This window comes from Arthrobacter sp. WCS2018Hpa-7 (assembly GCF_031843805.1).
Taxonomy (GTDB): domain Bacteria; phylum Actinomycetota; class Actinomycetes; order Actinomycetales; family Micrococcaceae; genus Arthrobacter.
The window spans coordinates 57672-115342 of sequence record NZ_JAVTJB010000012.1 but is presented as its reverse complement, the minus strand read 5'-3'; the positions used below and the strand labels follow the sequence as shown (position 1 = coordinate 115342).

The following is a 57671-nucleotide window of genomic DNA, read 5'->3' as shown; positions in this document are numbered from 1 at the left end:
GATCTCGAAAATGGGGTTTGTGCCGTGGACCTGGGACACGGGACTGGACACCAAACCGGGGCGGATCAGGCAGTACGCAACGCAGGCGGACGCACTGTTCCCTGGCGGAGAGATTCCACAGAAACCGGAAACCTACTTTGTCCCTGGACATCCTCATGAGGCCGCATGATGGCTTCGAGCAACGGCGCGGGACGGAGCGGGACGGAGCGTCCTGGCACTTTGGGGGGGATTGCAGTGAGAACTGTTGACGTTGATTCGAGACTGCCGATTCGCCACACTTTGGCGCGACGACGACGGCGGTGGCCGGCTCTTGTGATTGCCGCCGCGTCACTCGCATTGGCCGGGGTCCCCGCTGCTCCCGCTACGACGGTACCGGCAGAAACCGCCGGCCGGACACCTTCGGCATCAGTAACGTCCACAGCCAGCAATGCGGTAGCAGTATGCACGAAGAGCGGCGCGACGGGCAGTAAAGCAACCACGGCCTACCCTGTCACCACCACCGTCAACGACGCCGGGGACGACACGAGCGCCATACAGAACCGCATCAACACCGCAGGGGCAGCCGGGGGCGGCGTGGTAAAACTCGTAGCCGGGACCTACATCATCAACGGCAAACTCCGGATGGCGGACAACGTCAAACTGCAGGGCGCAGGCCCCGGCACGATTCTCAAAGCAGGCCCCAACTTCCTGTCCACAAAGGGGCCGTCAGGTGGCTACCCCATCGTCACCACCAACAACGCTGCGAACACCACCATCACGAACCTCACAGCGGACCATTCGGGCAACACCCTCGCAGCGAGTATCACCATGAACGGGCGCCTGGACGAGTACGTCGTCGACATCCGTGGCGGCTCCAACAACCTCGTGGATGGGGTACACGTAAGGAACCCCTTCACCTACTCCATCGCCGCGGTCGCAACCACTAAGTTCTGCGTGAAGAACAGCACCACCATCGTCGCGACGAGCGGCAAATACGACCAGCTCGACGGCATCCACGTTCTGGACTCGTCTTTCGGCGATGTCATCAGCAACACCATCGACCAGCGCGTTGGAAGCGACGGCGACGACGGCCTCGTAGCCCACACCATCAGCGGAACCACCCACGACATTAACTACATCGGGAATAAGGTCCGGGGCGGATACCGGGGCAGCAGCATGCAACTGGCCGTCGGTAACCACTCCATCTACAACCTGAAAATCGCCGATAACGAGTTCCATGGGGCGCCGTACGGTATCCGCACCGGCTACTACGACAACGGCACCGGGGCGGTCCAGGGGGTGACGCTGACCGGTAACTACATACACGACCTGGAAGACGGTCATGCGTTCCCCGTCGGCAGCTACGACGCCATCCACATCGGCGACTTCGGCGCCCAAGGCCCGATCAAGAACGTGGTTGCCACCAACAACAGGGGGTGTGCAGCCGGGGAAATTTACGTCGCACCCGGCACCGGCAACATCAACCAGAACAACACCATACAGACGGGAACATGCTGACTACGGACGAGGAACACCCACTACGTAGGACAGCTACCGTCCCAGTCCGGTCATTCCGAAGAGAAAGCGTCGGCCAGGGACACCCGGTTTCGGCCGGACGCCTTGGCCGCATAGAGGGCAAGATCGGCTTCACGGAGAAGTTGTTCGCTGCCCGCCCGGTGCCCGTCCGTGAAGGCCGAGACTCCCGCGCTGATGGTCAGGAAGCCGTCCGGATCTCCGGAGTGCTCGATCAGCAGGTCATGGACCGCTGACCGGACACGCTCCATGACAGCGGCGGCGGTTGCTGGGGACTGGTCCTGCAGGACCAGGAGAAACTCTTCGCCACCAAAGCGGTAGACGGCGTCGGCTTTCCTGACTTCGCGGGCAAGGGTTGTTGCGATCGCCACCAGCGCGGCATCACCGGCCTGGTGGCCGTAGATGTCGTTGTAGCTCTTGAAGTTGTCCACGTCCACCATGGCAAGGCAGTAATCGTGATTCTCGCGGCTGTGCAGCAGGCCCAGGTCTTCGGTGAGTTTCAGACGGTTGTGCAGCTTCGTGAGGGGGTCGGTGCGCGCCTGCTCAGTCAGTGCAGAACGGTAGCGGGCAAGGTCTGCGTGCAACGATGTGATCCGCTGGGCAGCCAGGAGCCTGATGTGCAGGCTGAAGGGGTCCAGGGGCTTGGTGACGTAATCGTCTGCGCCGGCCTCCATGCCTGCCAGCACATCCTTCCGGGAACCGTGCGAGGTCACCAGGATGATGTATGTGTAGGTGTCCTCCTCGGACGAACGGATGGCGCGGCAGAGGTCCAAGCCGTTGAGGCCGGGCATCATGAGGTCCGTGACTACGGCTTCGGGGCTGTGCGCCTGGTAAAGCTGCCAGGCCGAGTCGCCGTCCACCGCCACAATGCACTCATGGCCGGACTGCTCGACGGCGGCCTTGGTGATCATCCGGGAGATCTGGTCGTCGTCGGCGATCAGGACTTTCATGAAGCTCCTTGGAGAGTGCGTTCGAGGGCAATATCCACTTGCCCGAGTTCGGCCTGCAGCTGCGTGAGCACTGACGTGCCGAGGGATGCCAGGTCCGGTCCAGCCTCGCGGCCCAAGCGCTCCAAATCCTTGCAGAGCACCGCGGCGCCGGCTGCTCCGATGTTGGACGCGGCACCGGCGAGTTTATGCGCGGCCTCTTCCACAGCAGCGGCTTGCCCCGCATCCAGCGCGGCACGCAGTGCTTCCAGAGTGGTTTGGGCGTCCTCCCGGAAAGCCCGGATAGCGTCAGGCAAGAGGCCCAGGCCGTCCGCCGGTCCAAGCTCGCGGAGGATCTGGAGTCTGTCCGGGTCCAGAACCATGGCCACCTCAACAACTACTGCGTCCTCCACGCCAACGTCCGACGCCGGTGCTGCCGCCGGCACCGGCGCGACACCCACCGCAGCGTCGGGCGCGGACCCGCCCACCGCCGTCGACGTTTGCTCTTGTTCCGGAACCCAGCGGGTCAGCACCGCGGCAAGCTTGGCGAGGTCCACGGGTTTGCTGATGTAGTCGTCCATGCCGGCGGCGAAGCAGCGCTCGCGGTCCTCGTCCAGTGCCCCTGCGGTCATGGCGATGATGGGAATGCGGGCTGCTTGACCGTTCCGGGCTCGGATGGCCCGGGTGGCGTCGAAGCCGTCCATCACGGGCATGTGGCAGTCCATGAGTACGGCCGCGTACATTCCGGACAGGGCTGCGGTCACTGCTTTGGCGCCGTCGTCCACAATGTCAACGTCATAACCCAGCCTGTTGGCCATCCCTCGGGCTACCAACTGGTTGACCTCGTTGTCCTCGGCCACCAGGAGTTTGCCCAGCTGCGGCACAGGCTCGGCCAACGCGGCTACGTCCAGCTGCACGGGCTGCGCGGGTGATCCCACGGTCCGGGTGGCCATCAGGCGCAGGAGGCGGTTGTAGAACTCTGAGCTCCGCACGGGCTTGGTGAGGTATTCCCGGATTCCCGCGCTGACAAGGTCCACCCTTTCCACCTGCATGGTGGACGTCAGCAGGATGATCCCAGGCGACCCGGAGCCTTGACTCTCGCCCTTGATCTGTCGTGCCAGTTCCAAGCCGTCGGTATCGGGCATACACATGTCCACCACGGCGATGTCATAGGGGTGTTGTGTTAACACGGCTGTGCGGTACTCGTCCATGGCGGAGGCGGCGTCGGCGACAGCCACCGGCTGCATGCCCCAACTGGCCAATTGCTTTTCCAGCACCAGGCGGTTGGTGGCGTTGTCGTCCACCACCAGTACCCTGCGGCCGGAGAGCGTGGCCGGTACGGTCCCTGTGGCGGAAACATCCGGGCCAATGGGAAGTTCCAGGACGAACCAGAATTTGCTGCCCGTGCCCGGCTCGCTTTCCAAGCCGATGCTCCCACCCATGACTTCGGTGAGGCGCCGGGAGATGGCCAACCCCAGCCCCGTGCCTCCGTACCGGCGGGTGGTGGAGGCGTCGGCTTGGGCGAAAGATTCGAACAATCGGTGATGGTCCTCGGCGCTGATTCCAATGCCGGTGTCCCTGACTTCGAAACGCAGTGAGGCGTTGTCTGCATCCCGGCTGACCACGGAGATCTGGATTTCGACTTCACCGGCGGGGGTGAACTTGACCGCGTTGGAGGACAGGTTCAGCATGATCTGCCGGATGCGTCCGGCGTCGCCCATCAGGCGTGCCGGTACATCGGGGTGGCAGTAGGAGATGAGTTCCAGGTTCTTGCCCTGGGCCGCCTCCGCAACCAGCCCGGCCACCTCGTCCACCAAAGCACGGGGGTCGAAGGCGTTGACGTCCAGGTCCACCTTCCCGGCCTCCAGTTTGGAGAAGTCCAGGATGTCGTTGATCAAGGTCAGCAAAACCTCGCCGGCGCCTTTGACACCCTGCGCGTATTGCCTCTGGCCCTCGCTGAGCGGCGTGTCCATCATGAGCGAGGTCAGCCCGATCACGGCGTTGAGGGGAGTGCGGATCTCGTGGCTCATGGTGGCCAGGAACTCGGACTTGAGCCTGCTCGCTTCCAGTGCTGCCTCACGTGCCGCGAGCAGTTCGGCTTCGGCAGCCCTGCGCTCGGTGATGTCGCGGGAGATGGTGGCAACGCCGCTGATGCCTGCCTCGCCGCGGACGGGGGACAGAGTTACCGAGACGGGGATGGTGGCACCGTCCCCGCGTCTCCGTTCTGTCTCATAATTCTGCACTTCACCGCTCCGTGCGGTGGATTCCAGGGCTTGTCGTTCCTTCTCCAACAGGTGGGCGGGGACAAAGAAGTCGCCCTTCCTGCCGATGGCTTCGGACGCCGGGTACCCGAAGATGCGCTCAGCCCCGGGGTTCCAGCTGGTGACGACGCCGTCGGGTGTTTCACCGATGATGGCATCGCCGGAAGAGTTGACGATCGCCCCCAGTCCTTCAAGCTGGGCAGTCCGGTCGGCCACCTTCGATTCAAGGTCCCGGGTCAGCGTCACATTTTCGACGACGATCAGCACCTGCCGCACGATCACGAAGACCACCACCACCAGCCCGGTGACCAGCAGGGTGGGATCCGCCCCAATGGGACGGCTCCGTGAGAAGAACACGGCACTGAAGACGGGCACATAGGGGAGAAGTTCGAGGGCCGCGGCGTAGGCCCGCCCGTCCTTGCGGGTACTGCCTGTTTCCGGAAGCAGGGGGCTGAGCCCTACCAATAGGAAGGCGAGCACCCATCCCAGGGCCAAAGGAGATCCTGTGACACCCGTGATGCCTTGGAGGGTAAAACTCATATACGTCAGGTCTGTGATGGCCAGGATCCAGAAGCCAAGGCCCATGCTCAGCCACGGCAATCTGCGTCCGCGGGCTGCGCGCATGGTCAGCACAATGACCACCGAGACCATGAAAACGTCCGCGATGGGATAGGCCATCTGTGTGATCTGCGCGAAGGAGTCCTGGTTCGTGGCTCCAGCCATGGAACCCAGTACTGAGCTCCACGCTATGAAGAACGTGGAGCTCGCCACTACTCCTGCATCAAGGATGGTGCGGCGCAGGGGAAGACGATGCCCTTGGCCCCTCAACAGCAGGACCAGGCCAATGGAGGTGGGCAGCGCGTACCAAACAAAGCCGATGTCCGCGAAGGATGGGAAGGGGTACTGGTGGTCGAGCGTGATGCCGTTGAAGGTCCACACAGTTTGCCCGGCGCTCCACACGGCCAGGCCTGCCACGATGAACCAGCGGCCCGCGGAGTTGTCCTTCCGTCGTCGGGCCGCGAGAGCATGGGTGGCCAGCGCGGTAAGTGCCGCGAGCAGGATCGCCAAGTCACCGGCCAGTTGCGCTGTGGGCGTTCCTGTTCCGCTTGCCAGACCAACGGCCAACAGCACTAAACACAACGCCACGGGCACCAGAAAAAGCGGCCATCCGTGCCGTGCTGACGAGCGCATCGGAAGAACCCCGTGCTTCACTCCTGCCACTGAACCCCTGCCTTCGAAAGTGGCCCCACCAAAAGCGAACAACGCGTCTTGCCTGCGCTGAGGAGAGCATACGCCGAAAACACGCCCAAAGAGCAGGGCAGGCCGCAAGGAATCCAGACGATTCAAGGGAAGGGGCCGGTTCGCCCCTATAGTTGATGGCTGCAGCAGGCACACGGTGGAGGAGGTTGGTGGTGGTTTACCCGAAGGTCGCCCATCGCTGGATCCAGGTCATGTTCGGTGTCTACCTTGTGGCGTTGGCCTTGGTGGTGTTCCTGCCGGCGCGTGAAGCCAGCACCGTCACTGGGTTTGTGGGGGTCATCGCCGGGTGGCTTTCACTGCTCGGCCTGCCGCTCAGCACCGCCGCAGTGGGTGTGGAATTCGCTGCCAACATTGTCCTGTTCATCCCGTTCGGGGCGTTCCTCCGCCTCATCAGGCCCGCTCTGTGGAACTGGTGGGCGGCGGGGTTGCTCGCCGTCGGGTCGTCGGCATTGATCGAAACGGTGCAGCTGGTGGTGCCGGGGCGGGTCACAGCGCTGTCGGATGTTGTGGCGAATACCCTGGGAGCCTTGCTGGGCCTCGCGGTGATGAAGAGGCTTGCGGCGGCTTTGGCTTAGAGATGCTTTCGCAGGATGTCGGCAACGTCCTTGCAGTGCCCGGCAATGCGCTGGGCAACGTCGCGGTGCACGGCCTCGCTGGCGTTGATGGGGTCCGGGATATCGTCCTCGTCGCGGAGTTCGGCAGTGGACCGGACGGCTGCCGCCCGGCTGACCAGACCGGCCAAGGGAGTGTTTGTCACTGCGCCCGTCACCGATGCCCAGCTGGCGGCGGCCGGAACTGACCTGCCTTCGCTGGCAGGGACATTCGCTGCCGCGCGGGCGAACTCGGCCAAAGTGAACGCGCGCTGCGCGGCACCCGGATACTTCTTCACCAGTTCGTCGCGCTGCTTGCGGGTCATGGTCAGCACCAGACCGGCCGACTCCACAACTTCGGCCGAGATCTGTTGGCCCACCGAGCCACCAGGATTGCCGCCGTACTCCCTGGACAGGGCAGCGGGAAGCGGCTCCATGGGTGCCCCTGCCGCAGCGTGCAGGCCGGCGCTGACCACCTGAAAGTTGCTGAGGCCGTTGTCCTGGAGCTGGGCACGGATCAGTTGCTCGGCCAGCGGCGACCGGCAAATGTTGCCGGTGCAGACGGTCAGAATGGACGACGGCGGTTGGGCGCCTTGGTTGGCCAGGCTCACAGGGCGTTGGTTCTTTCGCGGCGGCGGCCACGGCGCTGGTCAGTCAGCTGGACCTGTTCTGTCGCAGCCACGGGAGTCGATTCCGCTGCGGGAACGTGGTTGGCTTTGGCTGCTTCCTCGCCGGTGTCCTTGCGGTTGTAGTACGTGTAGTACTGGTAGCCGTAGTCCTCGCCCTTGGAGGATTTGCGGGAAACGCCGTTGATGATGAGACCCAGGGGCCTGCCTTTGACGCGTTCGAGGTTCTGCAGGGCACGCTTCAGTTGGTCGTAGGTGGTTTTTCCTGCGCGGCTGACCACCAAGGCTCCGTCAGTGCGCGCGGTGAGGATTGCGGCGTCGGTGACGGGCAACAGCGGCGGGGCGTCCACCAGGACGATCGCGTGCTTGGCAATGTCTTCAAGCAGGGTCCGCATGACGTTGGAGCCCAGGAGTTCGCTGGGGTTCGGCGGCACAGAGCCGGCACCGAGCACAAAGAGGTCGCCGCTTTCGCCCCAAGGCTGGAGGACGTCGTTGAGGGTTGCCCTGCCGATCAGGACATCTGTGAGGCCTACGTTGGTCAGCAGTCCGAACGTCTTGGCCACGGTGGGGCGGCGGAGGTCACCGTCCACCACAACAACGCGCTGCCCGGATGCTGCGATGGTCTGGGCAAGGTTGGCCACCACGGTGGTCTTTCCTTCACCCGGGAGCGCCGAGGTGACAACAATGATGCGGGGAGGCTCGTCAACGTCCATGAACTGGAGGTTGGTCCGCAGTTCACGGATGGCCTCTGCTACGGCGTAGTCCTGGTGGTTCTTGTTCTCAAGATCGTTGCCGCCGCGGGACAACACGAGGCGGTTGACGCCGTCGAAATTGTTGTGGAACGGAACGGTTCCAATGACGGCGACGCCGGTCTCGGCTTCGAGCTGCACTGCCGAACGGACGCGACGATCGAAGATGTTCCTCAGCAGTGCGTACCCGATGGCCAGCAGCAGGCCGGCAACCACGCCAATCATCAGCGCGAGCCTGGTGTTGGGGGATGTCGGGGTGGTGGGGAGCTGTGCAGCGTCCAGCGAGCGGAAACTGACGATGGACGTCTCACTGCTGTTGCCGCCCTTTTCAAGTTCGGCAACCTGCTTGCCGACGGCCCGGACCCAGGCCTCGGCCAGGTCGCGGGCACCCTCCGGGCTGCTGGCCTGCGCGGAGAATTTGAGGGTGGCGGTGTCTTGTGGGTTCTGGGCCGAAATACGGCTGATCAGTTGCTCAGGCGAGGTCCCTTGGAGCTTGAGGTCCTGGATGACGGTTTCTGCCACGGACCGTGATTTCGCGACGTCCAGGTAGGACTTCGCGCGGGATTTGGAGTAGCTCTCGCCGGCCATGGCCGTACCGAGATCTTTATTGACGCCCACCGAAATGATGCCGCTGGCATCGGCGCTGAAGACCTTGGTCTGCGTCAAAGTCCAGCCGAAAGCGACTATTCCACCCAACACGGTAATGGCAATCACTGAAATCCAGTGTGCCCGGAGGACCTTCCAATAGTCCGTGAGCTCCATGAAATTGGTCCCCCTGATGCTGTGTGGCGTCGACACGTCGACACAAAAAGAACGCAGTTCTTGCACTGCGCTGTAAGTATCGTAACGTGCTGACCTAAAGGGGAAACCCACCTCACGGTGGGATGGGGGGTTTATGACAAATGCAGGATACTGACTTTCTCCAAATGGGAGCGGTGTACTTCGCGCAGGATCAACAAGGTCTTCAGAGGCACGCGGAATGCGTGTTTGGTGAGCTGACCATTAGTTCACTTTCGGGGGATTTCACTGCCCAGGATGCCACCGGTTTTGATGACACCGTGGACATTTATTTCGTAGCGTCCGGCCTTATCCGGGACCCCGGCTCAGGGACTCACCTGCCGGGCGGAGAATCGGTTGTTGTTGTCCCTGGAGGCAGGGGCCTGCCGTCGCCATTCATCGGGGAAGCTGACGCGAAACGGATAAGGATCCAGAGAAGCGCAGCGGAGACTTTCGTCCCCCATGCACTGGACAGCGTGACCGTCACTCCCGTTCGCTCACGACTCGATGATGCTGCCGAAGCCTTCATCGGGGCCATTCTGAATCAGCCCGCCCGGCACGGTTCTGCGATTGAGCTGTACGCTACCGAGCAGATTCTGCTTGAACTGACGGGCAGCCTCCTGCTGGATCACTGTGGAGTTTCCTGGGATTCCACGTCCTTGACCTCAGTGCTCCGCGACCAGGCCATGGCGGTGATTTCCCAGCGCTGCGCTGACCGGGAACTGAACCCGGAAGCCGTGGCCAAGGCCGTCCAGTCGTCCTTGCGACGGGTGCAGGCCGCGTTCGCGGAGGTGGGAAATTCCATTGCCGCGGAGATCCGCAGGCAGCGAGGCAGGCTGGCGCGAACACTGCTCACAGATGCCCGCTATGACGTCCTCAGCATCCAGCAAATAGCCGAACAGACCGGATTTGGGACAACGGCTGCCCTGCGCAGGGCACTGGATGAGCTGTATGGCTGCGGGCCTCGGGATCTCAGGGAACGCCGGGGAGTCGATGCTTCCCAGTCATGAAGCTTCACGTTTGTGGCGGGGCCAGAGGACGTTCCGCGCAGACCTTGAACCGTTCAGCGACAAAACTTCCGGCGGGGGCCTGATCTGGACTTTCGGGCAAAAACGCGTGGGTAATGTCTATCCCTGATGGGGGAACTCGGCATGTGCTGGATTCCAACCGATGGTTTTCATTCCGAGTTGAGAGAAGAACAATGAGCGACGAAGTCACCGTTTCCAAGCCGCACTCCCGCCGCGCCGTAGTCAAGGGTGCCGCCTGGTCCGTGCCGGTTATTGCCGCCGCTGTTGCTGCCCCGGCTGCCGTAGCGTCCGTGAACACTCTGGACCTTGCCTTCACGGCTTCCTCTACTTCACTTCTTTCCCTCGCCCTGCTGGATGGCGGCGGAACGCTCACGGCCACGGCCCTGGTTACCGTTCCCACCACCCTTACCTTCACTAATGGTCCCGGAGCCGTGACGGAGACTGCAGCGGTCACCGTGACTGTCGCCCGCCCTGCAGGCATCAACATCAGCGTAGGCCGGGCCCGCGGCTTTGGCGTGTACTCCTTCGACGGCACCCTCACCACCGCCGGACAGCGCTCTGCCGTCTACCAGTCGGCCCCCATTATTGGACAGTACGGCTTCCCGGCTACAACGTGGACCAACAATGTTCCCGTCACGGTCGCCAGCAATGGCACACTGAACCTTCCCATCGTCTTCGGCCTTGCGGGTGTCAGCACTGGAATTGGTATCAGCGCTTTGGCAACATTCCCCGTCACAGTGACCGTGGTTATTGGTGGTCGTACCCTTACAGCCACGAGCAACATCTCTGTTCCTGTCGGTGCGGGCCTCCTTTAATCCCTTTCCGAAGAGCATTTCAGCTGAAAACGCGTCAGTCATACGGGCTGGCGCGTTTTCGTGCGTTCCGGTAATGCGGATTAGGGTATTTGAGGGCCTCCAACAGTAAACACTTTTCGGTTGGAACGGCCCGCTGATCTTAGGTGGAGGAAATGCAGACTGATGACATCCTGGTGAATGCGCTGGGCGGTTTAGTCAGGATTCGATTCGATTTTTCGGATCAACAGTTTGATGAAGCGCGGTGGGGAAAACTCCGAGGACCTTGGTCCGATGCAATGCCTGGAAATGACCCGACCCCAGCGGTTGAGGATATCGTCGCCGAGCTCCTCTGGGCTTTCCCGGACGACGACGGACTCCCAGGTTCCGTAGCGGAACTATCCACCCACACAACATTGGCAGCTATCGAGGCACAACGGGGCCGCCTGCTGATGCTGCACGCCGCCGGAATCGCCCACCCCTCTGGACAGGTGTTGGCGTTTATCGGTCCGTCCGGCAGGGGCAAGACCACCTTGGCGCGGAAGCTTGGTGCCAAGTATGGGTACGTCACCGATGAGACCGTTGGCATCGAGGCCGACGGCAGAGTGCATCCCTACCGAAAGCCCCTGTCCGTCATTCGGCCCGGCGAAGCGTACAAGGAGCAACTGGCTCCTTCTGGCCTGGGTCTTGGTGCGTTGCCGTCTGCGCCGCTGGCACTGGCCGGGCTGGTGCTGGTTTCCCGGCTCGATGGTTTTTCAGGGGCGGCCGCAATTGGCACCTTGGGGTTATGCGAAGCCCTGGTCGCGATCGTCCCGGAGATCAGCTATCTGGCCGACATGAACAAACCGCTCCAAACCATTGCATCGCACGTCGATCGCTGCGGCGCGATTCGACAGGTCACCTATGGCGAGGCATCAGAAGTCCTGCCCCTCGTCCCTCAGCTGCTGGCATGGGAGCAACCTGAGGCGTGGGAGGCCGTCCTGCCCACAGAGGAAACCGCCGGCGTGCGGAGTCCCCTGGCGCCGGAGTCATACCTACTTGCCCCTGTGCTGGATGCCGTGGAAGCCGGTGGCCTGACCGCCGTCCTGGACGGCAACAGAATGGTCCACGTTCTTGATGGAGTGGGGCCGCTGGTCTGGAGGTCCCTCTGCGAGGGCCGTAATTTTGCTTCGCTTGCGCAAGCGGTGGAGCGCCAGTTTGGTGCTCCCCCTGAACAGAAGCTCGAAGAAGCAGTGGTGGGGATTCTTTCAACTCTTGCGGATGCCGGGCTGCTCGTACGCGTCCCGGCCGCATAACCATGGGTCACGTGGGCGCGAAAGCTGCCGTCCGGCGTCGTCGATTGCTTCGTTCGCCGTGGAGCCATGCGCTGCTGGCCTTGATTCTGGTTGCCTTGGTCCAAGGCTTCCTGGTGAAGATCCATCACGTGCCCACTGGCTCCATGGAGCAAACCCTCAACGTGGGCGACCGTGTGCTGGTGAACCGGACTGCGTAGTTCGCTTCAGTGCCAGAACGCGGAGATGTGGTGGTCGTCCGCAAGCCGCCCAGCTGGGGGCCGGCGCCTGACCGCAGCTTCCTGCGCAGCAGCGTGGGCTGGTTTGGTGAGCTGACCGGCATAGGCCCTGGCAACACCGAGTACTTGGTCAAGCGGATCATCGGGGTGCCCGGTGACACCGTTGAATGCTGCGATGCCGAGGGCGCGGTCAAAGTTAACGGGGCCGCAATCAGTGAACCGTACGTCCACCAGGATTACCCGCTCCAGGCAGGATCCCTCGACTGCTCGACGGCGGTTGAGTCACCGCGATGCTTTGAGCCGATCATTCTCAGCGACGGGCAATATTTGCTGATGGGGGATCACCGGTCTGTCTCGGAAGATTCCGTCTCCGCATGCAGAAACCCGGCGGCCCTGGCCAACTGCGTTAAAACTGTTCAAAGGGGCGACATCACGGGGCGCGTCGATTGGCGTGTTTTCCCTTTCGACAAGTGGGGAGCGCTGGGATTCTGACCCTTCGTCTACGAAGGGCAGACTGAGAGGTGTCAGGCTTGCTGCAGCGCCTTGGAGACCGAGCGGTACCTCGCGTACAGCAACAGGCCTGTTACTGATTCCACGATGGTGAGTCCAAGGAACAGCACCGCCAGTGAATCGCTCCAGAGAATCAGGGCCACGCTGACTGCGAGATACAACAACGACGACACGATCCTGATCCAGAAAACCTGGCCCACCATCCCTGCGCGGCGCAGGAAGGTGAAGGGCAGGGTGCCCGGGATGCTGACCAGTTTCCAAAGGCACGCCAGTGACAGAGCCCCTAGTGTTACCACGCTCCAAGCAGAGCCGAACAGGGCCTGGAACACGCCAAGAACTTCCAGGACAAGAATCAGCGCAATGGCCAAGACACTGAGGGCGGACATGCCAAGGGTCAGACTTCTCGATTCCGCTCCGAGCAGCCGCGTGCGCATGTACCCCAAGATGGGCTGAAGCGCTCCGAGGACAGTGATGGTCGCCTTGAGGGCAACAGCTTCCTCATCCCGTTGTAGAAGGTACACCGTGGCGACGATGCCCAACGGGACCAGGGCCACCATGGCAGTTTCAAGAGTGATCCAGGCGGTTGGGGCCAAACGCGGGCGTCCCGAGGCCTTATAGGGGGTCTTCAGGGCCCGGATCACGATGGCGGCTGCCATGGATGCGCCCAAAACGGAGACCGCCCACGGTGAATTTTGTTGTGCGAGGACCAAGGCAGCGCCGGCGCCCAGGACCAGCGCGACAGCAGTCACGGCCTCCATTTTCCACCCAGCTGTATAGGCTGCATGCATCCTCCCTATCTGGAGGGCCACCATGGCGCACGGCAGGCCAAATGCCAAGACCGCAATGGAACTCGGGAAAATGACCATTGCAAGTGTTCCCGCAGCGCCCAAAGCCGTAGCCCAGGCCGGAATGTACGTCTTGTCGACCAAGCGGGAATCGGCCATTCGTGGCTCAAGCAAGCCTGCGGCAATTACACCGGCGCAAAAGGATCCGATGCTCAGGATGAGGGCTACATGAGCCTGGCCTTCAAGCGCGAAAAGCCGGGCTGCAACGGCCTGGAAAGCTGCTGGGACGATAGCCGTGACAGCTCCTGAGGCCACCATGATCAGCGATTGGAGTACGCTGCTCCGGGTGACCGTAGCAGTGGTCATGCTTTGACGCCCAGAACTGCGTTCTGGAGGCTCGCACCCAGCGCACTGTAGGCCTCGTCCGTGCTTGCGGCGGCACGGTTCACTGCGGCATCGTATTCTTCGCGGGCCTTCTCATTGTTCAGCAGACGGTCGATCTGGGCGTGAACCGTCTCCGGATCAAAACTGAATGCGTTGTGGACGTACTCTTTGAGGCCCAGATCCTCGAACGCAGCAAACCCTTTTCGCTCGTAGGACAGATGAATAACGTAATGGCCCGCCTGCAAGGCCATGAGGGCAGCGTGCAACCGCACGGCTACCACCACCCGTTTGGCGGAAGCACCATTCAGGAAGTCCCCGCGGCTGAGAATATGCCGCGGGTTGAGGCTCTGCATGGGGGTGAGATCCTGGTTTCCACCTGTTTGACTCTGCACATAACCGTCGAATGACCCCACCAGGCCCGCCAGTTCGATGATGGGGGCGGGGAGGCCGCCGCGAAGGTTTCGTACCGAGTACACAGGAGTGGAATCCACCGGCTGTGTGGTCCTGGCCGGAACACGGAGGACTGCCATGTCGGGCACGCGTTGCACGACAGACGGGAGTCCAAGCTCCTGGACCGTGCGGTCATCGCGGGCCCAGACCTGGCTGAGCCGCTCCAGGTGCCGCCTGAACCAAGGTGCGCTGCCCAGCCGCAAGGGACCGATGCTCTGGGGAAGATAGACTACCCTTGCTCCGTGCCGGCTGGCCGCGCGCAACTGGACACCATGGACCAACAGCGCTTTGGCCAACTCAACGCAGTTTCCACCACGCAGGTACCCACCGCCAACGCCCACAATAAGGTCGAAGCTGCCAAGAGACCGCAGGGTCGTCAGGTAATCACGGTCATAGCCGCGAAGTGAAGGCTTGCTTCGGCGCAGTGAGACACCAGGGAGATCAAAACTCCCGGGATCGGAGGCGCACAGTGTGAGATCGATGGACTCGGCAGGGAAGGTCGCCGTGATGAGTTCGATTGCTTCGGTGACCAACATGCCATCGCCGATGTTGTCGGCACTGTAGCCATGGAGAATGAGCACTTTCATCGCTGCAACACCCGCTCGTATACCTCGGTATGCGCGTCCACACTGGCATCCCAACTAAAGCGCTTTGCCCAGGCGAGGCCGGCATCCCGTGCATGCTCGGTTGCCGGGGAACTGCCAAGAGCCCCTGCAATGCCACGGGCGATTGAGTCGGCATCGGTGTCATCGAACAAGAGAGCCGGACCTGCCACTTCCTTGAGGGAGCCCCGGTCTGAACAGATGACGGGGGTTCCGGAGGCCAAGGCTTCGAGGACGGGAAAACCGAAGCCCTCGTAGAGGCTGGGGAACGCGAAAAGGGCTGCATGCTGCATGAGCGCTACACGCTCGTCGTCATCAACGAAACCCAGATGTTCGATTCCGGCAGACTCGATCGCTGTCATGGTCTCAGCGGCGTTCCACGCGGGCTTTCCCGCGATCACCAGTTTTACGCCCAGATCCTTGAGCGGGGGGAGTGAGAACGCCCGTACAAGTTCAATCAAGTTTTTCCGGGGTTCGATGTTTCCGAGGTAAAGCACGTAGGGCGTGGATCGAAGGTGCTGAAGCCGTTCGCTGAGAGCCCGTGGCTGAGCGAAGTATTCAGTGTCGATGCCGTGGGGAATCGTGGTGATGAGGGCAGGGTCTAGGCCGAACACCTCGGAAACATCGTCTGCACTGGACTTGGAGACAGTGATGACCGCGTCCGTTGAGCGGATGGCCCGCTGGACACGGGTTCGCCAGATCTTCTCCTGACGGGCCGACCTCGCCGTCGTAATCCAGCGGCTCGCAACACCGTGGACGGTCACCACAGAGGGAGCGCGGGTGGGCAACAACGGGCCGGTGTCAGCGCTGTAGTGCAGCACAAAGCCAGGTTTCGCGGGCACCGTAAGACCCTGCCATGTCTCCATGAGGGCGGTGAGCGCCGCACGCTTCGACGAGCCAAGTTGGCTGATCTCGATGCCTCTCAGCTCGAGGCCTTTGGCGATCTCCCGTGCATAGGTGGTGTTTCCGCCAACGTGGCGGGAGAGAATCCGGGAGGGGAACGACACTTGCTTGAGTCGGTTCAACGATCAGGCCCTTTCAGGTCATAGAGGTCACGAAGAGCAGTGTGCAGAGTCGAACGATTCATGCGGGCCAGCAAGGTGCGGTTCGCCGCCAGAGCAAGGTCCTTTGTCCCGGCGTCATTGAGGATGGCGGCCACAAGACCGGCCACTCCGCCGGGGTCATCGGCTTGCAGCAGACCGGAGTCTTCGAGTGCGTTGATGCTGCGGGCAGCAATGGGAACGCCCTGGGCAGCGGCGTCGAGAACGCTAAGCGGAAAGCCTTCATACGCGGCGGAATGAACATAGACGGTGCTGGAAGCGAGGGCTTCAGCCACTCCCGGGTTCTCGAGCCAGCCCGTCACCTCGATCCCGGCCTGTTCAAGGCCTTTTCGCAGTTCCGGATCGCCGTCCCCAATCCACTGAAAGCGCACGGATGGAACCTGGTCCCGCAAAGCAGCGGCAACATCGATGTAGAAGGCAGGGTCCTTCTGCCGGGCAATTCTTCCCACCATGGAGATCATCGGTGTGGCCTGGCTGGTAAGCGGTCCATGGTCGTCTGAGCGGGAGGCGACAGTGGGCAGGTTCGGGATGGCGACGCACATGGCTGCCGGGCTGAGCGCACGCACCAGCTTCTCTTCATGGGAAGACAGCGTCCCGAATTTCCAGGTCCTTTTGGCCAGGTATCTCTCGGCGCCTCGATAGAGTGCCCGTTTCACTGGGGAAGTGTGTGGGTCGTCGTGCTTGAAGCAATGAGGTTCGTAGACCACTGGTGCCGTGATGCGCCGCGCACGGGTGTAAAGACCGGAGAAGCTGGAGTGGGCGTGGACAACCTCTGGCATCAGAAGTTCGACGGTGGTACCAACCGTGGCAATGCGTTTGAAGAGTCCTGTCCCCAAATCGTGGTGCTCAACGGCCAAACCCTGCCACACGGGTGCGGGCTGCCCTTTTTGGAAAGGCGACAAAACCAGGTGGGTGAACTCTTCGGGGCTGTTTTCAATGTAGCTTCGGACAGCTTTTGGTACCCCGCCCTCGATACGGTCCACAACATGGAGAATCCGGCTGGAATCAGCGTCTACCAAGTGGCACCTGCTTGCGTGAACAGCGAGTCGATTTGTTCATTGAGAGGCCGGTCATAAAGCCCACGCCAATATTCCACCATTGCCACGCTCCCCCATTCATCGGCGCATCAGATGTACACTCCCGGCTCGTGGCAGTGCCTCACCTTAAAGTTGATTTGAGGGAGGTAGCAACAACGGAGCCTGTCAGGTGTTCGACCAAAGTCAAGGATAACCGATCCTTGGGTATATCCGGCTTTGTGCGGATTGTTTACCGTAAGCGGCCTGATTAATCTGTCGGTTTGAATTGCGGTAGATTTATCAGAACGGAAAATTACAGATGCGTGCGGGAATCTCGAGCTGTTCCACGCCGTTCACACGGGTCCTAGGGGAGGGCGGCGAATGACGAGCTGGGTTGCAATCGCATATGGCGCACTGGACCTCCGTGGCTGGCACGAAAACCAGACGGACGTCGAACTGATGCTCTTGGCAACCCTGCCGTCGGAACCCATAGGGCTGGCCGGCATGCCAGCCGTCCTCTGGCGGAAGCTCATGCATGGTCCAGTGCCGGACGCCGACCTCGATGAGGCCGAGCAGTCCCTGGTCCGCGAGTTTGCGGCGGCGGGCATCGCTTCCGATGACCTTTCACATCCGGCACGGATACTCGAACTCAGGGTGCCGTGGATGTCCTCGCCGGTCCATGAGATGGTCTATGCCTTGGTTGCCAGCGTGGCCCGTGACCACGGAGTTGACGCTATATCCATTAAGGGTCCAATGCTCCACCGCCAGGGTCTGCGGGAGAGGGAGCACTCCGGTGATGTGGATGTTTGGGCTGATCCAACACATCTTGAGGTCCTTTGCGCCGCACTCGAAGCATGGGGATGGAACGGAAGGACTGACCAATGGTCCGGCCTCTCCTTCAACCATTCGGTGGCCCTTGAACCTGGTTCGTGGGGCTGTGAGCTGGACGTGCATCGCCACATTCCCGGATGCGCGGATGAAGACTCAGCCGTTTTCGCCAAGGTGATGGAAAGCTCTCAAGCCACCCTGTTCGCTGGGGTACCGATGCTGACGCCCGACCTCCCGGCACACGCAGTCATCTTCGCCCTCCATGATCTCCGACCGGAAGCAAGGCATGGGAAAACAGCGGTGGGGGCCGAGGAGCATGCTGAAAAGCTGAGGCTGGGGGGAGAAAAAGTGCTGCATTTCGCCAACAGCGTGAAAGCTTCAGCCGTCCTCGAGTCCGCCCTTCGGCTCGCCTTCCCGACGGCCAAACTTCGGGTTGATCATGACGTACCCCTGAATTGGAAGTGGCGGGAAAGCAAAGGATGGTGGCGGGCCTATTGGATGATTTTCAGGTCGCTTCCGGCCGAAGAACGCCTGCTTTTCATCAGGCGGGCGGTGTGGCCCCAAGCCGAGGTATTGGCAGCTTCCGACGGCCGGGCGGGCCGTTCCGCGCCAAGTCTCATCGGCGCCAGGTTCCGACGGATTGCGAAGCTCTTCCGCTGGTAGGAGGGGCTTGGAACAAGTGAAATTTGCTGGAATGCAGTGCAGATGATCGGTCGTGGGGGCCGAAGAAATTCAGGGGCGATTGTATGCGGAATCAGATCAGTCACGGTGTGGGAGCTTTGAGCATGGACACCAAGGCTCAGGGCATGGACGCCCCACCGCAAGAGCCTCCCGGGCTTCCGGGCGCCAAACCTGAGACTCTCGGGAAGATTCTGACCACGGGGCCGTGGTTCCAGCGCTTGATGTTGCTCAGCGTGATCTTCATGCCGTTCCAGTATGCGCTGACTGTCCCGGTGGGTTTCCCGCTCAAGATCAGTGAAATTCTCGGGATCATGGGCGTCGCCATGTATGTGCTCGGCCGGAGATCCACGAGGAGAAAACGAGACCTCGCCGGTGTGGCAGTGGTCGCCCTTGCCATCGCGACCGTCTTCTCTGCCTTGGTCAACCTCACCCCGGGCAGTGGTGGCCTCAGATCGGTTGGCTACGACAGGGGCTACGAAACCGATCTCCTGCTGTACAGCGGATACGCTCTCCTGGCGCTGTGTTACTGGGCTGTCCTCCGGCGTGTGGATCGACAAATGACCGTGCAGGCAATCGTCGCATCGATCTGGCTCTGCGGGGCGGCAGTCCTGATGCAGTGGGCCTCCGCTCTGTCTGGAAACACCCAAGTGATCGGCATCCTTGGCTTCCGGACGTTGGGCGTCGATGACACAGTGGAGACCCTTCGTTCAGGACCCTTTCTTGAAGGGCAACATCTGGGCTTCTACGCCGGGGCTGCAATTCTGGTGGCCCTGTACAACAAAAGCTACCTGGCTGCGATTGTAGCGGCCCTGTCGATTCTGTACTCACAATCGACCACAGCGTATGCAGGCCTTGCTATCGGAATTGCGATGATAGTCATCCTCAAATTTTCCAAGGTGGTGGTTCCGTTGATCGCAGCGGCATTAGTTGGGGTTTTGGCACTGCTTTTTTCGGACACCTTGAGGACCACCCTCGGCAGGCAACTGGCAAAGATTGGTTTTACCGAGTTCGCTCCCGACTACCAATACGCCACGACATCATTGAACCTGCGTGGAGTAAAGTCTCAGATTTCCTTTGACATGAGTTCGGACAATCCCATTTTTGGGGTAGGACCTGGACGCTATGGTGCATATTTTGATCAATACGTCAGTGGCCGACAGTTGCCTTGGATTTACTCCACAGACCAGACGCGTCCCATTGCGGAAAATGCCTACGCCCACGTGGCAGCTGAACTTGGCTACGTCGCTCTCATCGCCTTTGGACTCCTGGTTGTTGTCCTTATGTGCCGGAACTTCAGGAGTGCATCCTTGCTGGGCATGCTGGCTGTCTTCACAGCCCTTGGTGTTTCCACACAGTCGTCATGGACGTTCCTGCCGATCTGGACCTTCTTCGCCCTACTGGCAGCTGACGATGTCGAGTCGAAGCAGTCGTTGAGGGAACCACCGGGTCAGTAGGCGCCGTCTTTCCCGACCACGGCCTTGGCAGTCCGGAAGAGGATTACGATGTCCTGGGCCAACGACCAGTTTTCCACGTAGTAGAGATCCAGCCGGATCGACTCTTCCAGTGAAAGATCGTTGCGACCGCTTACCTGCCACAGCCCGGTCATGCCCGGCTTGACCAACAGGCGCCTGACGGAGGCGAAGTCATACATCTCCACTTCGCGGGCCACCTGCGGCCGGGGTCCAACAAGGCTCATGGTGCCGTTGAGGACGTTGAGGAGTTGTGGCAGCTCATCGATGGAGTAACGCCGGATCCACGCGCCCAAACGAGTGACCCGGGGATCGTCCTTCATCTTGAAGAAGATGACGCTGTCCTGGCTCTGGGCTTGGAAAGCCTCCAGCAGGGTTTCAGCATTGTTACGCATCGAGCGGAACTTAATCATTTTGAATGACTGGCCACCTTTGCCGATCCGCTCTTGGAAGAAGAAAGCAGATCCGGGGCTGTCCAGCTTGACCAGGACGGCTATCACCAGCATCGGTACGGACAGCATCAGAAGCAACATCGAGGAAAGGCAGACGTCCAGGGCACGTTTGGCGAACGCCTTCACGCCACTAAGTTTCGGCGTCGTGACATGAATCAGGGGAAGTCCCGCGACCGGCTGCATGTGGATTCTGGGACCAGAGATGTCCGTGAGTGCAGGGGCTACGATCATGCCGATGTCACGGGCGGAGAGTGCCCACCCCAGCTGGCGCAGGAAGGCTGGGTCCAAGTGCGCCCCTCCGCAGACGGCCACAGTATCTGCTCCGGACTCGCCGATGGAGTCGAGGACCTTGTCCACGCTGGGAGAGGCGCCAAGAACGGGCAAGTTGGTTATAGTCGTCGACGCTGAATCGGTGAGTAAGGCTGCAACCGGTTTGTAGCCGGACACTATGTGCTGATTCAGCTTGTCCGACAAGTGGTTGACGTTGTTCGGGGCGCCAATCAGAAGCACCCTGTGAAGGTTCCGTCCCTTGAGCCTGCTCCGATGCAGCGTCCGCCGTTGGGTCAACCTGACGGCCAGGAGCAGAGCGACGCCCAGCGGGAGGGCTACCGATACATATCCACGTGCCGTCTGGAGTTGGAAGACGTAGGAGACAACTGCCAGACACCCGAAGAGCCACAGTGATGATACGGCGACCCGCTTGTACTCGTCAGTTCCGGTGCCAAGAACTTTGCGGTCTCGCGTGCCGCCGAACTCCAGTGCTGCTGTCCAGGTGAGGATGAGGACAACAGAGAGTGTTGAGTAAGAGAGTTCCGTGTCTCCGCCGGCAACTGTCACATCTTCGGTACCGAACCGCAGCAGATGGGCTCCACCCACAGCTATGACAACGCAGGCAAGATCAAGAAATCTCATCTTGATGCTCTGGGCGCGCAACCACGTAGAACCTGCAGCGAAAGCGACGTCGCGGGAGGCAGATACAAAGGTAGTCATGGCGGTCAGCTCAGGAACTGCAGAGTGGCAGCGCGAAGTTGCCTTGAGGTTATCCGTGATGCCTCGTACCCCAACACAATAGTTTTACTCACGAACCAGCCCCCATAGCCATGCCCCCAACGCCCCAACGGGCGTAAAAATATGAAAGCGCCGTAACACCAGACGATGTGACTTGACGTTTCAAGGTAATCGTAAAGGGACTTTAGATGCATCTCAAATTAGGGCAGATGATCAATGTGTGATTTTCATCAAAGCAGGGATTGCAAGGCTGCTGGGAAGATCTATTGTGTGCAAACTTTAATACTAATTGCGCATTCCAAGGCTGCTGATAAAGTCCATTTTGCGCAATTGATGGTACTTTCTGTGCTGATCGCGGTGAACTTCGGCTGCTCAGTTGCCCTTTTGGAGGCCGTGCGCCGTCACGTACTCGCCCAGCTGGTCCTTCGACAAGGCTGTTCCGATGTCAGAGATTGCCGTGGTGTCCGCTACGACAATGGACTGACCGTCGGCAGAGGTTCCCGTTCCCAGCGTCGGGAGGGTGAACATTACGGTGTCGGAGGCCCGGATATCCTTCATTCCCAAGGCAAGGCTTCCGATCGCGGCCGCATCCAGGCTCTTGTCCACGCTGATGAAGGGTGACACTGAGGAGACCATGTTGTTGATCGTGATCGGGTTGGTCAGGGTCTCCTTGGCAATGGTCTTGCTGATGATCGCTTTAAGGTAGGCCTGCTGATTGCGCACCCGCTGGTAGTCCCCGTCGCTGAAGGATTTGCGTTCGCGGACAAAGGCGAGTGCTTCGTCGCCATTGAAGGTCTGCTTGCCAGCTGCGTAGACGTGCCCCTTCATGGGGCCGGAGTTGGGCGAGAAGGGAATCTTGACGTCGATTTCCACTCCACCGAGGGCGTCTGTAAGTCCCTTGAAGCCTTCGAAGTCCACCATTGCCACGTGGTCGATGCGTTGTTGGAAGAGAGATTCCACCGTCTGAACCATCAGTGGGACGCCGCCATAGGCCAGGGCTGCGTTGATTTTGGACTCACCTTTCCCTGGGATATCAACCCAGAGATCCCGCATCAGGGACACGGCGTAGACGTTCTTTCGATCAGCAGGGATGTGCACCAGCATCAAGGTGTCAGCGCGTTGATCCGTGGAAGCATCGGTTTCCACATCCACCTCGGATGACCCCCGGGTGTCGCTGCCCATCACCAGGATGTTCATCGCAGCTGTGCCGTTGACGGGTTCGGACTTCTGGGGTCTGGTGGACTCGTCCGGGAATGCAACGTCGATCTTGGTAGTCCCGGAGTTGAAGGTCTGTGCCAGATTGAATATGTAGGCGCCGGCAACCAGGCCAACCACAAGTACCGCGGCGGCGAAACCGAGCAATACGTTACGTGCAGTTTTCTTGCCACTTTTCCGACGTCCGGAAGGGGACACTTCAGGTGAATTGTCAGTTTCTGTTGGGAGTGTCATGTGTTCCTCGGTGTCGGCATCAGCAACGTTGATTCTATCAAGCAGAAAACAAGCGGCTTGAGCTGAAAAGTCTGGCACAGTCAAACCCACTGCCAGCTCTCATTCAAATGCAGTATTGAACGAGCATAATGCGATCGGGCCCCGGTCAAGAGAAATTCGGCCGGGGCCCCGTCGAGGAAGATTCAGTCTGCTCAGCCCTCCGGAGTCAGCGCCTTTGAATACAGCACCGCACCATTTGTGTTACGGAGGCTCACGGTGAACAGGCCGTCTGCGGCCAAGTCCACATGCCCGAAGTACTGGTTCTCACCATCGCGCGGTGACTCGCCCGGGAAGCGCCCGGCCTTGGCGAACAGAACCTCTGGCCCGAACGTCCCATCCATCTCGCTGGGACCGAACGAACCGGCGTTGATCGGCCCGGCCACGAACTCCCAGAAGGGGTCGAAGTCCGTGAAGGAGGCCCGCTCGGGGGAGTAGTGATGCGCCGCGCAGTAGTGCACGTCGGCGGTCAGCCACACGGTGTTCTTCACGCCGTATTTCTTGAAGGCCGAAAGTACGCCCGCGATCTCGAGCTCGCGGCCCAGGGGAGCGCCGTGATCCCGGTTGGCCAGGCTCTCCTGGTTGACGGCGCCGTCGGGAACGATGATGCCCAGTGGCAGGTCTGCGGCGATCACTTTCCAGGTCGCCTTCGATTTTCGGACTTCTTTGATCAGCCAATCCACTTGCTCCTGGCCCAGGATGTTGGTGGCGTAGGGTTCCTTGCCGTCGGTGTTGGGCGATTTGAAGGTCCGCATGTCCAGGCAGAAGATGTCCAGTTGCGGACCGCGGGAAATCTTCCTGTAGATGCGCGCCGGTTGGTACTGCCCGGCGTCGACCTTTCCCGGGCGCCAGAGCGCCGCGGCGTCGGCGATCGGCATGTTTTCCTGCCACGCCTGGCGGCCCCGGGCGGCGAGGACGTTGACGTTCCGTTCGGTGTAGCGGGGGTCGTCCAGGATTTCGCCGGGGTACCAGTTGTTGGTGGTCTCGTGGTCGTCCCATTGCGCGATCACGGGGACGTCGGCGAACATGGCGCGCATGTTGGCGTCCAGGGAGTTGTACCGGTGGCGGCCGCGGTATTCCTTGAGGGTCTCGGCCACTTTGGCGACTTCCTCGGTGACGATGTTCCTCCACACCTGGCCGTCCTTTTCCGTGACGGTGGCGGCGATGGGTCCATCGGCGTAGATGGTGTCCCCGGAGTGGATGAAGAAGTCCGGGCGGGTGGCATGCATGGACTTGTAGCCGCGCATCCCGCCGAGGTCCTCGTTGATGCCCCAGCCTTGGCCGGCGGTATCGCCTGTCCAGACAAAGGACTGCGAGGACGACGACGGCCTGCCGCCTCCGCGCGCGACTTCAGTACCGTCGTCGTGCTTTCCGGGTGCTGTGCTGAAGGTGCCGTGAACTGCTTCGCCAAGACCGTTCTCGTCCTCGAAGTTCAACTCCAGCGCGAACCGGGTGCCGGCCGGGAGCCCTGTGGCGTGGATTTTAGCCGTGAAGTCGCTGGCCTCGGTGGCGAGGGGCCCGCGGATGGTGCGGCTGAAACCGTAGCGGCCGCGCAGGATTTCGCCGGAGTTGTCCACTGCCTGCAACAGGGCGGTGATCCGGCCGGGTCCGGAAGCGCGGGACCAGAGGACGGCGGAGTCGGTGGTGACGTCGCCCGTTGCAATGCCGGTGGGGAGCGTCAGTCGTTTGCGGACCAGCGGCACGGCGGACGGTGCCGCTGCTCCAGGGGCGGCGGAGGCGGGAGCTGCGCTGGTGGCAAAGCCGGTCAGGGCCAGGCCGGCGAGGGACGTTGTGACGAGGGTGCGGCGTGTGAGGTCAGTCATGCAGTCCACTCTTGTCAGCGCCCGTGAACGGAAGATGAGGTGGAGGTAAAGGAACCCGGACCTTGACTGAAAACGCCCGCTCCGCATATTCTGAACGAACGGTCGGTAATTTATTAGGAGCAACCATGGCATCGCAGAATCTGCAGTCAGTGCCCGCTGAGCTGTCCCCGGAAGAGCAGGAGCGGGAGGCAGCCGGACAGGCGTATTTTGATCGCATCATTTCGGAGGACTCGCGCATCGAACCGCGCGACTGGATGCCGGCGGCTTACCGCAAGACTTTGCTGCGCCAGATCTCGCAGCACGCACACTCGGAAATCATCGGCATGCAGCCCGAAGCCAACTGGATCACCAGGGCACCGAGCTTGAAGCGCAAGTCCATCCTCATGGCCAAGGTCCAGGACGAGGCCGGCCACGGCCTGTACCTGTACTCGGCCGCCGAGACCCTGGGCCAGTCCCGGGACCAGATGATGGAAGACCTGATTGCCGGCAAGGCCCGGTACTCATCCATCTTTAACTACCCCACGATTTCCTGGGCAGACATGGGAGCCATTGGCTGGCTTGTTGATGGTGCTGCCATCTGCAACCAGGTGCCCCTGTGCCGTGCCTCGTACGGTCCTTATGGTCGCGCAATGGTGCGCATCTGCAAGGAAGAATCGTTCCACCAGCGCCAGGGTTTCGAGATCCTGCTGGAACTCGCCAACGGCACGCCTGCGCAGAAGCAGATGGCCCAGGACGCAGTGAACCGCTGGTATGCACCGTCGCTGATGATGTTCGGCCCGCCGGATGACGATTCACCCAACTCCAAGCAGTCCATGGCCTGGAACATCAAGCGCTTCAGCAATGACGAGTTGCGCAGCCGGTTCGTCGGCATGATGGTGGAGCAGGTCCGGGTCCTCGGCCTGACTCTTCCTGACAAGGACGTCCGTTTCAACGAAGAAACCAAGAAGTGGGAGCACGGACCCCTGGACTGGAATGAGTTCAAGGAAGTCCTGGCCGGCCGCGGTCCCTGCAACTCGCAGCGCGTCGAGCGCCGCCGTGAGGCACACGAAAATGGTGCCTGGGTTCGCGAAGCCGCAGTGGCCTATGCCCGCAAGCAAGCACAGAAGGAAAACGCAGCATGAGCCCCCACGGTAACCCGGAAGCACCGGCCAGCGCAGCCAGCCAGATCAACCGCGAAGCCCCCAAGGTTGCGGCAACCACTGAGGAGCACCAGGAATCACCGTGGTCCTTGTGGGAAGTTTTTGTGCGCTCCAGCCGCGGCCTGTCCCACGTGCATGCCGGATCCTTGCACGCCCCGGATGCGGCCATGGCCCTTCGGAACGCCCGCGATCTCTACACGCGGCGCAACGAAGGCGTCTCCATCTGGGTTGTTCCGGCCGAGGCGATTTCCTCCAGCGACCCTGACTCCAAGGGCTCGTTCTTCGAGTCCCCGCAGGGCAAGGATTACCGCCACGCAACGTATTACACCAAGAGCGAAGGCGTGAAGCACCTGTGACTACCAAAGATACTGACTTCGCCATCGAAGGCCACGGCGACATTTCCGTCGGCGTCCATGGAGCCGGCGCTTTCGGCGACGGATCGGCCAGTGCCACCCGCATCACGCCGGGCAATGCACTGCGACCGGAGGACATCGCGCTCGAAATCAGCCGGGGGCAGGTCAAGCCCACCGAGGATGTTGCAGAGTTCGCCCTGCGCATCGGTGACGACGGCCTGATCCTCGCCCAGCGTCTGGGCCACTGGATTTCCCGTGCCCCTGAGCTCGAGGAAGACATTGCACTGGGCAACATTGCGCTGGACCAGTTGGGCCACGCACGCTCGTTCCTGACCTACGCCGGCGCCGCGTGGGGCAAGTCCGAGGATGACCTGGCGTACTTCCGCCGCGAGCACGAGTTCCGTTCCGCGCACCTGTTCGAGCAGCCCAACGGTGACTTCGCGGCCACCATCGCCCGGCAGTTCATTGTGAGTTACTACCAGTACGAGCTCTACACCAAGCTCATGGAATCCACGGACGCCACCCTCGCTGCCATTTCCGCGAAGGCCGTGAAGGAAGTGGATTACCACCGAGACCACAGCGCGCAGTGGGTGCTTCGCCTGGCTGGCGGCACGGACGAGTCCCGCGAACGCATCATCCAGGGCTTCAAGCTTGTGTGGCCCTACGTGGACGAGCTCTTCGAGGACGATGAGCTGACCACCCGACTGGCGGAGGCCGGCGTGGCCGTTCAGCCCTCCACCCTCCGTGCTGGGTTCGATCGCCTCACCGGCGACATCATGGCAGAAGCGGAGCTGGAAATCCCCGGGGTCCCGCAGTCCCTCGGTGGCGGTCGCCGCGGCAAGCACTCCGAGTTCCTTGGCTACATTCTGGCGGAAATGCAGGTCCTGGCCCGCGAACACCCGGGCGCGAGCTGGTGACCACCATGACTACCCTGTCACGGACTGAAGAGCAGCGGGCCTGGGACATCGCGTCCACGGTCTGCGATCCGGAGATCCCCGTCCTTACCATCGAGGACTTGGGGATCCTGCGCGGCGTGCGGGTCACTCCTGCCGACGGATCCGCCTCAACCCAGGCAACAGACCAGCACGACGACGGCACGTCGAGGACCGCCGTCGAGGTCACCATCACGCCCACGTACTCGGGCTGCCCGGCGATGGACGCCATTGGTGACGACCTGCGGACAGCCTTCCAGAAGGAGGGCTACGCGAGCGTGCGCATCAACCTGGTGTTGTCTCCGGCATGGACCACTGACTGGATGACGGATTCCGGCAAGGCCAAGCTGGAGGAATACGGGATTGCCCCGCCCAGCGGCATGGCTGCTGCCGGTGGCCACTCCGGTCCTGTCCGCTTGAGCCTGGCCGTGAAGTGCCCGCAGTGTTCGTCGTTGAACACCAAGGAACTCACCCGCTTTGGTTCCACGTCCTGCAAGGCATTGTTCGTCTGCCAGGACTGCAAGGAACCGTTCGACTACTTCAAAGTCCTCTAAGGAATTCCATGACCACCGAAACCCAGACAGCCAGCCGCCGTCGTGCGTCTTTCCATAACCTGACCGTCTCGGAAGTCCGCCGCCTCACGGACGATGCCATTGAGGTCTCGTTCGGTGTTCCTGCCGAGCTGGCCGGGCAGTACGACTACCTTCCCGGTCAGTACGTGGCTTTGCGCACCTCGCTGCCCGATGAGAACGGTGAGCCGCACGAGGTTCGCCGCAGTTACTCGATTTGCGCAGAGCCGCGCAGCTTCGAGGACGGCAGCAGCGAGATCCGGGTTGCCATCAAGAAGGACCTGGGCGGCCTCTTCTCCACATGGGCTAATGCCGAGCTGAAGGCCGGCGACGTCCTGGACGTGATGAGCCCGCAGGGTGCGTTCATTTCGCGGCACGGCAAGGACGGCTCGGCCGTCCAGCACAACGTCATGAACTCCATGAACCATCCGGAGGAGCTGGCGGGGGAGCCGGGCAACTTCGTGGCGATCGCCGCTGGTTCCGGCATTACCCCGGTCATCGCGATTGCGCGCACGCTGCTGGCGGCCAATCCGGAAACCACGTTTGACCTGGTCTACGCCAACAAAGCTGCCATGGATGTCATGTTCCTTGAAGAGCTGGCTGACCTGAAGGACAAGTACCCTTCGCGCCTGGCCCTGCATCACGTATTGTCCCGCGAGCAGCGGATCGCGCCGCTGATGACCGGGCGTATTGATTCCGAGAAGCTGCAGGCGCTGCTCAGCAGTGCCATCCGTGCCGAGGATGTGGACGAGTGGTTCCTGTGTGGCCCGTTCGAACTGGTCCAGCTGTGCCGCGACACTCTGGCTGCCCGTGGCGTTGAGCCTGAGCACGTTCGCTTCGAGCTGTTCACCACTGGACGTCCGGACCGCCCCGAGGGCAACGCCGGCCGCCCGGTTGTGGAGGACGAGTCGCAGGATACGTACAAGATCACCTTCACCCTGGATGGCCTGACCGGCGACGTCGCCAGTCCCACCCATGCCCGCGAATCCATCCTCAACGCCGCTTTGCGTGTCCGCCCGGACGTTCCGTTCGCGTGCGCCGGTGGCGTCTGTGGCACCTGCCGCGCCAAGTTGATCACCGGTACGGTGACCATGGATGAGAACTACGCCCTTGAACAGGACGAGCTGGATAAGGGCTACGTCCTCACCTGCCAGTCCCACCCCACCAGCGAAGAAGTTACCGTCGACTTCGACGTCTAAGGAGTCCCATGATCGAGCTCTCCATTGCCAACGGCATTGCCGAGATTGTCCTCAATGCCCCCGAAAAGCTGAACTCGCTCAACGAGGACGCGCTGGCCGTACTGGATAAAGCGTACGACGACGCCGCTGCCGCTGCCTCACGTGGTGAGGTGCGGGCGCTGCTCCTTCGCGGCGAGGGTCGCGCCTTTTGCGCCGGCCGTGACATTGCTGCCGTTACTCCCGAAACCGATGACGCCCAGGCTTACCTTGGCGGCCTCGTGGAGCCGCTGTTGAAGAAGATGGCGGCCTTCCCGGCACCCACGTTTGCCGCCGCCCATGGTGCTTGCCTGGGCGTCGGGTTGGGGCTGTTGTTGGCCACCGACGTTGTGTACGTGGCGGAGAACGCCAAGTTCGGCTCACCCTTTGCCAAGCTGGGGGCCACGTTGGACTCGGGTGGGCACTGGTACTTCACCGAGCGCTTGGGCATGCACCGCACGCTGGACCTGATCTACACGGCCGATCTCATCTCCGGGGCCGAAGCCGTGGCACAGGGGATGTTCAGCCGGGCGATGCCGGCCGATGTTTTGCTGGACGAGACCCGGGAAATCGTGTCGCGCGTGGCCGTTGGCGCCACTGAAGCCTTCAATGCGTCCAAGGAACTCGTGGCCCACATCCGCGATCAGCGCTTGGGCCTTTGGGCTTCCATGACCGAGGAAAACGCCGAGCAGGCACGGCTGTGCAAGACCGACGACTACGCCGAGGGCTTCCGGGCGTTCCAAGAGAAGCGGGCGCCGGTTTTCAAGGGGTAGCCGCAGGTTCCTCCAAGGTAGTTGGGCCTAGCATTGGTCACATGATGGCTTCCCAACAAGTGCGCTCAGCGGCCGTGGTGATTAATGCGGCATCACGTCGCGGGGCCGCAGCGAGCCAACTGGCCGTGGACGCAATGAAGAAGTCAGGCGTGCCGGTCCGTTCCGTTCATCCGGTGACGTCGGGCGAGGGATTGTTCCAGGCCCTGCGCCAAGTGATGTCAGAAGGACATGACCTGGTGGTTGTGGGTGGTGGTGACGGCACTGTGACCTCTGCCGCCGGACTCCTTGCCGGGACTGACGTCGTACTCGGCGTCCTTCCGTTGGGTACCGCCAATGATCTGGCCCGAACACTTGAGATACCGAGCGGGCTCGCTGAGGCCTGCGCCGTTATCGCGGACGGGAAGGTGGTGGACATCGACCTTGGACGGGCCAATGGTGAGCCATTCCTCAACGTGGCGTCCGTGGGGCTTTCGGTAGGTGTCACGGAGGCTCTTAGTCCTCGCCTGAAGCGGCACATAGGACCCTTGGCCTACGGCATCGCCACCGTGCGGGCTTACGCCCGGCACCGACCTTTCCGGGCACGACTGGAATTCCCGGACGGCGATCACGAGCCGATGGACCTCGAGCACGTCCTTCAGGTGGCAGTGGGCAACGGCAAGCACTACGGCGGCGGAAACATGGTTGCTCCGATGGCGGGGATCGACGATCACACCCTGGATATTTACGCGATCCTGGCGGCACCGCTTAAAGAGCATTTCAAGATTGCACGGTTGCTCAAGGACGGCAGCTTCATTGATCACGATCGGGTGCACCACCTGGCGACCCGAAGAGTCCGGTTGGTCACGGAACCGCCGATGTCCGTGAACCTCGATGGCGAAATCGCGGCGGTAACTCCCACGGAATTCAGTGTTCAGCGCAACGCCGTTCACGTCATGGTGCCGCAGGGCAGCAACAGCGCCTCGCTCGATGGACCGATGCGGGGCTGACCCACAAAGAGCACTACTGCCGCAGGCAGCAGCGGCTTAAACTTTGAGGACACGCATCGAACGCAGTTTGCGGGTTAAGCGTGCGTTGAACGGAGATAGCCATGCTCCAGATGATCATGTGCAAATTGAACCTCCACCACGTCTGGCATATCGAGTCAGCTGAGGATGGCAGCGGCCGTTACAGGCGCTGTACCCGGTGCGGTAAATACGACCGCGACTGGGACGGCAGCGGTTTCATGCACTGACGTTGCCGACGCCCGATTGCCTGGCGTTGCAGGACCTCCACGCCCGGATGAGCAGGACGGCAGACCCAACCGGAGCCAGGAAAGCGGACATCGCTACCAGTGGGATGCCGACTGTGGAAGCGGCCAGCCCCACCAAAGTGACCACCGCGACGCGGGCCAAACGGACGCCACTGACCAAGCGCTCCAACGGGAGCGCAATGGCGAAACCCATGAGCGCTGCTGCAACCAATGTGGCAGGCCACTGCGATGGATGTCCCGCCCCAAGGAGTTGCGCGAACCCCTCAACGGCCATGGCGGCACACGACAGAAGGACAGCCCACGGCGTAGTGGGACCGAGACGCGGGGCAAGCACCCTACCGGCAAGAACCAGCAAGGGGATAGCGGCGAAAGCGCCGTAGGCCAAGCCGAGGTTCATGGCATGGGTGGAATTGGTGACTCCGGGGGCCCACGTACTTCCCGTGACTGCAAAGACGGCGCACGCCAACCCCGCCAGGAGCAACACCAGCGACGCTCCGCCCACACCGCGGCTGGGTGCAACCACTGTGGGTGAAGTTGCCGTGGCCGGCGGAGGTACGGGCCGCCCCTGCCGCAGGGCCGAGATAAGCAGCACCACCGCGCCCAATACACCCAGCATCGGGGGCATCATCATGAGGGCTCCGAGTATGAGCGCGGCTGGTGCGGCCAGCAGAACGGCTTGCGTTATACGGACGGGAAGGGAACGCCGGCCAGCCAGCAGGGAGTTCAGCGGAACAGCAAGGCAGACCGTCCCGGCAACCCAGCCCAGGATCATGAAAAGTAGGCTCGATGATCCAAACCAGCTGAGGCGTTGGCCCGCATCAGCTTCGTCGAAGCCCACGGACCAACTTGCCGCTGCGGTCAGTGCCAAGGCCCATGCCGGCACCGCGGCGACCGCCGTGAACAACGCGACGCGAGCAGTCAGCCGCCCGGCAAGACGCAACAGCAGGACGCCGGAAAACGTCCCCGCGAGCGGGCCGACGAATCGGGACAGAATGAGGTGTACGGGTTCCGTCCACGGTAGGGAGTAGGCGCCGCTGAACAAGAGGACCATAGCGGCCAGGAACCCGAGCAAGGATGCCGCTGCGCACCCCACGGCCCAACGCCTTGAAGCTGAAAAACGGCGCACTGGCGCAAATGAACCCACGTATTACCTCACCTTTTTGGCGGAAACCGCCCCCAATGGATCTCCTGCCTCAGGCAGAGGTTCACATGCTAGCCGGACCGGACCGTCATTTCGCGCAGGCAAGGGCATCTATATCCTTGAGTGATGAGTGACATAGCGCGTTCCACCATCGCCTTCGAGGGGCACTTCGCCCGGGACTTCCCGGAGCTCGCTGTTCCCTGGCGGGCGGAGGAGGCCGCCGAACCGCAGCTCTTGGCACTCAACGAGCCACTCGCCGTGGAGCTGGGTTTTGATCCTGGGTTCCTCCGGAGCCCCGAGGGTATTGGGGTGTTGATTGGTAATGCGGTCCCGGAAGAGGCAACTCCTGTGGCACAGGCCTACGCGGGCCACCAGTTCGGTTGGTATTCACCGCGACTTGGCGATGGGCGGGCGCTCCTGCTCGGCGAGGTTGCCGGAGCTGACGGGAAACTCCGCGATGTCCACCTCAAGGGTTCGGGGCGCACGCCGTTCGCACGGAATGGGGACGGCCGGGCGGCTGTTGGTCCGATGCTGCGGGAGTACATCCTCAGTGAGGCGATGCACGCCTTGCGCATACCCACTACCAGGAGCCTTGCCGTCGTTGGGACAGGTCGTCAGGTTCAGCGTGAGACGCTCCTTCCGGGGGCGGTCCTGACGCGGGTAGCCAGCAGCCACTTGCGGGTAGGCAGTTTTCAATATGCCAGGGCCACGGATGATCTGGAGTTGCTTCGCCGGCTTGCTGACCATGCGATCGAACGCCACCACCCGTCGTCGGCCGGTGAAAGCAACCGCTACCTGGCGCTTCTCAAGGGCGTCATTTCAGTCCAGGCGGCACTTGTGGCGCAGTGGATGCTGGTCGGGTTTGTGCATGGTGTCATGAACACGGACAACATGACTGTGTCCGGCGAAACCATCGATTATGGTCCTTGCGCCTTCATGGAGGGCTTCGATCCGGGCGCCGTGTACAGCTCCATTGATGAGATGGGACGATACGCCTACCGTAGCCAGCCGGTGGTTGCGGAGTGGAACTTGGCCCGTTTCGCCGAGTCGATCGCGCCGCTCATCCACGACGATGAGGAGCAGGCGGTGGCCCTCGCCGTTGAGGCGCTCAATGGATTCCGCCAGCAATACAGCGCGGCCTGGTTCAACGGAATGAAAGCCAAACTTGGGCTGCCGGAGGAAATGGACGACGACGTTGCGTCGCCCTTGGTGGATGACCTGCTGCAGCTGGTCCAAGAAGCCCGCGCGGACTACACCTCGTTCTTCCGCAGCCTCGGCAAGGCGGCCCGCGGGCAGGCTGAACCCGCCCGCGGGACCGTTCTTGACCTAGTGGCGTTTGATGCCTGGCTGGAGCGTTGGCGTGCACTCGCGCCGGACGCCGATGCCATGGACAGGGTCAACCCGGTCTATATTCCACGCAACCACCTGGTGGAGGAAGCGCTTGCTGCCGCAACTGAGGGAGACATGGGACCGGCAGGGCGGTTGCTCGCAGCTGTATCTGACCCGTGGAACGAACGTCCCGGCCTGGAAGAGTACGCCACGCCGGCGCCGGAGAGCTTTGGACCCTACCGAACCTTCTGCGGTACGTAGGGGCTAGTTCCAGACGGCTCGAACCACCATGTCTGCACCTGCCGCCAGATGTTGACCGGTATGTCCTGCATCCAGGACGCAGACGTGTTCTGCTTCAGGAGCACTTGTTGATACGAGGCATTCCGTGGCCCTGAAACTCAGGAGATCCACTGGAAGGGTGTCGCCGATTCGAAGATCACTCATGGTGTCCTTTTGTTCGCCCGGGCGTCACCATAGCTGCGGCTGGCCCGGTGTGGTGGTGGAGATAAATTTCTCCTTGGGACGCCGGACTTCATCAGCGGATAACTTCATACTGCCCTGAAGGAAGACTTCCGTCTACGTGGGACTGCCTAACTCTCAACTGAAGTTTGAGTGACGCACGATTGCCAGCAGCTCTTCGCGCAGATTTCCCGAGTCCGTCATGATGGCCGACAGTACGGTGCTCTCCAAATCGTGGGACTGTTCCAGCAGCGCCAAACCCAGGTCGGTAATCGATATCAATTGGCCGCGGCGGTCGAAGCGATTGGGTTGTCGGTGGATGAACCCCCGGGATTCCAGCCTCGTCAGCAGCGGTCCCATGGTTTGCGCTTGAACGCGGACGCTTTGGGCTAGCTTTCCCGGAGCGATAGGTCCCGACGTCGCCACGGTTTCCAGCGTCAGCACGGCCGGATACGTCAACCCCAGAGGGCGCAGCTTGTCGTTCCAGGCCAATTCCACCAGCCGTGCCGCCGTGGACAGCAGCCGGCTGGTTGGCCATCGGTCCATGTCAGGCATTCAGGCCCCCAGGCTCTCCAAAATAGTCAGCTTACTTACTAGGCTACATCAGGCGGATGCTAAAGCTGGCTGTGGGTCAGGGCTGGATTTGGGTGGGGGACGCGAGCGGCGGGACTCGCGGTTGGGTTCAGGAGAGGTCGAACGCAGAACGTCCTTCGGCTCGCTCGGCACCGTGCACATGCAGGGCGTGCCGCATGGCTTGGCGGTTGTCTTCGGCAAGTTCAGGGTGGCCGGCGACCCGGTAGAGGTCCGCCGCCCACTGGAACTCATCGGCAGCGGAACGGAAACGGGCTTCGTCGAAGAGACGCCGGCCAATGTGGTGCCGAACGTAGGCCTCCTCCGCCGGTGACTGGACCGTTCGCAGGGCCTTTTCGTGGAGTACGGCGGCGTCGTGCCAGCGGTACTGGCGTTGATTGACCTGGGCAAGTATCAGCAACAACTCGCGGCGGTCAGGTGTATGGGGCAGCAGTTTGGAGCCTTCGTCGAGGGCTTCAGTGTCCCGGCCCAGCAGCGCCAAGTACCGGACGCGCTCCACCGGTGGGCACTCGCCAGCCAGCGCAGCTTCCACCGATTGGCGGCTGATCGCCACGTCGCGGAACGTCGCAGGGTCAGTGCGCCAAAGACTCGCAGTATCTTCCACAGTAATGTGCCCCCCACAGGCTTGTTTTGGAGCCAACTGAGTTGCAGCACTGTTCAATGGCAGGCCGCAGGAAACTCCATAATCTCATGAACGACGGGACCCGCAAGCTGGTTCCGCCCTGACGGCATCAGTGGAGTTGGCTGTCCGCTGGCGTGGCCCGCCAGGAGTGAAAGGGTACTGTCAACCCTGCCCGTGTTGGTGCGCAGGTGAACGGCCCGGCGACGGCCACCGCATCGGGCGACAACGGCACAACCCGGACCAGCTGGAGTTCGTTGTCGCCTGAAGCCGCCCGAATGGTGAGGGCATCGCCCGAGCGGCTGACCCTCATCCGGACCCGCCCGCCGTTCCAGTCCGGGACCGGTGCCAAGGACCAGTCAGAGAAGCGGTCCGTAACCACCGCGCCCAGCTGAGCGGCGCCGTCGGCGAATTCCACACCCGCCTTAATCCAGTGCTCGGCGCTGATGCGGACGAAGATGCCCGCTTGGTCGAACTGTTGGGAGAACGCGGCGGTGAACTCAACCTCCACGGCGCTGTCCTGGGGAAAAGGGGCAAGCAGCGCGTGCTCGGTGTCGTGGATAAATCCGTAGGACGTGACGCGCCAAGCGTCGCTGCCTTCGGCTGCGGTCACCAGCAGGTCACCTGCCTGCTCGACGACGGCGGCCGGCTGGTTGGTCCACTCGCCGCGGTTCCAGGGAATGTCGATGTTCACAGGGCTCCTCGAGGTTGTGGCAAATACAGTTTCACAGTTTATGGGCTCCGACATGACGCCCGCGGGCGAGGCGCCCTTCAAGCCACCATGTGGATAGGCTTGGCAGAGTTCAGCTGATGGGGGACACCGGAATGCGTCGTGAAACAAAATTAGGCTTCGCCCTGCTTGCGTTGCTCACGCTCACAGCCGCGGGCTGCGACGAGCGGCCGTTTACCCGTGACTATGCCCGGTCCGTTCCAAACTCCGTCATTCAGGTCGGCGAGAAGGCGGACAGGACCTGGGAGTACGTGGACCGGGACGGCGTATCGAGGGAACTCAACACCTGCGAAGACTTGAGCCCGTGGAACGCCGCCTACAGCTGCAAGTCCCCTGACGGCACCGTGGAACTGACCTTCAGTTTGTCTAAACGCATGCGGAATCCCACGCTTCACGTCGGTGACGAACTGGTGCCCCTGCATTGCATCAACAACGGATTTTGGGGCGACGCGCTGAGGTTCTGTATCCCGGCGTCGGACCCTGCCGTCCCGCCGCAGCCGGTTCCCCGCGGCGATAAGGCATAGCGCGGCTGAAAAGCCAAGCGCCGACGGCGGCTGGCTTGCTGCCTGCGTCTTTTGCCTGCGCTGCTCACAGCCCTGCGGAAACCAGGCCCGATTCGTAAGCCAGAATTACCAGGTGCGCCCGGTCCCTGGCATCCACTTTGGTCATGATCCGGTTAACGTGCGTCTTTGCGGTGTGTGGGGAAATGACCAAGCGGGCCGCGATGTCCTGATTTGTCAGTCCCCGGGCAACCAGAACCAGCACTTCCCGCTCCCGCTCGGTCAAGCGTGAGAGGCTCCTGTCTTCCCACACAGATGCCAGTGGAAGGGGCTCCACGAACCGTTCAATAAGTGCCCGCGTCGCAATGGGGGAGAGCAGCGATTCGCCCGTATGGATGGTCCTCACTGCGCGCACAATGTCTTCCGGCTCCGCTCCCTTTCCAATGAATCCGCTGGCACCGGCACGGAGTGCGGCCAGGATGTATTCGTCCTCCTCAAAGGTGGTGAGGATGAGCACCCGCGCTGACTCGGCGGATGGACCGGCGATGATCTCGGAGGTGGCCGCTATGCCGTCCATTTCCGGCATCCGAATATCCATGACAACGACGTCGGGGGCTGCTTCGGCGGCGGCACGGACAGCTTCCCTGCCATTCGAGGCCTCGCCGACCACGCGGATACCGCCGCTGTCGGACAGAATGTCTCGCACGGCTTGGCGTACCAGGGGTTGGTCGTCGACTACCAAAACGCTGATCATCGGAGTGCTCCCCTCGGGGTCGGGACGCGTGACGGCACAGTGACCATGAGTTGGAACTTACCGTCGACACTGGTTGTTTCCACTGTGCCCCGTACGGCGGCAACCCGTTCGCGCAGCCCGCGCAGCCCGTGTCCGCTGGGCACGGCGCCCGCACCGCCAGCACGGAGGCGATTGGTGACTGTCAGGATGACGTCGCCTTCGCTGGAGCAGATGACGACGGCGGCCTGCCCACCAGCTCCGTGCTTGTGCGCGTTGGTGAGTCCCTCCTGCAAAGCGAGATACGCAACGTGGTCACTGGCCGGTGAGAGTGCTGGAATGCCTGGCTCCCGATGCAGTTCCACCTGCAGTCCCGCCTGTTTGAAGCGTGCCATGAGCTCGTCGAGCTGCGCCAACCCTGCTTGGGGGTGGAGGCCACGCCCATGGTCTGTATCCTCGGTGCGTAGCAAGGACATCAGCGACCCAATGTCCGCAAGCACGGTTCGCGACGCACTGCGGATAGTGGTCAGCGCCTCCTGTGCCCGTTCGGGCCGGGACGCCAAGGACGAGGATGCGACGCCGGCGCTCAGGCTGATCACTGAGATCTGGTGGGCCACAACGTCGTGCAGGTCCCTTGCGATGCGGACGCGCTCCTCAGCCACCCGCCGTCGTGCTTCTTCGTCTTTACCGCGCTCAGCGCGTTCGGCCCGTTCCGTCACGGCGGCGATGTATTCACGCCGCGATCTGGCGGCGTCGCCCATGGCGCCGGCCAGAACGATGAAGGCAACGAACTGCAGCGCCCGGGAGTCAAAGAAATCCCCCAGCGGGAGTGCGCTGACGAGGAACACGAGCAGCGCGGCCAGAGCCACAGCAACCGTCCCAGTGACACGGCGCGTCCTGCTCGTCACTGAATAGGCCGCGATCACAGCGGCAATCAGAGTGCTGGGTGCCAGCACGCCTGCAGTTGCGACGATCACGCTGCAGGCAAGGCTGACCCCGAGTGTTGCCAGCGGCCAACGACGGCGGAACGGCACTGCCGCGACGGGCAGGAGCGCCAGCAGGAGCTGTGCTCCGCGTGCCCGGAAGACGTCGTCGGGAAACGGAAGGACGGCAAAGAGCACAACGACGGCGATCACGATGACGTCGCTCACGCGCGTGGTGACTCCCGGAAGGCGATGTGGCGGCACCCTCCCAGTATTGCGAGCCAGCAACCGGGCCGTTTCATCCTGAGGACGATTCGCCCGTACCACCAACGCGGTACACAGGTGACCACTCAGGGGTGACGCGCGCAGCCCCGCCATGGACGAGGCTGAAGGTATGGGCGCATCGTGCGCCTTGGGAGAGGCAGGTTTGAAGAGGTCTGTGAGGAGAATGCTCATAGCTGTCAGCGCAGTAGGTGCCGTGCTGGCGCTGGGTTTGGGCACTACAACCGTGGTGAACGTGGTGGCAAGCGAGTCGGAAAGCCACCGGATCGAGTCGTATGGGGAGAGGGTGGAAGTCGAGGGCGGCTTGATGAACGTCGTGGTCAACGGCGAAGGGGAGGACATTGTCCTTTTGCCGGGATTCGGCACGTCTTCTCCTTTCCTCGACTTTCAACCGTTGGTAGACAACCTCGCCAAGGACCACCGCGTGATTGTGGTGGAACCGTTCGGGTACGGCTTGAGTGATGGAACTGAGCGGGAGAGGACCACTGGGAATATCGTTTCGGAGGTCCACTCGGCACTGGAGGCGCTTGACGTTGACAGGTACATCCTGATGGGGCACTCCATCGCCGGTATTTACGGCATTGAGTACGCCGCCCGTTATCCGGAAGAAGTCACTGCGTTCGTCGGCATTGACTCGAGTGTCCCCGGGCAGCCCGGCATGGACACCCAGTTCCCCACCGGCCTCCTGTCCGCTGCGAAGAGCCTGGGACTTCTCCGCTTGGTGGCCGCAGCCGGCGACGGGTATGGCGACGCCTACTCCGATCACACCCGGGAGCAGATGAACATGCTGACGCAGCGGAACTCCATCTCCTCTACTTACCTCAACGAGATGACCCACATCCGCACCAACTTCGAGCACGCGCTGGGGACCGGCTTCGGAGAGAAGCTGCCCCTGCTGCTGTTCGTGGTGTCGGAAAATACGAAGACTCCGGAGTGGTTGGGGTTGCATCAGAGGCAGGCCGCGAGCGTTGCCGACGGTACCGTGGTGCCGCTGCCGGGCGAGCACTACCTCCATCACACGCACGCAGCAGAGATCGCCGACGGGTTTCGGGAGTGGGAGGCCGCCCGCACACGGTAGGCGAGCCGGCTGAAACGAAAGTGTCCCGCCTGATGGGGGATCAGGCGGGACTCATCAACCATAGCCTCGCTAGCTGGTAGTTCGCCGGGTGCCCTTTGCCCTCGTCCGGCGGGGGCTCTGAGCGTACGCTGGCCCTATGGAGTCCGAGGTCAGGACTGTCGCCTTGCGCACGGGTGTCAGCGTCCCCTGTTTCGTACAAGGTCGCCTTGAACAAACAGTCGACGACGGCGGCTCGCCCTTACTCTTGCTGCACGCCTGGGGTGAGTCCTGGCGCAGTTTCGAGCGGCTGATTGCCTCGGTTCCGGACTTGGTTGTTGTGGCACCGGATCTTCGTGGACACGGTCTTGCCGAGAAGCCTTCCGGCGGCTATTCGCTGGTGGAGGTAGCCGAGGACGTGGTGGCTCTGTTTGGTGCCTTGGGTCTTGTCCATGCCCATGTGCTGGGTTCGTCCAGCGGGGGATATGTTGCCCAACAACTGGCGGTGATGCATCCGGAACTGGTGGCATCGCTGATTTTGGTTGGGGCACCGTTGAGCCTCCACGGGAAGCCGGCGTTCGCCGCCGAAATGGAGTCGCTGACTGATCCGATTTCAGAGGAGTGGGTGCGCGGGTCGTTGTCCTGGTATCGGCTGCTGCACACGGTTCCTGCTTCATACATTGAAGACCGGGTACAGGACGGGCTGGCCATGCCGGCATCCGTTTGGAAGGAGTCGCTGCGCGGCTACTACGAAGCGGTGCCGCCGACGGAAACAGGCACCATTTCCGCACCTGCTTTGATTCTCTGGGGCGCCCACGATCATCTGGTTCCGCGGCACCATCAGGAGACGCTTGCCGGCCGTATTCCGGGATCGCGGTTGGAGATATATGAGGAGACCGGCCACTTGGTGCTGTGGGAGTGCCCGGAGCGGGTGGCGGGGGACGTTGTGGGGTTTTTGAATGATGTGCGGGGCGGCTGGCCCTGATCGTTCAGGGGCCAGCCGCTCTCTACCTCGTCAAACCGAAATGAATCAGAGAATGGCCGTCATGACGTTCCAGCCTGTGCCCACCTTTGTAGCCGTAGGCCATGCTGCACCCCCGCTGCCTGCGTAAAGCCATAGCTCGCCAGTCGCGTTGCGCGCCAGGATGTCGGCCTTACCGTCGCCGTTGAAGTCACCGGGACCAACCAAGGAGTTCATGACGTTCCAGCCCTGGCCAATCTGCTGCGTCGGGAGCCAACCATTTCCGTTGCGATAAAGCTGGAGTGCGCCGGCCCCGTCGCGAGCAACAATGTCAGGAGTGCTGTCCATGTTGAAGTCTCCTACGCCTGTAATTTCGGACATCCCGTTCCAGCCAAAACCTGCATAGTAGCGAGGCAGCCAACCGCCGTTCCCGTCGCCGCGATAGACAAATAGCAAGCCTTCGCTGGAACGCGCAACGATATCGACGAACTCGTCGTCGTTAAACTGTCCGATGCCCTCAATTGCCGTCATGCTCTCCCATCCACTTCCGACCTGGACGCGTGAAAGCCAACCACTCGAGCCGTTACCCGGGTAGAGCCAAAGCAGTCCGCTTCCATCGCGGGCCAAAACATCTGCCTTGCCGTCACCATTGAAATCTCCGGGTGCGACGATGGCTGTCATGATGTTCCAGCCTTGTCCTACCAGCTTTCGGGGCAGCCATCCACCTGAACCGTCGCCGGGGTAGAGCCACAGCAGTCCGGCCGAGTCCCGGGCGATGACGTCCGCCGTGCGATCTCCGTTGTAGTCGTTCTTGACGGGCGGTTGTGTATTCCCATCAATGACGGATATGTGGTTATTGACCACCGTGTAGACCTTGTTGTTGGACGGGTTTACGGCAGCCATGAGCCACGGCGAAATCCTCAGCGTCGTTGTGCCGTTGTTCCGACCGTCAATGACTGTGGTACCTCGGTCGGCCATTGAAACATAGATTTTGTTATTCGTCGGGTTCACCACGATTTTCTTCACCCGCGTAGGCGTGGGGATTTTTGCTGTCTCCCTCATAGTGGTCCCATCGACAATACGGACGGATCCAGTATTGGATGCAGCAGCCGAACCAATGTAGAGCTTGTCTGTCGCCGGATTCAGGGTCCAGCTCTCCAGGGGGCCGTCCCAAGATAGCGAGGCGGTGATTGTGTCGCTGACGCCATCGATCACTTTGAGGCTGGAACCGGATATCGTCTTGGTTGTGATGTAGATCTTATTTTTCACCGGATTCACTGCCCAGTTAAGGACGTCAATTCCGTCGACGTTCAGAGTTGAGGTGATTTTTCCAGATGCATCAATGACACGTACGCCACCGCTGGAGAGAACGTATGTCTTGTTTGAGACTGGATTGACAGCGATCTTGCCAAAACCTGCGGAACCCGCCACGAGAGTCGGGGTATTGGTGGCTCCATCTACGACGGTGATCCCCGCCGCTGTGCTGACGTAGACCCTATTGGCCTTCTCGTTCACAGCAATATCACCGACGTATGAATCGAACGGAATTAGGGTGGATTCCTGAGTCCCTTCATCGATCACTACAAGGGCATTTCTTTCCATCATCGATGCGTCAGAACTTGCGACGTAGAGTCTGTTCGTCGCCGAGTTGACGGCCAACACCCCAGGCGAGTCACCCACCCACTTCACCTGACTCGAGCCGCGGTCTTTGACCCTGAGCACTGCGCCATCTGACCTTATGTACGCTGTGTCTGTTGTGGAGTTGAGTGCGATGGATGCGGCCTCACCCTCAATGTGGAAATCATCCCCAATAATGTCAGCCGTGGCCGGCGCCGTCGTCGTTCCCAGCGACAACGCCAGCGCCAAACCGGCGGCCACAGACGTAGACGCAGCCAGCCGCCGTCGTTGATTTACTTTCTTTAACGCGCGCGGTTCATCCAAAGCAACAGACATAAGTTCCCCCAGTAGTCGTGACGCTCCTGCGCGTCGATAGTCGGATTTTATAGTGAAAAGACCAACGACCAACCCTGATCGATCAGGATTGGCCGTTGATTTTCATCAAGTGGTGCGGGTTAGAGGATGGCAGTCATGCCGTTCCAGCCAGATCCCACTTTGCTCGCGGTAGGCCAGGCTGCTCCGCCGTTGCCGGCGTACAGCCACAGCTCGCCTGCAGCGTTGCGGGCGAGAATATCGGCCCTGCCGTCGCCGTTGAAGTCGCCGGGCCCAACGAGTGAGTTCATGCTGTGCCATCCCTGTCCAATGGTCTGCTTTGGGAGCCAGCTTCCATAGCCGTTGGGCGGGTAGAGAAACAGAGTTCCGGCGCCGTCGCGGGCTACGAGATCGGAGACCCCATCACCGTTGAAATCAGCTACGCCAGTAATCTCGGACATTCCGGTCCAGCCGGAACCGGCCCACATCCGGGACAACCAACCGCCCTTGCCATCTCCGCGATATACCCAGAGCGCGCCATCGCGGGCACGAGCTATGACATCAGGAAATCCGTCACCATGAAAGTCAATTGCCTCAATTGCGCTCATGCCTTCCCAGCCGCTGCCGACCTGCACACGAGCGAGCCAGCTGCCGGAGCCGGTGCCTGGGTAGAGCCACAACACTCCGCCTCCATCACGAGCCAAGACATCGGCATTGCCGTCTCCGTTGAAGTCGCCGGGAGCCACGAGGGCGTTCATGACGTTCCATCCCTGTCCCACCTGGAGGCGCGGCAGCCAGCCGCCGGAGCCATCGCCCGGGTAGAGCCAGAGCACCCCTGCTGCATCTCTGGCCAGGATGTCGGCCTTGAGATCTCCATTGAAGTCGTTCTTGACGGGCTGTTCCGCATTTCCGTCAATGACGCCCACAGAATCACTCTCGGAGTTGACCACGTAAACTTTGTTGTTGGACGTGTTCACGACTGCAGCGTCGGGTTCCTGGCCCATGTAAAGCGCGCTGCTGGTGTTATTTCGGCCATCAATGACGGTGGTTCCACGGCCAGTCATGGTGGCGTAGATCTTGTTGTTGGACGGGTTTACCACGATGCTGCGAACCCGGGTAGCCGTGACTATGTGCGCAGTTTCCGTCAGGGTGGCACCGTCGATTACCTTGATGGATCCGTCGCTGTTCCAAGTACCAGATTCGACGTAGATCTTGTCGGTGGCGGGGTTTACCGCCAGAGTTCCAAGTGGGCCTTCGGATGCCATGGATCGCGTGATCTTGTCAGTGGCACCGTCGATGACCTTGACGCTGGATCCGTACTTTGGGGTCGTCGTGACGTAGATCTTGTTATTTGACGGATTGATCGCGATAGCACCGATCCCGCCCGCACCCACGGACACTGTTGACGTGATCTTTCCGCTGGCGTCGATGACTTTCACAGTCCCGGCGGAAAGAGCGTAGGCCTTGTTGGTGACGGTATTGACTGCAATGTCTTGCGCACCGGCGGAGTTCAGGATCGGAGTGGCCACGTTTGTAGCGCCATCGATGATCTTGAGGCCATTTGCAGTACTGACATAGACCTTATTGGTCTTTTCGTTTACCGCAATGACGTCTGCGTTAGCGCCAAGTGTGACTGTGGTGGCCGCGTGGGTCGCGCCGTCAACTACTGCGACCGAACTGGAATCGCTGACGTAGATCTTATTCGTCGCCGAGTTTACAGCGATGCGCGACCACATGACATCGGGCTGATACACATTCGCCGTGCCAACCGCGCTGATGCTGTAAATGCCGCCTAAAGTCGACACGTAGGCTGTGTCGGTTACCGAATTCACGGCTATACTAGCCGGCTGCTCACCTACTAAGAAAACATCTTTGACGGCGTCAGCCGTTGCCGGCGCGCTAGCCGTTCCCAACACTAGTGCCAGGGTCAAAGCGGCGGTGCCGAGCCCAGCAACTGCCTGCCGTAGTCGTCCTATGTCCGCCGCCCTGAACGCGCGCGAACCACCCAAAACATTACTCAAGGAATCCCCCGGAAGTCGTGACGCTGAAGCGCGTCTCTACGGGCATTCTATAGCCCGTATGCGATTGCGGGTGAATGCTATCGATGACGGTCGGGTGGCGTGGGGTGGGGTGAAGCTCTAGGGGCTCGACGGGTGTCAGGGCCAAAGCAAGGGGACGAACATTAGAGATTGTGATGAAAAAGTTGCTCATAGTTATGCGAGAATCACAAGTTTTAATTGTGAAAAACTTCTTGGCTCTTCGGTCTATTGCCAGTGGGAACCTTGGACGTTACGGTGTGATCACCATTGCTGCATCGTGTTCTACTACTGGGGGCATTACATGAAACGTTCTATGGTCGCTTTAGCGGGCGCTCTTGCGCTTGCGCTTTCGGGCGGCGCCACCTCATCGGCCTTTGCCACTACGAGCATTACGCCGGCACAAATCACTACTGGATTTGCAGGGTCCGCATACGGGTCCTACATTTTCAACACCGACAAAACACTGACTTCCGGTCCTACTGCCAGCGCGAGCATTGCCTGCACGGGCGCTACGGGTAAGACAGCCTCCAACAACGTCAGCGGGCTTAACGTCCCAGCCGTTGGAACTGTCGGCAATGCAACCACGACTGTCAAAACAGTGCTCACCACGACAAGTAAACGTATAGAGGGGAAGTCGACCGTAGCCGGGGCAAACCTGCTGGGTGGTCTCATCACAGCAGGAGCCATAACCTCCGAAAGCACCGCTGAGAAGAACACGGCAGGTGCTTTTGCCGGGACAAATCAAACAACAATCGCTGACCTCAAAGTGTTGGGCATTGCTGTGAACGCCAACCCGGCCGCCAATACCGTTATCGACCTCAAAGTGCCGCTTCTGGGTTCGGTAGGAAAAGTTACACTGAATGGGCAGGAGAAGCGCCTGGTCGGCACCACCTACCAAGTCTCCACGACAGCACTGCGGGTAGAGATCCTTAAAGCTGGGCTTCTTGGCCTAAAGGTTGGAACAGACATCCGCCTCGGAGTTAGCAACGTCAAGTTGACGCCGCCGCAGACCGGTTATCTCGCTGGGACAGGTTATGGAACAAGGGCAACTCTGGCATCCGGTCTTATCGGGTCCGGCCCGACTGCACTGGCGTCCGTCAAATGCACTGGAGGAACGACGTCGGCGAATGTGGCCGGAGTTAACATTCCTGCTGTGGTCTCGACTGGAGCTTCGGTGACGACAGCTACGGGCGTGCTGACGCCTGAGGCAAAGAGCACTGTGGTCAATACCATCGGCGGAGTCAATGTTCTCAACGGCGCCATACAGGTTGAGGCTATCAAGGCAGAAACCAGCGCAAGTCGTGCTCCGAGTGGAGGCCCCGTTAAGCTGACCGACACCTCGACATTCACGAATCTCAGGATCGCTGGATTGCCGTCAATCAACGCTTCGGTTGCCCCGAACACAGTCATTCAGGTACCGGGACTGGGCCAGGTCACCCTACATAAGGTCAGCAAGTCATCGACCACGATCATCGTCACAATGGTCGAGATCGTCCTTAGCCAAGCGCTTGGCACTCTACCTACAGGGTCCAAAATTCAAATCGGATACTCCAACTCGAGCGTTGGAGCCTAATCATCGTAGTTCTCTGATCTACCCAAACCCACTAAGTCCCGCCAATGCACAGTTGGCGGGACTTAGTGGTTTGAACTTCGCCCTTGCCAAGCGCCCGGGGCCCGGTGGCTGCAGATCGAGTCACCACGAGGGAGGTCAGACCCCTAAGCAAGGGTGGCAAGTGGGTCCGTGGCGCAGCATCGGATAGTGTCGTCTGCGGGCCACGTGCCCACGACCTGCACTTGCTACCTCCCAGGAGAAACCACAGTTATGAGACGCGCACTCTCCGCTGCCCTGATCACACTCGCCCTGGCTGGGTGCTCCGCCCCGAGCCAGGCCGGGCCCCAGCCTACGACTACGGAGTCCAAACCAGCTGTCCCCAAAGTGACGGATGAGCAGAGCGCTGACCTTATGAAGCGCATCTCTCCTGTGGCTCCAAAATTCACGCAGGAAGAGATTGCAACTAACTCACGCTATGTCTGTGCCGCCATTCTCCAAGGCGGCAGCGACAAAGCGCTGGTGGCTACTGTAGTCAAGCATTTCAACCGCGCAGATGATCCCATAGCGGATACCGAGGCTGCTGGAGTTGTGGAAGCAATCCGAGCCAACGGGTTCTGCCAAGAGAATGGCGCATCATAGCGATTGATGCCCGCTGGGGTCCCCGTCGGCAAAGCTGGGTAATGGACTGCCTATAACGAGAGCTGTTCCCAGTTCCCTAACCAGAGCCCACAAAGGAAAGCCCCTGCACGCGACGATTGCGCGTACAGGGGCAAGACCGTGCAACATATGCCTCTGCTGAGGTGCTAGTTTCCTTTTTCCAGAGCGTGGGCGGTGACGTAGGCGCCGAGCTGGTCCTTTGAAAGGGCTCCAGCGATCTCCGCTATGGCTGTTGTGTCTGCGACAACAATTGACTGACCGTCAGCTGAACTGCCCGTTCCGAGAGTGGGCAAAGTGAACATTACTGTGTCACTTGCCCGCAGATCTTTCATACCAAGGGCAAGGCTACCGATGGCGGCGGCGTCGAAGCTCTTGTCGACGCTGATGAAAGGCGACACTGCGCTAACCATGCTGTTGACGGTCACCGGGTTGGTCAGAGTTTCCCGTGCGATCGTCTTGCTAATGATTGCTTTCATATACGCCTGCTGGTTCCGCACGCGCTGGTAGTCGCCGTCGCTGAAGGACATACGTTCACGGACGAAAGCCAGTGCCTCGTCGCCATTCAGCGTCTGCTTTCCGGCGTCGTAGTAGTGGCCCTTCATGGGGCCCTTGGCCGGTGCAAAGGGGATCTTTACGTCGACTTCGACTCCACCCAGGGCGTCGGTTAGGCCCTTAAAGCCCTCAAAGTCGACCATGGCGACGTGATCAATGCGCTGTTGGAACAGGGATTCTACAGTCTGGACCATCAGCGGTACGCCGCCGAGAGCCAAAGCAGAGTTGATCTTTGATTCGCCTTGTCCTGGAATATCTACCCATAGGTCACGCATAAGCGAGACTGCATAGACGTTCTTTCGGTCTGCCGGGATGTGCACCAGCATCAAAGTGTCGGCGCGCTGATCTGTGGAGGCCTGAGTATCGACGTCGAGTTCCGCTGACCCGCGGGTGTCACTGCCCATCACAAGGATGTTCATGGCGGCAGTGCCGTTCACTGGGTCCGCTTTCTGAGGTCGTGTCGACTCTTCAGGGAATGCAGTCTCAATCTTGGTGGTGCCCGAGTTGAATGTCTGGGCGAGGTTATAAAAGTAGGCACCCCCGATTAGGCCAGCTACGAGCACTGCGGCGGCGAAGCCAAGAAGGACGTTCCGGACGGTTTTCTTTCCGCTTTTTTGCCGTCTTGGACGGGACTCTGCAGTGGGATTTTCGGTGTCGTTCGGGAGCGTCATGAGTTCCTTGGTGTTGGCATCAGCAGTGTTGATTCTATCAAGGTGCAAATACGCCGTCCGCAAACTCCGCGTCCAGTCCGGCGTTCTGCTCGCTGCTGACGTTCACGATGTATGAGGTTCCAGGGGGCAACGTTGAGCCATCGAGACGTATGGTAATCGACTCCAGTTTCGGGTTGAGGCCTCTGTCCTCACCATGCTTTTCCACGTTGTCTGATGGCTCTGATGCACGTTCATGAGATGCGCCGTCTATGGAGGTCCACTTCACTGTTGCCTTACGACCGGACAAATTAAACCCAATGACGTTGACCAAGCCTGTGCTTTCGTTCACAACAGCGTCAGTCACGATGGGTGCCTGGTGACGAGACTGCAATTGCTCCTTCAGGGGTGTGCCGGTGCCTTTGCAAGTGAAGTAGGGATCCCACATGAAAGAAATCACTTTGGCGGCATCAGCCATCTGTTGCAACTGTCGATCCATTCTTGCCAAAGTGGTTTGCCCACGAAGGCTATTGCCACATGTATTGGTCTTTGTGGCAGGAGCCATGCCCTCTAAGTTGGCCCACAGGACGGCACCTGTGCCTGAGATGCCATCTGCTGCTGCCCGGAAGTAGTCCCTGTTGGGTGCCACATACTTCTCACCCCAGGTCCCCTTCCCGACAATGGTCTCTGCAAAGGCATCCACGGACCGGGCTGCCTCACTGGGAAGATACGCGGCGCCCTTGCCCGTTCCCATGCCGTCTTGGATCGCGATGTTCAGCGCCAGGCCGGCCGAGGTCTGGGCGATCCGGCGCATTCCAAGCCGTGCATCCTGAGGGCTGACGTTTGATGCCGACGATCTTGACTCGATATATGGGCTAATGACAGCTGATCGGGTCGGAAGGACTCGCTGTATTGCTTTGTTTTGCATCTTGTAGAGAGACAGGACGGGGTCAAAAAATGGATTGGAACTGATCGGCATCTCGAAGTGGTGGTAAAAGCCTGCAAGACCCGGAACGTCATTATTGGCGGCTTGGTATTCGAGGAAACGCTCCGTAAAGAGGTCAAGGGTATTCACATATGACAGATCGGGAAGGTAGTCCACGTCGGTCCGCTTAACCGGTGCTGGGAGTCCCGCGTAGAACTTCATGTTCAGCTCCGTTGCTGCCGAGGACAAAGCTGTGGCTGGATCTTCGGCAGACTCTTTGCTTCCCCCTACTATCACCACGTCATAAGTTCCGTCAGGTGAGGTGCAGCCGCGCCCCTCAGTGGGCAGGACCACGACGGTGTAGGTCTTGCCATTTGAGGAGACACTGCGGTCCTTGGGGCATTTCAGCATCGAGTCACCCCAGTGGCTTCCGTCAGAGTAAGTGAAGTATCGATGAACACTTATGGAGGTGCTGACGAATTTGCTACAAGCAGTTCCCTCGATGACGCAGTCGGCTGGAAGTGATTCCTCCGTTGTTGGTCTCAACAGGGTGCCGAAGGTGATCGCAGTATCTCCGCCAAGGGCACTCATTTCTGCCATCTTCTCTCGGTTAGCCGAAGGGTCGGTGTTGGCCGTGATGAAATAACCGCTGACGGGTTGGGTTGGCGGAGAGTCTGGGGCGTTGGGGGTAGGGGAGTGATTGTCCAAGGGGACGAAGGTCACACCCGCGACCATCAGGAGGGCCGCCAGCATGGCGAGCGACCATCGCCCTGCTCCTCTGGAAGATGGCTTCTGCGGCCATGATTGTCGGGAGAGGTTTGGGGGTGTCATGTATTCCTCTGAATCGACATCGGCAGAGACGACTCTACCAAGGGAGGCATTTTCAGGCCCAGTGCGGTGGGCTCTGTACGAGGTCTCTGCGGCTGAGGGGAGCTGGGTCTAGTCCATACGATAAACTAATGCGGGTCGCCCCTCCGCGGAGGGGGACGTCTGTGCGCCATCATGTCTCAGGTGGCAGCGAAAGATGGATCGTCGATAGCGTTCTAAAACATATACAACGGGGGGAAAGTTGGGCACTGGAATCAAACGTGTTCAAGCCGTGCTCGTGGTCCTTTTGCTGGCCATCATCGCGCTCATCGGCATCCAGCCCGCCATCGCAACCGAGTTGGAGCCTGGCCCCGGGAGCGAAACCGGGCAACCAACCGATCCAGGAACCCCGACTAAACCAGTGGTACCGCCTGTTGTTGTCCCTCCCATTTTGGAGCCGTCGCCTACGCTGACCCCGTTGGAGCCTGAGCAAAGCCCAGAACCCGTTCCTCCGTCAATAGAGCCGGCACCTGTTGTTCCGCCCGTCCAGGAACCCGCAGCCCCTCCGGTCGTTGAGCCGGTCGCACCCGCGTCTCCCGCGCAGGAACCGCTGTTGCCGGTCCTGCCTACGGACGCCGGGATTCAAGGCTTCGTTGAAGAACCTCTGGTGCCTGTGGAAACCACGTCGGCTCCGACAGAGCCAACACCGTCCCCGACGCCGACGGCGTCAGCAACTAAGTCAGCTGCGCCACCTGTTGCCAGCGCCGATATTGCGGGTCCGCTGAAGGTCGCGCTGGCACCCGTCGCTGAAAATAACCCCATCGTTCAAGGGGTTACTGTTCTCGTGCTGATTCTGCTGGGTGTTGCCTACTTCCGGGCTCTGCGTTCCAAAGGGAGCCCTCGCCCCCGCCTCAACGGCAAGTAGGCCCATGGGTAACTCCCTCATCGGGGACAAGGCTGCGGAAATTACCGCTTCACCGATGCGCCTGATGCTCCTCACGCACTCTTACTGGCCCGAACATAGCCCGCCTCAACGTAGATGGGCATCTCTCGCTCGAGAATTCCGTAGGGCTGGCTGGGACGTTGACGTTGTGGCACCTGTAGCGCATTACCCAAACGGCCGGCGCAATCTGCCCCGCAGGCAAGCGGGACTCGCTTTTTCGCACCAACGCGGTCTCCACGGAGAGACCATCCGCCGTGTCCCTTATTTACGGCACATGGGCACTTCGTCCCTGGCCCGATTCATGGATCAGCTTTTCTCTGCCATTATGTCCGTGCCCGTTGGTCTTGGAGGAAAGAAGCCCGACGCCATCCTTGCCACGGCGCCCAGTCTCCCCACTTTGGCTACCGGGTACGTTCTGTCCAAGCTCAGGAGAGTCCCCTTTATTGTGGAGATGCGTGATGCTTGGCCGGACCTCGCGCGGGACGCCCGCATCGTCCAGGGCAGCGTAAAGAGCGTAGTTGAGCACGCTGTGGAGTTCTTGCAGCAACGTGCAGATCTGGTCGTGACTGTGACAGAAGGATTCGCTGACACGCTTCGAGCGAGGGGCATCAAACACGTAGCAACGGTAAGCAATGGCCTGGACCTCCACACCGTCCCATTCCTTGAGCCGCCTGCTCTGGACCGGAAGGAGTTCCGTGCTCTCTATCTCGGAAATCACGGCAAGAGCCAGAAATTGGACATCCTTATCCGAGCCAGCGCGTTGTTGGGTGATGGCTTTCATCTAACCCTGGTCGGCCAAGGAACAACCAGGCCTCAACTGGTCAAGCTAGCCCGAGAGCTGAATGCGCCAGTGACGTTCTATCCCTCGCTTCACGGACCGGCTGTGCTGGAAAAATATCGGGAAACGGACACATGCATAGTGTCTCTTCGCGATGACTGGAAGTCTTTTGAAACAACCGTACCGTCGAAGACCTACGAGGTTCTGGCCATCGGCAGGCACGTGACCGCAATCGTTCGCGGTGAGGCCGAACGAATTATCCGCGAAGCTAAGGCCGGTGATGTGGTTCACGCCAATCCGGAGGCTGTTGCTCAACTGTGGCGCGAGCTTGCCCAGGACCGCCAAAGGCTTACAGCAGGCAAAAGTGGTCGGGACTGGGTAAGCGAGCACGCGGACTATGCGCACCTTGCCCTGCAATATATGCAGGAGATCGCCACCGTAGTTAGTAAGAACTCCCATGCCTCAGGACGGCGGGAGTCAAAGTGATACACATCCTGAACAACTTCAAGTTGGCAGCAAGCACAGTTTCTGAACACATGACGGAAGCACCGTTCATGCTGGTGCTGCTGATGCTTCGGCGGCTGCCATCATCGATCGTTGGACCTGTTGCGACCATAGTCGCCAAGGTGGCGCCAAGATCAGCTAAGCCGCTATTTTTGCTCGCATGCCACGCTGCCGGTGATACTCGGGGGCTGGTGAAGCGGTTCGAGAGTGCCGCGGCTCAGAAAATTACGGCTGGACAGGCTCGGAAGGCAAGCGAAGTTGCTCTTGCGGCAGGACAACCTGAATGGTCGGACATATTCTTGCGGCAGGCAGTGGGAACACGTCAGGCTCCCGCGACTTCGGCTCGACGCAAGTGGTATGACGGCGACATGTCCGGAGCCGTAAAGGCTCTAACAGGTCAGTCCGCAGGCATGGCCAAGCAGCGAAAACGCCTTGAATCAGAGCTAAGGGTCTTCCAAGGTTGGCGTCCCATTCTTCCAAAAATCGGCTCGGAGCCACAGCCACGCCGCGTGATGCACCTTTTGACAAATTCAGTGCCCCACACGGGCAGCGGCTATGCCCAGCGAACGCACTCGATCCTCACGGCCCAACAGAAGGCCGGTTGGGAGACGTTGGCCGTCACCCGCCTGGGGTATCCGGTACAGATCGGTGCGCTCACTGCGCGGAACGATGACGTGGTGGATGGGATCCACTACACGCGCCTTCTGCCAAGTCGTATGGCCAAGTCCATGGATGGTCGTTTGCAGCAACAAGCAGATGAACTTCTCAAAGTAGCTCGCAGTTTTAAGCCTGCCGTTCTCCATACGACCACCCACTTCGTTAACGGTGTGGTCGCGCGCGAAGTAGCCAGCGCTTTGGGCGTACCTTGGGTTTACGAAGTTCGTGGGCAGTTGGCCGATACTTGGGCATCAACCCGCGGAAATGATGCACGGCTCAGCGAACGCTACCAATTGTTCGCGGAGCGCGAGGCTGAAGTCATGCGTAGTGCCGACTTGGTGGTAACTCTTGGAGAGACCATGAAGAGCAATATCGTTGCGTCGGGAGTCCCCGCCAGCAAGGTGCTCATCTGTCCGAACGCTGTAGGCGGGTCCTACCTGGACGCACCCCTGCAGCATAGAGCGGCGCGACTTGCCCTGGGTCTTGACCCGGACGGACTCTACATAGGTACTGTCAGCAGCCTTGTGGACTATGAAGGGATTGATGATCTCGTCACAGCATTTGCGCTGCTTGCACCTCGGCTGTCAAAGTTGAAGTTGATCGTTGTGGGAGATGGGGCGGCTGCTCCTGCTCTTCAAGACCAGGTCCGGCGACTGGGTTTGTCGGAACGGACTCATTTCGCGGGGCGGGTGCCGCCAGCGCAAGCGCATCTCTTCCACCAAGCTCTGGACGTATTCGTCGTGCCTCGAAAGGACCTCGCCGTAACGAGGGCAGTCACGCCCTTGAAACCGGTTGAGGCATTGGCATCGGGGAGGCCGGTGGTGGCAAGCGGTCTTGATGCTTTGCGGGAGATCGTGCATGACGGGGTGAACGGCCGCCTGGTACCGGCGCAGAATCCTCACGCACTTGCTGAGGCGCTGTTTGAGTTGCTTGAGGATGCAGGCCTGCGTCTGCAGTTTGGCGCCGCCGGCCGTCAGGGGGTCTTGGACACCCGGACGTGGAAGGCAAACGCAGATTTGTATGGCAAGGCTTACGAGACATTGAGGGGCAACTGATGTCAGGGAACAACATGGCAACGCCTGCGGCGCCTGCGTGCCCTCACGACGACGTACTGGTTCAGTTGGCTGGAGCTTGCGACACCGTGTGTTCGAAACGATCTAGGAGACCCATTTAGTGTCGGCAAAGAAGGCTAAGCTTCCACCGCCGGCGGCAATACAGCCGTTGTCAGTGGACATCAGGAAGCTCTCCCGGGTGGGGTCCCGTCCGGGGTTTCTGGACTATCTGGTCCAGCTGTGGGACTACCGTCAGTTTATTTTCTACGACGCCCGGGCTCGCGTGCAGAGTGGAACGCGGAAAGACCGACTAGGTAGCGCGTGGCTACTGTTGAACCCCGTCTTTAACGGACTGACGTATTACTTCGTGTTCGGACTGTTGCTGCAGACCAGCCATGGCATCGACAATTTCGTCGGTTACTTGGTGGTTGGAATCTTCCTTTTCCAGTTCAGCTCTGGTGCGATCACTTCAGGTGCGCGATCAATACGCAACGGCAAGGCCGTCGTCCAAGCATTCAATTTCCCACGGGCCGCCCTGCCTTTGGGTGCCAACATGCGTGAGATGCTCTCAGCTGTGCCCTTGATATTGGGCATGCTTCTTCTCATCGTCATAGTGCCGCCCGCGGAGAAGGTCAGCCTCCTCTGGCTCCTCACCATTCCTGCGGTGATTCTTCAAGGAATCTTTAATCTTGGGATCGGACTGATACTCGCACGTGTCATCTCGAAGGTTCATGACGTTACTCATCTTCTTCCGTTCGCAATTCGTGCTTGGATGTATGGCTCTGCTGTTTTCTACTCCTACGAACGGTTTGTCTCGGATCCGACGATTCTCGCAGTAATGAAGTTCAATCCGCTATTCAACGTCATTGACATCGTTCGTAGCTGTGTCCTCTATGACCGTGTCCCCGCTTGGGAGTCATGGGCAACCCTGGGCGTCGTAGCGCTGGGAGCCCTCTTGGTTGGCTTCGTATTCTTCTGGCAAGGGGAGGAATCCTATGGGCGCGATTGATTCAACTGCATTCTTGGACGGCCCTCCCTGCGTCGTCATCGACAAGGTCCGGATGACGTATCGGGTGCCCTCTTCTGATGGACGCAGCACGTCAAGCAGACGCGGCATCAGGGGCAGAATCACAAGCCTCCTGGAACGGCCGAACCTGGTCACCGTCTCTGCGCTCAAAGAGATCTCCTTGGTAGTGGAGAGGGGCGAATCTGTGGGCATCATCGGCCGTAATGGCTCTGGAAAGAGCACAATGATGAAGTTGATCAGCGGCCAGGTTGCGCCTACCGATGGTGCTGTCTACGCGTCAAGCACCCCCGTTCTGCTTGGCGTGAATGCCGCTTTGGTCCCTGAACTATCCGGTGATCAAAATGTTGTGCTGGGCTGTCTCGCTATGGGCATGACCAGAGAGCAAATCGACGCACGTTTTGACAGCATCGTCGAAGTCTCAGGGTTGGATTCCGCCATCTTCCTGCCAATGAAGACGTACTCCTCAGGTATGGCTTCCCGTTTGCGCTTTGCCATCGCGGCATCCGTTAATCCGGAAATCCTCTTGGTCGATGAAGCGTTGAACACCGGAGATGCCCAGTTCAACAATCGCAGCAAAGCGCGCATGGATGAGCTACGCGCTCAAGCGGGTTGCGTCTTCATTGTCAGTCATGGCCTGGACACCATCCGGGACATGTGCAGCAGGGTGATTTGGCTGGATAAGGGGGAGCTCATCATGGACGGCCCCGCTGAAGAAACGACTGCTACCTATAAGGACTTTTCATCCAACCTCTCCCGTGGGAACAATCTCACGGCCGCAGGTATCAAGGATGAAGCCCGTGCAAACCTTGTCGCCACACGTGTGCTCGAGCGAGCCAGCGGGCGCCGGATGGAAGGACGCTGACATGCTGCTTATCGAGGACATGCGAAAAGCTGCCTGGCATCTCCGGCAAGGAGGCCTGAACCAGCTTATGGAGTGGCGTAGGAGACAAAGAGTCGAGAAGCGAATCGACAGCTCTCGCAGCAAAAACAAGACCCGTTCTGCTTCCGGCTCTGAGACGACTAACCTGGCGGCATTTGGGCCATTTCGCGTCCCTGATCGGGATCCCCGGCGCCAGGACCTCACAGTCGGCGTGATTCTGGATGACTTTTCGAATGCTGCCTTCTCCTTTGAATGGAACTTGTTGCATCTGCGAAAAGAATCGTGGCGGCAGCAACTAGCGGCAACGCCAATCGATTTCTTGTTCGTCGAGTCAGCCTGGAACGGCAACCAGGGCTCTTGGAAGTACCAGCTCATGGGCACATCCGGACCCAAGCCGGAGTTCTTGGAATTGATGGCCTGGTGCCGGGCGCATCAGATCCCAACGGTCTTTTGGAACAAAGAGGATCCGCCTCACTACGATGACTTCCTGCCGGCTGCCCGTGAGTTCGACATGGTCTTCACGAGCGACTCAGACCGTATTCCGTCCTATCAAAGGGATCTGGGCCATGACCGCATAGCGGCTTTGCCGTTTGCCGCGCAGCCGGCAATCCATAATCCGATTCGAATCGGACAAGGACGTCACTCAAGAGGAGTGGCCTTCGCCGGAATGTACTTTGCTCATAAGTACCAGGAACGCCGTCAGCAAATGGATCTGCTTCTTAACGCAGCGAGGGATGCATCGTCTAAGTCAGGGCCAAGGCTGCACATCTTTTCGCGCCAACTTGGTGGCGATTCCAGCTACCAGTTCCCAGTACCGTTCAACGAAAATGTGGTCGGTAGTCTGGATTACGCGAAAATGCTTACCGCGTACCGAGCGTACAAGGTATTTCTCAACGTCAATTCTGTTGTTGAGTCTCCCAGCATGTGCGCGAGACGGATTTTTGAGATCACCGCTTCGGGGACACCGATCGTCTCAACACCGAGTGCAGCCATCGGTCACTTCTTTGAGCCAGATGAGGTCTTCGTAGCGGGCTCGCGAGAGCAAGGCGAACACCAGATCAGGATGTTGGCGCGCAGCTCCGAACTCAATGATCGAGTAGTTCACAGGGGGCAACGACGAATCTGGAACGAGCACACATATGCCCACAGGGCGGAATTAATAGTCGCATCAGTTCTCCCAGAGCTGCTGCGATCGGTTGCGCTGCCAACAGTTAGTGCACTGGTTCCGACCATTCGGCCGCATCAGTTGGAGCACGTGTTCGCAACCGTCGGTAGCCAGTCGGACGTTGACGTCGAGTTGGTCCTCCTAACACACGGCTTCGAAGTAACGCTGGAACATGTCGAGAATCTGGCCGCAAAGTACGGGGTTCAGCGTTTCAAGCTCCTGTCCGCGACCAGGGACCTGACGCTGGGTGAATGCCTGAACCGGTGCGTCGCCGCGTCTTCTGGCGAAGTACTCACCAAGATGGATGACGATGACTACTATGGTCCGCAATATCTTGTGGACCTCCTGCATGCACTGGATTACTCGAAGGCAGACGTGGTGGGTAAGCAAGCCCACTACATGCACTTCGTGTCAACGAAGGCGACGGCGCTCCGGATCGCCCATATGGAACACCACCTAACCCGCTTCGTGGTAGGACCAACTATCACGGCACGACGTGAGGTCTTTGAATCCAATCCTTTTGAAGCTGTCAACCGTGGAGAAGATACAGGCTTCCTTAAAGCTGTCACCGCCGCGGGTGGCTTCATCTATTCTGCCGACAGATTCAACTTCTGCCAGATCCGGCAGGGCGACGGTCATACCTGGGATGTCTCAGATGAGGAACTGGCCGCGTCCGGCGAAATCAGGTTCTTTGGAGATCCCAAAGAACACATCACTGTTTAACAAAAAAGGGGTAGTAAATGACGAACATCAAAACAGTAGCTGTTGTTGGCCTTGGATATATCGGGCTTCCGACTGCCGCCATCCTTGCGACCAACGGGATCAACGTCGTAGGTATTGACGTAAACCAGAACACCGTTGATGCCGTAAATCGTGGAGAGGTCCCGTTCGTGGAACCCGATCTGGGTGTCCACGTGGCCGGTGCCGTGAGCCAAGGACACCTCAAGGCGACAACAGAAACTCCGTCTGCCGAGGCCTACATCGTGGCCGTGCCCACGCCGTTCCGTGATGACCACTCTGCCGACCTGAGCTACATTGAGGCAGCAGCCCGCGGAATCGCTCCTCAGCTCAAGGGCGACGAACTCGTTATCCTCGAGTCGACTTCGCCGCCGCGCGCTACGCGGCATATGGCTGATTACATTCTTGCTCTGAGGCCTGACCTCTCACTTGATGGTGCCGATGGGGCACCGGTTATTCATTTTGCTCATTGCCCCGAGCGAGTTCTGCCCGGCCGCGTAATGATCGAACTCGTCACCAATGACCGCATTGTGGGTGGCATTACGCCCGCTGCTGCGGAACTGGCGAAAGACCTCTACGCGGTGTTCTGCCAAGGGGAAATTCTGGTCACCGATGATGTGACGGCTGAAATGGCGAAGCTCGTTGAGAACTCGTACCGCGATGTGAACATTGCTTTCGCAAATGAAC

Annotated in this window: 50 protein-coding genes and 1 pseudogene (2 of these 51 cut by a window edge); 29 read left to right on the top strand and 22 right to left on the bottom strand. The window is 60.5% G+C overall.

Going from position 1 to position 57671, the window contains the following annotated elements:
• Both RQH14_RS14300 and RQH14_RS14295 read left to right on the top strand, forming a co-directional pair.
• Window positions 1-169, top strand: partial view of a PIG-L family deacetylase gene (locus RQH14_RS14300; RefSeq protein ID WP_311213849.1) — the 3' end only. Its footprint begins 611 nt before the window's first position; the window shows 169 of its 780 coding nt (coding positions 612-780); its start codon lies off the left edge, out of view; it ends in the stop codon at window positions 167-169.
• 65 nt (window positions 170-234) lie between these two features.
• Window positions 235-1497 carry a hypothetical protein gene (locus RQH14_RS14295; RefSeq protein WP_311213848.1) on the top strand — a complete coding sequence of 421 codons (1263 nt, stop codon included), beginning with the start codon at window positions 235-237 and terminating at the stop codon, window positions 1495-1497.
• A 50-nt stretch (window positions 1498-1547) separates the two neighbouring features.
• Here RQH14_RS14295 and RQH14_RS14290 read toward each other — a convergent pair whose 3' ends face one another.
• Together RQH14_RS14290 and RQH14_RS14285 are read right to left on the bottom strand one after the other, a co-directional pair.
• Window positions 1548-2462, bottom strand: a complete 915-nt coding sequence (locus RQH14_RS14290; RefSeq protein WP_311213847.1) for a diguanylate cyclase — start codon at window positions 2460-2462, stop codon at window positions 1548-1550.
• Window positions 2459-5890, bottom strand: a complete 3432-nt coding sequence (locus RQH14_RS14285; RefSeq protein WP_311213846.1) for a response regulator — start codon at window positions 5888-5890, stop codon at window positions 2459-2461. Before RQH14_RS14285 ends, RQH14_RS14290 begins: the two co-directional genes overlap by 4 nt.
• 221 nt (window positions 5891-6111) lie before the next feature.
• On the opposite strand from RQH14_RS14285, the gene RQH14_RS14280 reads away from it, so the two are divergent.
• A complete protein-coding gene (locus tag RQH14_RS14280; protein ID WP_311213845.1) occupies window positions 6112-6534 on the top strand; it encodes a VanZ family protein in 423 nt (140 codons plus the stop codon).
• Here the strand turns inward: RQH14_RS14280 and RQH14_RS14275 are convergent.
• Window positions 6531-7160 carry a hypothetical protein gene (locus tag RQH14_RS14275; protein ID WP_311213844.1) on the bottom strand — a complete coding sequence of 210 codons (630 nt, stop codon included), beginning with the start codon at window positions 7158-7160 and terminating at the stop codon, window positions 6531-6533. The two genes, RQH14_RS14280 and RQH14_RS14275, sit on opposite strands and share 4 nt — an antisense overlap.
• The gene (locus RQH14_RS14270) at window positions 7157-8686 is read right to left on the bottom strand and encodes a polysaccharide biosynthesis tyrosine autokinase (RefSeq protein WP_311213843.1); all 1530 of its coding nucleotides are present in this window, start codon (window positions 8684-8686) and stop codon (window positions 7157-7159) included. Before RQH14_RS14270 ends, RQH14_RS14275 begins: the two co-directional genes overlap by 4 nt.
• A gap of 140 nt (window positions 8687-8826) precedes the next feature.
• On the opposite strand from RQH14_RS14270, the gene RQH14_RS14265 reads away from it, so the two are divergent.
• The 4 genes and pseudogenes from RQH14_RS14265 to lepB all read left to right on the top strand — a co-directional run bounded on the left by RQH14_RS14265 (window position 8827) and on the right by lepB (window position 12522).
• Window positions 8827-9711 (top strand): helix-turn-helix domain-containing protein, encoded by an 885-nt coding sequence (locus RQH14_RS14265; RefSeq protein WP_311213842.1) that lies wholly within the window; start codon window positions 8827-8829, stop codon window positions 9709-9711.
• A gap of 191 nt (window positions 9712-9902) precedes the next feature.
• On the top strand, window positions 9903-10544 hold the full coding sequence (locus RQH14_RS14260; protein WP_311213841.1) for a hypothetical protein: 642 nt from the start codon (window positions 9903-9905) through the stop codon (window positions 10542-10544).
• Between the two features lie 152 nt (window positions 10545-10696).
• On the top strand, window positions 10697-11815 hold the full coding sequence (locus RQH14_RS14255) for a PqqD family peptide modification chaperone (protein ID WP_311213840.1): 1119 nt from the start codon (window positions 10697-10699) through the stop codon (window positions 11813-11815).
• Between the two features lie 2 nt (window positions 11816-11817).
• Window positions 11818-12522 (top strand): annotated as a pseudogene (gene lepB, locus RQH14_RS14250) (signal peptidase I).
• A gap of 32 nt (window positions 12523-12554) precedes the next feature.
• On the opposite strand, the gene RQH14_RS14245 reads toward lepB, so the two are convergent.
• The 4 genes from RQH14_RS14245 to RQH14_RS14230 are packed head-to-tail and all read right to left on the bottom strand — an operon-like array spanning window position 12555 to window position 16841.
• The gene (locus RQH14_RS14245; RefSeq protein ID WP_311213839.1) at window positions 12555-13691 is read right to left on the bottom strand and encodes a hypothetical protein; all 1137 of its coding nucleotides are present in this window, start codon (window positions 13689-13691) and stop codon (window positions 12555-12557) included.
• Entirely contained in the window at window positions 13688-14746 is a 1059-nt protein-coding gene (locus RQH14_RS14240; protein ID WP_311213838.1) for a polysaccharide pyruvyl transferase family protein, read from the bottom strand. The genes RQH14_RS14245 and RQH14_RS14240 overlap by 4 nt, the downstream gene beginning before the upstream one ends.
• Window positions 14743-15768, bottom strand: a complete 1026-nt coding sequence (locus RQH14_RS14235) for a glycosyltransferase family 1 protein (protein WP_311213837.1) — start codon at window positions 15766-15768, stop codon at window positions 14743-14745. Before RQH14_RS14235 ends, RQH14_RS14240 begins: the two co-directional genes overlap by 4 nt.
• A 14-nt stretch (window positions 15769-15782) precedes the next feature.
• Window positions 15783-16841 carry a glycosyltransferase family 4 protein gene (locus RQH14_RS14230; RefSeq protein ID WP_311213836.1) on the bottom strand — a complete coding sequence of 353 codons (1059 nt, stop codon included), beginning with the start codon at window positions 16839-16841 and terminating at the stop codon, window positions 15783-15785.
• Between the two features lie 378 nt (window positions 16842-17219).
• On the opposite strand from RQH14_RS14230, the gene RQH14_RS14225 reads away from it, so the two are divergent.
• Together RQH14_RS14225 and RQH14_RS14220 are read left to right on the top strand one after the other, a co-directional pair.
• A complete protein-coding gene (locus RQH14_RS14225) occupies window positions 17220-18329 on the top strand; it encodes a hypothetical protein (protein WP_311213835.1) in 1110 nt (369 codons plus the stop codon).
• Between the two features lie 122 nt (window positions 18330-18451).
• Window positions 18452-19801 carry an O-antigen ligase family protein gene (locus RQH14_RS14220; protein ID WP_311213834.1) on the top strand — a complete coding sequence of 450 codons (1350 nt, stop codon included), beginning with the start codon at window positions 18452-18454 and terminating at the stop codon, window positions 19799-19801.
• On the opposite strand, the gene RQH14_RS14215 is transcribed toward RQH14_RS14220, so the two are convergent.
• From RQH14_RS14215 to RQH14_RS14205, 3 genes are all read right to left on the bottom strand, one after another.
• Window positions 19795-21258, bottom strand: a complete 1464-nt coding sequence (locus tag RQH14_RS14215; RefSeq protein WP_311213833.1) for a sugar transferase — start codon at window positions 21256-21258, stop codon at window positions 19795-19797. The two genes, RQH14_RS14220 and RQH14_RS14215, sit on opposite strands and share 7 nt — an antisense overlap.
• A gap of 390 nt (window positions 21259-21648) precedes the next feature.
• On the bottom strand, window positions 21649-22725 hold the full coding sequence (locus RQH14_RS14210) for an LCP family protein (protein ID WP_311213832.1): 1077 nt from the start codon (window positions 22723-22725) through the stop codon (window positions 21649-21651).
• 191 nt (window positions 22726-22916) lie between these two features.
• Window positions 22917-24584, bottom strand: coding sequence for an alkaline phosphatase D family protein (locus RQH14_RS14205; RefSeq protein ID WP_311213831.1), 1668 nt, complete (start codon window positions 24582-24584; stop codon window positions 22917-22919).
• A gap of 125 nt (window positions 24585-24709) precedes the next feature.
• On the opposite strand from RQH14_RS14205, the gene paaA reads away from it, so the two are divergent.
• The 7 genes from paaA to RQH14_RS14170 are packed head-to-tail and all read left to right on the top strand — an operon-like array spanning window position 24710 to window position 30550.
• Entirely contained in the window at window positions 24710-25705 is a 996-nt protein-coding gene (gene paaA / locus RQH14_RS14200) for a 1,2-phenylacetyl-CoA epoxidase subunit PaaA (protein ID WP_311213830.1), read from the top strand.
• Window positions 25702-26079 (top strand): 1,2-phenylacetyl-CoA epoxidase subunit PaaB, encoded by a 378-nt coding sequence (gene paaB / locus RQH14_RS14195; protein WP_311213829.1) that lies wholly within the window; start codon window positions 25702-25704, stop codon window positions 26077-26079. Before paaA ends, paaB begins: the two co-directional genes overlap by 4 nt.
• A complete protein-coding gene (gene paaC / locus RQH14_RS14190) occupies window positions 26076-26993 on the top strand; it encodes a 1,2-phenylacetyl-CoA epoxidase subunit PaaC (protein ID WP_311213828.1) in 918 nt (305 codons plus the stop codon). The genes paaB and paaC overlap by 4 nt, the downstream gene beginning before the upstream one ends.
• Window positions 26994-26998: 5 nt before the next feature.
• Window positions 26999-27562, top strand: coding sequence for a 1,2-phenylacetyl-CoA epoxidase subunit PaaD (gene paaD, locus RQH14_RS14185; RefSeq protein WP_311213827.1), 564 nt, complete (start codon window positions 26999-27001; stop codon window positions 27560-27562).
• A gap of 8 nt (window positions 27563-27570) precedes the next feature.
• Entirely contained in the window at window positions 27571-28776 is a 1206-nt protein-coding gene (gene paaE / locus RQH14_RS14180; protein WP_311213826.1) for a 1,2-phenylacetyl-CoA epoxidase subunit PaaE, read from the top strand.
• Between the two features lie 8 nt (window positions 28777-28784).
• Window positions 28785-29564, top strand: a complete 780-nt coding sequence (locus RQH14_RS14175; RefSeq protein WP_311213825.1) for an enoyl-CoA hydratase-related protein — start codon at window positions 28785-28787, stop codon at window positions 29562-29564.
• A 41-nt stretch (window positions 29565-29605) separates the two neighbouring features.
• A complete protein-coding gene (locus RQH14_RS14170) occupies window positions 29606-30550 on the top strand; it encodes a lipid kinase (RefSeq protein WP_311213824.1) in 945 nt (314 codons plus the stop codon).
• Window positions 30551-30784: 234 nt separating this feature from the next.
• Here RQH14_RS14170 and RQH14_RS14165 read toward each other — a convergent pair whose 3' ends face one another.
• A complete protein-coding gene (locus tag RQH14_RS14165; protein WP_311213823.1) occupies window positions 30785-31906 on the bottom strand; it encodes a hypothetical protein in 1122 nt (373 codons plus the stop codon).
• A gap of 174 nt (window positions 31907-32080) precedes the next feature.
• Between RQH14_RS14165 and RQH14_RS14160 the strand changes: the two genes are divergently transcribed.
• Complete coding sequence (locus RQH14_RS14160) at window positions 32081-33544, top strand: protein adenylyltransferase SelO family protein (RefSeq protein WP_311213822.1); 1464 nt, start codon at window positions 32081-32083, stop codon at window positions 33542-33544.
• 3 nt (window positions 33545-33547) lie between these two features.
• On the opposite strand, the gene RQH14_RS14155 is transcribed toward RQH14_RS14160, so the two are convergent.
• From RQH14_RS14155 to RQH14_RS14140, 4 genes are all read right to left on the bottom strand, one after another.
• On the bottom strand, window positions 33548-33727 hold the full coding sequence (locus tag RQH14_RS14155; protein WP_311213821.1) for a hypothetical protein: 180 nt from the start codon (window positions 33725-33727) through the stop codon (window positions 33548-33550).
• Window positions 33728-33880: 153 nt separating this feature from the next.
• Window positions 33881-34288 carry a MarR family transcriptional regulator gene (locus RQH14_RS14150; protein ID WP_311213820.1) on the bottom strand — a complete coding sequence of 136 codons (408 nt, stop codon included), beginning with the start codon at window positions 34286-34288 and terminating at the stop codon, window positions 33881-33883.
• Between the two features lie 136 nt (window positions 34289-34424).
• Entirely contained in the window at window positions 34425-34937 is a 513-nt protein-coding gene (locus tag RQH14_RS14145) for a hypothetical protein (RefSeq protein ID WP_311213819.1), read from the bottom strand.
• Between the two features lie 127 nt (window positions 34938-35064).
• On the bottom strand, window positions 35065-35646 hold the full coding sequence (locus RQH14_RS14140; RefSeq protein WP_311213818.1) for a DUF1349 domain-containing protein: 582 nt from the start codon (window positions 35644-35646) through the stop codon (window positions 35065-35067).
• A 116-nt stretch (window positions 35647-35762) separates the two neighbouring features.
• On the opposite strand from RQH14_RS14140, the gene RQH14_RS14135 reads away from it, so the two are divergent.
• The gene (locus tag RQH14_RS14135) at window positions 35763-36206 is read left to right on the top strand and encodes a hypothetical protein (RefSeq protein ID WP_311213817.1); all 444 of its coding nucleotides are present in this window, start codon (window positions 35763-35765) and stop codon (window positions 36204-36206) included.
• A 64-nt stretch (window positions 36207-36270) separates the two neighbouring features.
• Here the strand turns inward: RQH14_RS14135 and RQH14_RS14130 are convergent, their stop codons facing one another.
• Both RQH14_RS14130 and RQH14_RS14125 read right to left on the bottom strand, forming a co-directional pair.
• On the bottom strand, window positions 36271-36936 hold the full coding sequence (locus tag RQH14_RS14130; protein ID WP_311213815.1) for a response regulator transcription factor: 666 nt from the start codon (window positions 36934-36936) through the stop codon (window positions 36271-36273).
• A complete protein-coding gene (locus tag RQH14_RS14125; RefSeq protein WP_311213814.1) occupies window positions 36933-38063 on the bottom strand; it encodes a histidine kinase in 1131 nt (376 codons plus the stop codon). The genes RQH14_RS14130 and RQH14_RS14125 overlap by 4 nt, the downstream gene beginning before the upstream one ends.
• A gap of 220 nt (window positions 38064-38283) precedes the next feature.
• Between RQH14_RS14125 and RQH14_RS14120 the strand changes: the two genes are divergently transcribed.
• On the top strand, window positions 38284-39195 hold the full coding sequence (locus RQH14_RS14120) for an alpha/beta hydrolase (RefSeq protein ID WP_311213813.1): 912 nt from the start codon (window positions 38284-38286) through the stop codon (window positions 39193-39195).
• 136 nt (window positions 39196-39331) lie between these two features.
• Complete coding sequence (locus tag RQH14_RS14115) at window positions 39332-40156, top strand: alpha/beta hydrolase (protein ID WP_311213812.1); 825 nt, start codon at window positions 39332-39334, stop codon at window positions 40154-40156.
• A 45-nt stretch (window positions 40157-40201) separates the two neighbouring features.
• On the opposite strand, the gene RQH14_RS14110 is transcribed toward RQH14_RS14115, so the two are convergent.
• Both RQH14_RS14110 and RQH14_RS14105 read right to left on the bottom strand, forming a co-directional pair.
• The gene (locus tag RQH14_RS14110) at window positions 40202-42085 is read right to left on the bottom strand and encodes an FG-GAP-like repeat-containing protein (protein WP_311213811.1); all 1884 of its coding nucleotides are present in this window, start codon (window positions 42083-42085) and stop codon (window positions 40202-40204) included.
• Window positions 42086-42204: 119 nt separating this feature from the next.
• Window positions 42205-43893 (bottom strand): FG-GAP-like repeat-containing protein, encoded by a 1689-nt coding sequence (locus RQH14_RS14105; RefSeq protein ID WP_311213810.1) that lies wholly within the window; start codon window positions 43891-43893, stop codon window positions 42205-42207.
• 508 nt (window positions 43894-44401) lie between these two features.
• On the opposite strand from RQH14_RS14105, the gene RQH14_RS14100 reads away from it, so the two are divergent.
• The gene (locus tag RQH14_RS14100; protein WP_311213809.1) at window positions 44402-45673 is read left to right on the top strand and encodes a choice-of-anchor P family protein; all 1272 of its coding nucleotides are present in this window, start codon (window positions 44402-44404) and stop codon (window positions 45671-45673) included.
• A 249-nt stretch (window positions 45674-45922) separates the two neighbouring features.
• Window positions 45923-46291, top strand: a complete 369-nt coding sequence (locus tag RQH14_RS14095; RefSeq protein WP_311213808.1) for a lipoprotein — start codon at window positions 45923-45925, stop codon at window positions 46289-46291.
• Window positions 46292-46455: 164 nt separating this feature from the next.
• Here RQH14_RS14095 and RQH14_RS14090 read toward each other — a convergent pair whose 3' ends face one another.
• On the bottom strand, window positions 46456-47532 hold the full coding sequence (locus RQH14_RS14090; protein ID WP_311213807.1) for an LCP family protein: 1077 nt from the start codon (window positions 47530-47532) through the stop codon (window positions 46456-46458).
• A gap of 37 nt (window positions 47533-47569) precedes the next feature.
• Window positions 47570-49264 (bottom strand): hypothetical protein, encoded by a 1695-nt coding sequence (locus RQH14_RS14085; protein ID WP_311213806.1) that lies wholly within the window; start codon window positions 49262-49264, stop codon window positions 47570-47572.
• Between the two features lie 238 nt (window positions 49265-49502).
• Between RQH14_RS14085 and RQH14_RS14080 the strand changes: the two genes are divergently transcribed.
• The 7 genes from RQH14_RS14080 to wecC form a co-directional block, all read left to right on the top strand.
• Window positions 49503-50165 carry a hypothetical protein gene (locus tag RQH14_RS14080; protein WP_311213805.1) on the top strand — a complete coding sequence of 221 codons (663 nt, stop codon included), beginning with the start codon at window positions 49503-49505 and terminating at the stop codon, window positions 50163-50165.
• A 4-nt stretch (window positions 50166-50169) separates the two neighbouring features.
• Window positions 50170-51447 (top strand): glycosyltransferase family 4 protein, encoded by a 1278-nt coding sequence (locus RQH14_RS14075; RefSeq protein WP_311213804.1) that lies wholly within the window; start codon window positions 50170-50172, stop codon window positions 51445-51447.
• A gap of 50 nt (window positions 51448-51497) precedes the next feature.
• A complete protein-coding gene (locus tag RQH14_RS14070; protein WP_311213803.1) occupies window positions 51498-53177 on the top strand; it encodes a glycosyltransferase family 4 protein in 1680 nt (559 codons plus the stop codon).
• 118 nt (window positions 53178-53295) lie between these two features.
• Window positions 53296-54183 carry an ABC transporter permease gene (locus tag RQH14_RS14065; protein WP_311213802.1) on the top strand — a complete coding sequence of 296 codons (888 nt, stop codon included), beginning with the start codon at window positions 53296-53298 and terminating at the stop codon, window positions 54181-54183.
• Window positions 54170-55063 (top strand): ATP-binding cassette domain-containing protein, encoded by an 894-nt coding sequence (locus RQH14_RS14060; protein WP_311213801.1) that lies wholly within the window; start codon window positions 54170-54172, stop codon window positions 55061-55063. The genes RQH14_RS14065 and RQH14_RS14060 overlap by 14 nt, the downstream gene beginning before the upstream one ends.
• 1 nt (window position 55064) lies before the next feature.
• Window positions 55065-56969 carry a glycosyltransferase gene (locus tag RQH14_RS14055; RefSeq protein ID WP_311213800.1) on the top strand — a complete coding sequence of 635 codons (1905 nt, stop codon included), beginning with the start codon at window positions 55065-55067 and terminating at the stop codon, window positions 56967-56969.
• Window positions 56970-56986: 17 nt separating this feature from the next.
• A protein-coding gene (gene wecC, locus RQH14_RS14050) for a UDP-N-acetyl-D-mannosamine dehydrogenase (protein ID WP_311213799.1) crosses the window boundary here: on the top strand, window positions 56987-57671 show its 5' portion. Its footprint extends 614 nt past the window's final position; only the first 685 of its 1299 coding nucleotides appear in the window; it begins with the start codon at window positions 56987-56989; its stop codon lies off the right edge, out of view.

Excerpts from the sequence above, each read along its gene's own strand:
- RQH14_RS14070 (WP_311213803.1), top strand. The coding sequence starts at position 51,498 with ATGACGGAAGCACCGTTCATGCTGGTGCTGCTGATGCTTCGGCGGCTG.
- RQH14_RS14095 (WP_311213808.1), top strand. The coding sequence starts at position 45,923 with ATGAGACGCGCACTCTCCGCTGCCCTGATCACACTCGCCCTGGCTGGG.
- RQH14_RS14170 (WP_311213824.1), top strand. The coding sequence starts at position 29,606 with ATGATGGCTTCCCAACAAGTGCGCTCAGCGGCCGTGGTGATTAATGCG.
- RQH14_RS14285 (WP_311213846.1), bottom strand. The coding sequence starts at position 5,890 with ATGCGCTCGTCAGCACGGCACGGATGGCCGCTTTTTCTGGTGCCCGTG.
- RQH14_RS14245 (WP_311213839.1), bottom strand. The coding sequence starts at position 13,691 with ATGACCACTGCTACGGTCACCCGGAGCAGCGTACTCCAATCGCTGATC.
- RQH14_RS14130 (WP_311213815.1), bottom strand. The coding sequence starts at position 36,936 with ATGATCAGCGTTTTGGTAGTCGACGACCAACCCCTGGTACGCCAAGCC.
- RQH14_RS14110 (WP_311213811.1), bottom strand. The coding sequence starts at position 42,085 with ATGTCTGTTGCTTTGGATGAACCGCGCGCGTTAAAGAAAGTAAATCAA.
- RQH14_RS14205 (WP_311213831.1), bottom strand. The coding sequence starts at position 24,584 with ATGACTGACCTCACACGCCGCACCCTCGTCACAACGTCCCTCGCCGGC.
- paaD (WP_311213827.1), top strand. The coding sequence starts at position 26,999 with ATGACTACCCTGTCACGGACTGAAGAGCAGCGGGCCTGGGACATCGCG.
- RQH14_RS14100 (WP_311213809.1), top strand. The coding sequence starts at position 44,402 with ATGAAACGTTCTATGGTCGCTTTAGCGGGCGCTCTTGCGCTTGCGCTT.
- RQH14_RS14220 (WP_311213834.1), top strand. The coding sequence starts at position 18,452 with ATGGACACCAAGGCTCAGGGCATGGACGCCCCACCGCAAGAGCCTCCC.
- RQH14_RS14270 (WP_311213843.1), bottom strand. The coding sequence starts at position 8,686 with ATGGAGCTCACGGACTATTGGAAGGTCCTCCGGGCACACTGGATTTCA.
- RQH14_RS14120 (WP_311213813.1), top strand. The coding sequence starts at position 38,284 with ATGCTCATAGCTGTCAGCGCAGTAGGTGCCGTGCTGGCGCTGGGTTTG.
- paaB (WP_311213829.1), top strand. The coding sequence starts at position 25,702 with ATGAGCCCCCACGGTAACCCGGAAGCACCGGCCAGCGCAGCCAGCCAG.
- RQH14_RS14060 (WP_311213801.1), top strand. The coding sequence starts at position 54,170 with ATGGGCGCGATTGATTCAACTGCATTCTTGGACGGCCCTCCCTGCGTC.
- RQH14_RS14215 (WP_311213833.1), bottom strand. The coding sequence starts at position 21,258 with ATGACTACCTTTGTATCTGCCTCCCGCGACGTCGCTTTCGCTGCAGGT.
- RQH14_RS14085 (WP_311213806.1), bottom strand. The coding sequence starts at position 49,264 with ATGACACCCCCAAACCTCTCCCGACAATCATGGCCGCAGAAGCCATCT.
- RQH14_RS14090 (WP_311213807.1), bottom strand. The coding sequence starts at position 47,532 with ATGACGCTCCCGAACGACACCGAAAATCCCACTGCAGAGTCCCGTCCA.
- RQH14_RS14155 (WP_311213821.1), bottom strand. The coding sequence starts at position 33,727 with ATGAGTGATCTTCGAATCGGCGACACCCTTCCAGTGGATCTCCTGAGT.
- RQH14_RS14175 (WP_311213825.1), top strand. The coding sequence starts at position 28,785 with ATGATCGAGCTCTCCATTGCCAACGGCATTGCCGAGATTGTCCTCAAT.
- RQH14_RS14255 (WP_311213840.1), top strand. The coding sequence starts at position 10,697 with ATGCAGACTGATGACATCCTGGTGAATGCGCTGGGCGGTTTAGTCAGG.
- RQH14_RS14115 (WP_311213812.1), top strand. The coding sequence starts at position 39,332 with ATGGAGTCCGAGGTCAGGACTGTCGCCTTGCGCACGGGTGTCAGCGTC.
- RQH14_RS14290 (WP_311213847.1), bottom strand. The coding sequence starts at position 2,462 with ATGAAAGTCCTGATCGCCGACGACGACCAGATCTCCCGGATGATCACC.
- RQH14_RS14265 (WP_311213842.1), top strand. The coding sequence starts at position 8,827 with ATGCAGGATACTGACTTTCTCCAAATGGGAGCGGTGTACTTCGCGCAG.
- paaA (WP_311213830.1), top strand. The coding sequence starts at position 24,710 with ATGGCATCGCAGAATCTGCAGTCAGTGCCCGCTGAGCTGTCCCCGGAA.
- RQH14_RS14150 (WP_311213820.1), bottom strand. The coding sequence starts at position 34,288 with ATGGACCGATGGCCAACCAGCCGGCTGCTGTCCACGGCGGCACGGCTG.
- RQH14_RS14225 (WP_311213835.1), top strand. The coding sequence starts at position 17,220 with ATGACGAGCTGGGTTGCAATCGCATATGGCGCACTGGACCTCCGTGGC.
- RQH14_RS14260 (WP_311213841.1), top strand. The coding sequence starts at position 9,903 with ATGAGCGACGAAGTCACCGTTTCCAAGCCGCACTCCCGCCGCGCCGTA.
- RQH14_RS14160 (WP_311213822.1), top strand. The coding sequence starts at position 32,081 with ATGAGTGACATAGCGCGTTCCACCATCGCCTTCGAGGGGCACTTCGCC.
- RQH14_RS14055 (WP_311213800.1), top strand. The coding sequence starts at position 55,065 with ATGCTGCTTATCGAGGACATGCGAAAAGCTGCCTGGCATCTCCGGCAA.
- RQH14_RS14135 (WP_311213817.1), top strand. The coding sequence starts at position 35,763 with ATGGGGGACACCGGAATGCGTCGTGAAACAAAATTAGGCTTCGCCCTG.
- RQH14_RS14240 (WP_311213838.1), bottom strand. The coding sequence starts at position 14,746 with ATGAAAGTGCTCATTCTCCATGGCTACAGTGCCGACAACATCGGCGAT.
- RQH14_RS14210 (WP_311213832.1), bottom strand. The coding sequence starts at position 22,725 with ATGACACTCCCAACAGAAACTGACAATTCACCTGAAGTGTCCCCTTCC.
- paaE (WP_311213826.1), top strand. The coding sequence starts at position 27,571 with ATGACCACCGAAACCCAGACAGCCAGCCGCCGTCGTGCGTCTTTCCAT.
- RQH14_RS14075 (WP_311213804.1), top strand. The coding sequence starts at position 50,170 with ATGGGTAACTCCCTCATCGGGGACAAGGCTGCGGAAATTACCGCTTCA.